Annotated in this window: 61 protein-coding genes, 1 tRNA gene and 1 riboswitch (1 of these 63 running past the window's edge); of the genes, 26 read left to right on the forward strand and 36 right to left on the reverse strand. The window is 49.9% G+C overall.

Features of this window, described 5'->3' with window-relative positions; translation table 11 throughout:
- The 8 genes from agp to OGY83_RS08040 form a co-directional block, all read right to left on the reverse strand.
- A protein-coding gene (gene agp / locus OGY83_RS08005) for a bifunctional glucose-1-phosphatase/inositol phosphatase (RefSeq protein WP_286635653.1) crosses the window boundary here: on the reverse strand, positions 1-2 show a 2-nt sliver of it. Its footprint begins 1,240 nt before the window's first position; a 2-nt sliver of its 1,242-nt coding sequence is all that appears in the window; only part of the start codon is in view: it crosses the left edge, with 2 bases visible at positions 1-2; its stop codon lies off the left edge, out of view.
- Between the two features lie 87 nt (positions 3-89).
- Positions 90-797: an ArsR/SmtB family transcription factor gene (locus tag OGY83_RS08010; protein WP_191212962.1), complete on the reverse strand. Its 708-nt coding sequence runs from the start codon at positions 795-797 to the stop codon at positions 90-92.
- Positions 798-866: 69 nt separating this feature from the next.
- Positions 867-1,622: a sulfite exporter TauE/SafE family protein gene (locus tag OGY83_RS08015; RefSeq protein ID WP_286635654.1), complete on the reverse strand. Its 756-nt coding sequence runs from the start codon at positions 1,620-1,622 to the stop codon at positions 867-869.
- 133 nt (positions 1,623-1,755) lie between these two features.
- Positions 1,756-2,262: a protein disulfide oxidoreductase gene (locus OGY83_RS08020; RefSeq protein WP_123268173.1), complete on the reverse strand. Its 507-nt coding sequence runs from the start codon at positions 2,260-2,262 to the stop codon at positions 1,756-1,758.
- Positions 2,252-2,875 (reverse strand): DsbA family protein, encoded by a 624-nt coding sequence (locus OGY83_RS08025; RefSeq protein ID WP_123268174.1) that lies wholly within the window; start codon positions 2,873-2,875, stop codon positions 2,252-2,254. The genes OGY83_RS08020 and OGY83_RS08025 overlap by 11 nt, the downstream gene beginning before the upstream one ends.
- The gene (locus OGY83_RS08030; protein ID WP_286635655.1) at positions 2,872-4,752 is read right to left on the reverse strand and encodes a protein-disulfide reductase DsbD family protein; all 1,881 of its coding nucleotides are present in this window, start codon (positions 4,750-4,752) and stop codon (positions 2,872-2,874) included. The genes OGY83_RS08025 and OGY83_RS08030 overlap by 4 nt, the downstream gene beginning before the upstream one ends.
- A 48-nt stretch (positions 4,753-4,800) precedes the next feature.
- A complete protein-coding gene (locus OGY83_RS08035; RefSeq protein ID WP_003832041.1) occupies positions 4,801-5,163 on the reverse strand; it encodes a hypothetical protein in 363 nt (120 codons plus the stop codon).
- 70 nt (positions 5,164-5,233) lie between these two features.
- Positions 5,234-5,638, reverse strand: a complete 405-nt coding sequence (locus OGY83_RS08040; RefSeq protein ID WP_191212964.1) for a VOC family protein — start codon at positions 5,636-5,638, stop codon at positions 5,234-5,236.
- Between the two features lie 395 nt (positions 5,639-6,033).
- Between OGY83_RS08040 and dsbA the strand changes: the two genes are divergently transcribed.
- The 4 genes from dsbA to OGY83_RS08060 all read left to right on the forward strand — a co-directional run bounded on the left by dsbA (position 6,034) and on the right by OGY83_RS08060 (position 8,883).
- Positions 6,034-6,657: a thiol:disulfide interchange protein DsbA gene (dsbA, locus tag OGY83_RS08045; protein ID WP_286635656.1), complete on the forward strand. Its 624-nt coding sequence runs from the start codon at positions 6,034-6,036 to the stop codon at positions 6,655-6,657.
- Between the two features lie 204 nt (positions 6,658-6,861).
- Entirely contained in the window at positions 6,862-7,782 is a 921-nt protein-coding gene (gene cbpA / locus OGY83_RS08050; protein ID WP_079938010.1) for a curved DNA-binding protein, read from the forward strand.
- Positions 7,782-8,075, forward strand: a complete 294-nt coding sequence (cbpM, locus tag OGY83_RS08055; protein ID WP_003832033.1) for a chaperone modulator CbpM — start codon at positions 7,782-7,784, stop codon at positions 8,073-8,075. Before cbpA ends, cbpM begins: the two co-directional genes overlap by 1 nt.
- A 121-nt stretch (positions 8,076-8,196) precedes the next feature.
- Positions 8,197-8,883, forward strand: a complete 687-nt coding sequence (locus OGY83_RS08060; RefSeq protein ID WP_003832031.1) for a Crp/Fnr family transcriptional regulator — start codon at positions 8,197-8,199, stop codon at positions 8,881-8,883.
- Between the two features lie 47 nt (positions 8,884-8,930).
- Here the strand turns inward: OGY83_RS08060 and OGY83_RS08065 are convergent, their stop codons facing one another.
- From OGY83_RS08065 to OGY83_RS08080, 4 genes are all read right to left on the reverse strand, one after another.
- Positions 8,931-9,767: a nucleoside-specific channel-forming Tsx family protein gene (locus OGY83_RS08065; RefSeq protein ID WP_168978448.1), complete on the reverse strand. Its 837-nt coding sequence runs from the start codon at positions 9,765-9,767 to the stop codon at positions 8,931-8,933.
- 96 nt (positions 9,768-9,863) lie between these two features.
- Complete coding sequence (gene tsgA / locus OGY83_RS08070; protein ID WP_079938013.1) at positions 9,864-11,018, reverse strand: MFS transporter TsgA; 1,155 nt, start codon at positions 11,016-11,018, stop codon at positions 9,864-9,866.
- A gap of 38 nt (positions 11,019-11,056) precedes the next feature.
- Positions 11,057-11,764, reverse strand: coding sequence for a purine-nucleoside phosphorylase (gene deoD / locus OGY83_RS08075; RefSeq protein WP_079938014.1), 708 nt, complete (start codon positions 11,762-11,764; stop codon positions 11,057-11,059).
- Positions 11,765-11,863: 99 nt separating this feature from the next.
- Positions 11,864-12,034 carry a hypothetical protein gene (locus tag OGY83_RS08080; protein WP_158605713.1) on the reverse strand — a complete coding sequence of 57 codons (171 nt, stop codon included), beginning with the start codon at positions 12,032-12,034 and terminating at the stop codon, positions 11,864-11,866.
- Between OGY83_RS08080 and OGY83_RS25300 the strand changes: the two genes are divergently transcribed.
- From OGY83_RS25300 to OGY83_RS08120, 9 genes are all read left to right on the forward strand, one after another.
- Positions 11,993-12,151, forward strand: coding sequence for an AcrVA2 family anti-CRISPR protein (locus OGY83_RS25300; RefSeq protein ID WP_502873098.1), 159 nt, complete (start codon positions 11,993-11,995; stop codon positions 12,149-12,151). The two genes, OGY83_RS08080 and OGY83_RS25300, sit on opposite strands and share 42 nt — an antisense overlap.
- Positions 12,152-12,254: 103 nt before the next feature.
- Positions 12,255-12,794, forward strand: a complete 540-nt coding sequence (locus OGY83_RS08085) for a GNAT family N-acetyltransferase (RefSeq protein WP_172313150.1) — start codon at positions 12,255-12,257, stop codon at positions 12,792-12,794.
- 211 nt (positions 12,795-13,005) lie between these two features.
- Positions 13,006-13,228: riboswitch (cobalamin riboswitch) on the forward strand.
- Positions 13,229-13,449: 221 nt separating this feature from the next.
- Positions 13,450-14,505, forward strand: coding sequence for an ABC transporter substrate-binding protein (locus OGY83_RS08090; RefSeq protein WP_286635657.1), 1,056 nt, complete (start codon positions 13,450-13,452; stop codon positions 14,503-14,505).
- A 66-nt stretch (positions 14,506-14,571) separates the two neighbouring features.
- Entirely contained in the window at positions 14,572-15,639 is a 1,068-nt protein-coding gene (locus OGY83_RS08095) for a FecCD family ABC transporter permease (protein WP_286635658.1), read from the forward strand.
- A complete protein-coding gene (locus OGY83_RS08100; protein ID WP_286635659.1) occupies positions 15,636-16,451 on the forward strand; it encodes an ABC transporter ATP-binding protein in 816 nt (271 codons plus the stop codon). Before OGY83_RS08095 ends, OGY83_RS08100 begins: the two co-directional genes overlap by 4 nt.
- Before the next feature lie 10 nt (positions 16,452-16,461).
- On the forward strand, positions 16,462-16,902 hold the full coding sequence (locus OGY83_RS08105; RefSeq protein ID WP_286635660.1) for a pseudoazurin: 441 nt from the start codon (positions 16,462-16,464) through the stop codon (positions 16,900-16,902).
- Between the two features lie 27 nt (positions 16,903-16,929).
- Entirely contained in the window at positions 16,930-17,481 is a 552-nt protein-coding gene (gene petA, locus OGY83_RS08110; protein WP_003832018.1) for a ubiquinol-cytochrome c reductase iron-sulfur subunit, read from the forward strand.
- Position 17,482: 1 nt separating this feature from the next.
- Positions 17,483-18,643 carry a cytochrome b gene (locus tag OGY83_RS08115; protein WP_286635661.1) on the forward strand — a complete coding sequence of 387 codons (1,161 nt, stop codon included), beginning with the start codon at positions 17,483-17,485 and terminating at the stop codon, positions 18,641-18,643.
- 2 nt (positions 18,644-18,645) lie between these two features.
- Positions 18,646-19,449 carry a cytochrome c1 gene (locus OGY83_RS08120; protein ID WP_286635662.1) on the forward strand — a complete coding sequence of 268 codons (804 nt, stop codon included), beginning with the start codon at positions 18,646-18,648 and terminating at the stop codon, positions 19,447-19,449.
- 153 nt (positions 19,450-19,602) lie between these two features.
- Here the strand turns inward: OGY83_RS08120 and OGY83_RS08125 are convergent.
- Positions 19,603-19,690 (reverse strand) — tRNA-Ser (locus OGY83_RS08125).
- A gap of 142 nt (positions 19,691-19,832) precedes the next feature.
- The gene (locus tag OGY83_RS08130; RefSeq protein ID WP_286635663.1) at positions 19,833-21,461 is read right to left on the reverse strand and encodes an ABC transporter substrate-binding protein; all 1,629 of its coding nucleotides are present in this window, start codon (positions 21,459-21,461) and stop codon (positions 19,833-19,835) included.
- A 270-nt stretch (positions 21,462-21,731) separates the two neighbouring features.
- On the opposite strand from OGY83_RS08130, the gene yccA reads away from it, so the two are divergent.
- Positions 21,732-22,391 carry an FtsH protease modulator YccA gene (yccA, locus tag OGY83_RS08135; protein WP_008784297.1) on the forward strand — a complete coding sequence of 220 codons (660 nt, stop codon included), beginning with the start codon at positions 21,732-21,734 and terminating at the stop codon, positions 22,389-22,391.
- An 88-nt stretch (positions 22,392-22,479) separates the two neighbouring features.
- On the forward strand, positions 22,480-22,809 hold the full coding sequence (tusE, locus tag OGY83_RS08140) for a sulfurtransferase TusE (protein ID WP_181508938.1): 330 nt from the start codon (positions 22,480-22,482) through the stop codon (positions 22,807-22,809).
- Here tusE and yccX read toward each other — a convergent pair.
- From yccX to OGY83_RS08155, 3 genes are read right to left on the reverse strand one after another with little or no spacing between them, the layout of a single operon-like run.
- Entirely contained in the window at positions 22,806-23,087 is a 282-nt protein-coding gene (gene yccX, locus OGY83_RS08145) for an acylphosphatase (RefSeq protein ID WP_079938024.1), read from the reverse strand. The genes tusE and yccX overlap by 4 nt on opposite strands.
- A 46-nt stretch (positions 23,088-23,133) precedes the next feature.
- Positions 23,134-23,922, reverse strand: coding sequence for a helix-turn-helix transcriptional regulator (locus OGY83_RS08150; protein WP_286635664.1), 789 nt, complete (start codon positions 23,920-23,922; stop codon positions 23,134-23,136).
- A 16-nt stretch (positions 23,923-23,938) separates the two neighbouring features.
- Positions 23,939-24,487, reverse strand: coding sequence for a YbhB/YbcL family Raf kinase inhibitor-like protein (locus OGY83_RS08155; protein ID WP_286635665.1), 549 nt, complete (start codon positions 24,485-24,487; stop codon positions 23,939-23,941).
- 214 nt (positions 24,488-24,701) lie between these two features.
- Here OGY83_RS08155 and rlmI point away from each other — a divergent pair, with 214 nt between their 5' ends.
- Complete coding sequence (gene rlmI / locus OGY83_RS08160; RefSeq protein ID WP_048227015.1) at positions 24,702-25,913, forward strand: 23S rRNA (cytosine(1962)-C(5))-methyltransferase RlmI; 1,212 nt, start codon at positions 24,702-24,704, stop codon at positions 25,911-25,913.
- A gap of 57 nt (positions 25,914-25,970) precedes the next feature.
- On the forward strand, positions 25,971-26,288 hold the full coding sequence (hspQ, locus tag OGY83_RS08165) for a heat shock protein HspQ (protein WP_003035905.1): 318 nt from the start codon (positions 25,971-25,973) through the stop codon (positions 26,286-26,288).
- Between the two features lie 67 nt (positions 26,289-26,355).
- Here hspQ and OGY83_RS08170 read toward each other — a convergent pair whose 3' ends face one another.
- Positions 26,356-26,769, reverse strand: coding sequence for a CoA-binding protein (locus OGY83_RS08170; protein ID WP_003035903.1), 414 nt, complete (start codon positions 26,767-26,769; stop codon positions 26,356-26,358).
- A gap of 172 nt (positions 26,770-26,941) precedes the next feature.
- Here OGY83_RS08170 and OGY83_RS08175 point away from each other — a divergent pair, with 172 nt between their 5' ends.
- Both OGY83_RS08175 and mgsA read left to right on the forward strand, forming a co-directional pair.
- Entirely contained in the window at positions 26,942-27,604 is a 663-nt protein-coding gene (locus OGY83_RS08175; protein WP_032942908.1) for a DUF2057 family protein, read from the forward strand.
- Positions 27,605-27,697: 93 nt separating this feature from the next.
- Positions 27,698-28,156: a methylglyoxal synthase gene (gene mgsA, locus OGY83_RS08180; protein WP_003035897.1), complete on the forward strand. Its 459-nt coding sequence runs from the start codon at positions 27,698-27,700 to the stop codon at positions 28,154-28,156.
- Between the two features lie 32 nt (positions 28,157-28,188).
- Here mgsA and helD read toward each other — a convergent pair whose 3' ends face one another.
- Positions 28,189-30,243 (reverse strand): DNA helicase IV, encoded by a 2,055-nt coding sequence (gene helD / locus OGY83_RS08185; protein WP_286635666.1) that lies wholly within the window; start codon positions 30,241-30,243, stop codon positions 28,189-28,191.
- Positions 30,244-30,368: 125 nt separating this feature from the next.
- On the opposite strand from helD, the gene OGY83_RS08190 reads away from it, so the two are divergent.
- Entirely contained in the window at positions 30,369-30,815 is a 447-nt protein-coding gene (locus tag OGY83_RS08190; RefSeq protein ID WP_005123514.1) for a YccF domain-containing protein, read from the forward strand.
- An 18-nt stretch (positions 30,816-30,833) separates the two neighbouring features.
- Positions 30,834-32,987, forward strand: coding sequence for a YccS family putative transporter (yccS, locus tag OGY83_RS08195; RefSeq protein WP_286635667.1), 2,154 nt, complete (start codon positions 30,834-30,836; stop codon positions 32,985-32,987).
- Here yccS and OGY83_RS08200 read toward each other — a convergent pair.
- A complete protein-coding gene (locus OGY83_RS08200; protein ID WP_079938029.1) occupies positions 32,965-33,579 on the reverse strand; it encodes a TfoX/Sxy family DNA transformation protein in 615 nt (204 codons plus the stop codon). The two genes, yccS and OGY83_RS08200, sit on opposite strands and share 23 nt — an antisense overlap.
- Positions 33,580-33,796: 217 nt before the next feature.
- Between OGY83_RS08200 and sulA the strand changes: the two genes are divergently transcribed.
- Both sulA and ompA read left to right on the forward strand, forming a co-directional pair.
- Positions 33,797-34,306 (forward strand): SOS-induced cell division inhibitor SulA, encoded by a 510-nt coding sequence (gene sulA, locus OGY83_RS08205; protein WP_008784287.1) that lies wholly within the window; start codon positions 33,797-33,799, stop codon positions 34,304-34,306.
- Between the two features lie 357 nt (positions 34,307-34,663).
- Complete coding sequence (gene ompA, locus OGY83_RS08210; RefSeq protein WP_079938031.1) at positions 34,664-35,722, forward strand: porin OmpA; 1,059 nt, start codon at positions 34,664-34,666, stop codon at positions 35,720-35,722.
- Between the two features lie 87 nt (positions 35,723-35,809).
- On the opposite strand, the gene matP is transcribed toward ompA, so the two are convergent.
- Positions 35,810-36,262: a macrodomain Ter protein MatP gene (gene matP, locus OGY83_RS08215; RefSeq protein ID WP_042314187.1), complete on the reverse strand. Its 453-nt coding sequence runs from the start codon at positions 36,260-36,262 to the stop codon at positions 35,810-35,812.
- Between the two features lie 185 nt (positions 36,263-36,447).
- On the opposite strand from matP, the gene OGY83_RS08220 reads away from it, so the two are divergent.
- Positions 36,448-38,208 (forward strand): AAA family ATPase, encoded by a 1,761-nt coding sequence (locus OGY83_RS08220; RefSeq protein WP_286635668.1) that lies wholly within the window; start codon positions 36,448-36,450, stop codon positions 38,206-38,208.
- A gap of 68 nt (positions 38,209-38,276) precedes the next feature.
- Positions 38,277-38,795, forward strand: coding sequence for a bifunctional 3-hydroxydecanoyl-ACP dehydratase/trans-2-decenoyl-ACP isomerase (fabA, locus tag OGY83_RS08225; protein WP_003035875.1), 519 nt, complete (start codon positions 38,277-38,279; stop codon positions 38,793-38,795).
- A gap of 107 nt (positions 38,796-38,902) precedes the next feature.
- Here the strand turns inward: fabA and rmf are convergent, their stop codons facing one another.
- From rmf to rlmKL, 6 genes are all read right to left on the reverse strand, one after another.
- Complete coding sequence (gene rmf, locus OGY83_RS08230; protein ID WP_003035871.1) at positions 38,903-39,070, reverse strand: ribosome modulation factor; 168 nt, start codon at positions 39,068-39,070, stop codon at positions 38,903-38,905.
- A gap of 256 nt (positions 39,071-39,326) precedes the next feature.
- Positions 39,327-39,890: a membrane integrity-associated transporter subunit PqiC gene (pqiC, locus tag OGY83_RS08235; protein WP_286635669.1), complete on the reverse strand. Its 564-nt coding sequence runs from the start codon at positions 39,888-39,890 to the stop codon at positions 39,327-39,329.
- Positions 39,887-41,527: an intermembrane transport protein PqiB gene (pqiB, locus tag OGY83_RS08240; RefSeq protein WP_003831983.1), complete on the reverse strand. Its 1,641-nt coding sequence runs from the start codon at positions 41,525-41,527 to the stop codon at positions 39,887-39,889. Before pqiB ends, pqiC begins: the two co-directional genes overlap by 4 nt.
- 4 nt (positions 41,528-41,531) lie before the next feature.
- Positions 41,532-42,785 carry a membrane integrity-associated transporter subunit PqiA gene (gene pqiA / locus OGY83_RS08245; RefSeq protein ID WP_079938034.1) on the reverse strand — a complete coding sequence of 418 codons (1,254 nt, stop codon included), beginning with the start codon at positions 42,783-42,785 and terminating at the stop codon, positions 41,532-41,534.
- A 15-nt stretch (positions 42,786-42,800) separates the two neighbouring features.
- The gene (locus tag OGY83_RS08250) at positions 42,801-44,708 is read right to left on the reverse strand and encodes an ABC transporter ATP-binding protein (protein ID WP_191233842.1); all 1,908 of its coding nucleotides are present in this window, start codon (positions 44,706-44,708) and stop codon (positions 42,801-42,803) included.
- A gap of 12 nt (positions 44,709-44,720) precedes the next feature.
- Entirely contained in the window at positions 44,721-46,829 is a 2,109-nt protein-coding gene (gene rlmKL, locus OGY83_RS08255; protein ID WP_191213008.1) for a bifunctional 23S rRNA (guanine(2069)-N(7))-methyltransferase RlmK/23S rRNA (guanine(2445)-N(2))-methyltransferase RlmL, read from the reverse strand.
- 98 nt (positions 46,830-46,927) lie between these two features.
- On the opposite strand from rlmKL, the gene OGY83_RS08260 reads away from it, so the two are divergent.
- Entirely contained in the window at positions 46,928-48,034 is a 1,107-nt protein-coding gene (locus tag OGY83_RS08260; RefSeq protein ID WP_286635670.1) for a YcbX family protein, read from the forward strand.
- Here the strand turns inward: OGY83_RS08260 and zapC are convergent.
- From zapC to OGY83_RS08305, 9 genes are all read right to left on the reverse strand, one after another.
- Positions 48,031-48,573: a cell division protein ZapC gene (gene zapC, locus OGY83_RS08265; protein ID WP_016152473.1), complete on the reverse strand. Its 543-nt coding sequence runs from the start codon at positions 48,571-48,573 to the stop codon at positions 48,031-48,033. The genes OGY83_RS08260 and zapC overlap by 4 nt on opposite strands.
- Positions 48,574-48,738: 165 nt before the next feature.
- Positions 48,739-49,749, reverse strand: coding sequence for a quinone-dependent dihydroorotate dehydrogenase (pyrD, locus tag OGY83_RS08270; RefSeq protein WP_286635671.1), 1,011 nt, complete (start codon positions 49,747-49,749; stop codon positions 48,739-48,741).
- Between the two features lie 101 nt (positions 49,750-49,850).
- On the reverse strand, positions 49,851-50,591 hold the full coding sequence (locus OGY83_RS08275) for a fimbria/pilus periplasmic chaperone (RefSeq protein WP_286635672.1): 741 nt from the start codon (positions 50,589-50,591) through the stop codon (positions 49,851-49,853).
- Positions 50,557-51,075, reverse strand: a complete 519-nt coding sequence (locus OGY83_RS08280) for a fimbrial protein (protein WP_286635915.1) — start codon at positions 51,073-51,075, stop codon at positions 50,557-50,559. Before OGY83_RS08280 ends, OGY83_RS08275 begins: the two co-directional genes overlap by 35 nt.
- A gap of 13 nt (positions 51,076-51,088) precedes the next feature.
- A complete protein-coding gene (locus OGY83_RS08285; RefSeq protein WP_286635673.1) occupies positions 51,089-51,625 on the reverse strand; it encodes a fimbrial protein in 537 nt (178 codons plus the stop codon).
- A 9-nt stretch (positions 51,626-51,634) separates the two neighbouring features.
- Positions 51,635-52,699, reverse strand: coding sequence for a fimbrial protein (locus OGY83_RS08290; RefSeq protein WP_286635674.1), 1,065 nt, complete (start codon positions 52,697-52,699; stop codon positions 51,635-51,637).
- Complete coding sequence (locus tag OGY83_RS08295) at positions 52,699-55,293, reverse strand: fimbrial biogenesis usher protein (RefSeq protein WP_286635916.1); 2,595 nt, start codon at positions 55,291-55,293, stop codon at positions 52,699-52,701. Before OGY83_RS08295 ends, OGY83_RS08290 begins: the two co-directional genes overlap by 1 nt.
- 26 nt (positions 55,294-55,319) lie before the next feature.
- On the reverse strand, positions 55,320-56,030 hold the full coding sequence (locus OGY83_RS08300) for a fimbrial biogenesis chaperone (protein ID WP_286635675.1): 711 nt from the start codon (positions 56,028-56,030) through the stop codon (positions 55,320-55,322).
- 87 nt (positions 56,031-56,117) lie between these two features.
- Entirely contained in the window at positions 56,118-56,663 is a 546-nt protein-coding gene (locus OGY83_RS08305; RefSeq protein ID WP_191213013.1) for a fimbrial protein, read from the reverse strand.
- Positions 56,664-56,749 lie beyond the last annotated feature (86 nt).

Consider the following 56,749-nt stretch of genomic DNA (forward strand, 5'->3'; position numbering starts at 1 on the left):
ATCCCTACGACCTCTTGTTGTTATCAATCACAACAGAGTGTGACAGAAATATGACATATTTCCGGGAACGCTTTCGCAAAACAGACCATCTAGCGTGTCGTTTTAACACCGAACTCGGTTTCGAGTTTGCGAATGCCAAGAGGTGTGAAGGTGACGTGGCGGCTGCCCGGTTCGGTTTTTATCCATCGCTGTTCGCTAAACCAGCGCAGCAGCGTTGCGCCAAGCACACCGCCGGAATGATAACGTCGTTCGCTCCAGTCCAGACAACCGCAGGTTAACTTCCGCCGGGATGAGCCCGTGACAAGAACAATCCCCATCCGGGCCAGATTTTCCTGGCCAAGAGGAGTCAGCGTTTCACCATCCGGCGTTAACCACTGACGGGAAACTAGCGTATCAAACAACCTCACCGCGACCTCTCCGGCGAGATGGTCGTAGCAGGTGCGGGCATGCCGCAAACCTGGCGGCGTAGTGATTCTGCGGGGCGTTGATGTCGCCCACGCCACGCCCATCAGACGTTCCAGCAGTTCAGCGATATCGGAACCTGCCAGGCGGAAATAACGATGTCTGCCCTGCGCAAGCGCCACAACAAAACGTTGTTCGCACAGACGCGCCAGATGCGCGCTGGCGGTCGACGCGGATATATCCGCCACCGCGCTGAGCTCAGTTGCAGTCCAGGCGCGGCCATCCATCAGGGCGCACAGCATACGCGAGCGCGATTTATCGGCCATCACTGCCGCAGTGAGTGCCATTTGCGACTCCAAATCGCCCTCTTCTTCATGTAACATCACGGATGCCATAACGACCTCATTGGCCCTGAATCTCTGAATTAACGATGCCATGAAAGTCGCGCAAAGTCACCGCACCGGTCACACAGCACGCAGCACCATCTCGGTACCCAACCCGACCAGACAAAACAGAAAACAGCGTTTAAACACGAGCGGAGAAATAACCCGTCGTACACGGGTTCCTATCCACTGGCCAATCAGTGCAGGAACAATGGCCAAAGCCGACAAGCTTAGAGATTGTACGGGCAGCGCGTTATGCCACCACAGACCCAGCGCCAATGCCAGGGTCGAAAAGGTAAAAGAGATCCCGAGTGCCTGCACCAGTTCATCTTTCTCAAAGCCCAGGGACTGGATCCAGGGCACGGCGGGCATCACAAACACCCCGGTTCCGCCGGTCAATAAGCCGGTCACAAATCCAATAACGAGGGAGTACGGTTTTTCACGCTGCGGGGCCACCGCGATTTTCTTTCCCGCCAGCGTCCAGATAGCGTAGGCCACCAGCGCCACGCCGAGTGCAAACTGGGTTCGGGTGGTGTCACCACCGGTAATCCAGGCGCTGGCAAGCAGTGTCGCCACCACAACTGTCAACAGCATTGGCCACAGTCGTTTGAGCAATTGGCGTGTATTTCCACCACCGCCAAACTGGAACAAATTGCTTATCAGCGAAGGCAATAGCAGCATGGCCGCCGCGGCAACTGGCGAAATAAGCGATCCGAGGATCCCCATGGCCACGGTGGGCAACCCCATACCCGTAACGCCCTTCACCATCCCGGCGAGGACAAATGTGGCGGCAATCATCACCACCAGAGCGGGTCCAAACGCGAAAGAACTCGTCATGTTGCACTTTCCTGAAAAGAGAAGATGACTGATTCTGGACGTTAATCACCGTGTTTGCTTCGCCAGGCAACGAAATATGCCTTTCTGGGGAGGGCGACGTGATAAAAAATGCCGGGTTTCCCCGGCACATTAATCAGAACGTTTTCGCCCACCACAACCGAAGTTTCATGCCCCAGTAGCTGGTCCAGCCGCTGGTGGTTGATACCACCCGACCTTGTGACATCACCACCAGCGTGGGCGTGACGCTGATCGCCCAACTGCGGGAAATGGCCCCGTTCGCATCATTGATGACTGGAAAGTCCACGCCTTTTCGCGACAGCCAGTGAGATACCTCAGCTTCATTTCCGGAACGTAACGCAATGGTCATCACATTTTCCCCTTCCGAACGCAGCCTGGCGACTTCCGGCGTCGTGAAGCGGCATACGCCGCACCAGCTCGCCCAGAAATAAAGCAACACCGGCTCGTCTTTGCTGAGCGCCGCCAGCGTGACGGTTTCACCATCCAGCGTTTGTAAAGGCGTGCTGTCAAAGGAGGCAGGGAGCTGGGGCGCGCGCCAGGCATCCATCAGCAGCATCGCCCCCGCCAACAGTGCCAGTAAGATCAGCCCTTCGCGCAGCCAGCGGCGCAGTTTACTGAGCATTGGCCGCCGCCAGTTTTTCTTTTACCACTTCCTCAAGGGTTTCCCACGACACAGCACCGGGAATCAGTTCATCACCAATGATCGTTGCGGGGGTTCCCTGCACACCCACCAGTCGTGCCAGTTGCAGGTTAGTACTCAGCGTTTCAGCACTTTGGGCATCCAGCGTCACCGGACTGGCCCCCGATTTTTCCTGCGCCTGTTTGATACTGACGTCGGTATGGTAGCCCTTCTTCTGCATCAGTTTTTCATGTAGCGCCAGAAACTGTTGCGGATGCTGATGCCAGGTGGTCAACACGGTCCGCGCCGCCAGTTCCGAGCTTTCACCTTTAAACGGCAGCGGTTTAATCACTACCGCCACGTCAGGATATTTCTGCACAATTTTTTCCAGCATTGGATCCAACTGCTTGCAGTATGGGCAGTTGTAATCGGTGAAGTTTATCAGAGTCAGTTTCGCCTGCTTCGCGCCAATCCGCGGGCTGTTGGGATCGTTAAACAAGGCTTCCTGAATTAATGCTTCAATTTGCTTTTCCTGTTCCGGGGTAAACGGCGCAGGCTCTTTCGCGATACTGACGGCAGAAAACAGGGTTAACAGCAGAACAATCATCATTTTCATGGGGTTACTCCTTTGGCATCATTCAACGTTTGCAGTACCGCATCGCGGGTTAACAACGTGGGTAACGCCTGGCCATCCGGCAGACCGGGGCCATATATTTGGTTATACGGCACAGCAACCTGGCCGCGTTTTTTTAGAAATTCGGTAATGGCTTCAGAAGGGAGCGTCCAGTCGCCGCGCAGCGCCACCACATCCGGCTGTTGCAATGCGGCCTGTACGTCATCTTTATGCAAGACGTTGTATTTGTTTACCTTACAGGTGATGCACCAATCGGCTGTGACGTCAATGAACACGCGCTTATGTTGCGCCAGCGCATCCTCAATCGCCTGCTCGCTTAGCGGTTGCCAGTTCACGCTTTCTTTAGCGCTACTTTGTCCGCTAAACCCTATGTGTGGGAGCAGTAACGTCGCAAGCCAGATAGCCGAACCTAGCATCATCACGCCAAGGAGACGCCGCAAAATATTCATCCAGCGCCCTGGCCGCGGCAAACGCAGCGCCAGACCGGGACGCAGGGCTACCAGCAGCCACGGTAAGCTCATCCCCAGCCCAAGTGCGATAAACAGTCCCCACAACGTTGGCAGCGAAGCGGTCAATGCCACCGCCACCGCCGTTCCCAGGAACGGGGCGCTGCACGGCGTGGCAAGTAGTGTCGCAAATGCACCTTGCCAGAAATGTCCCGACAGACCGTTACCGCCGTGAGTCGCCAGCGTGGTGGTCATCGCAGAAGGGAGTCGGAATTCAAACCACCCGAACAGGCTGGCACTGAACGTCAGCATCACCAGTACCATGACGCCAATGAACCACGGATTCTGAAACTGGATCCCCCAGCCAAGCACCTGATTGGTTAAACGCAGCACCGTCATCAATAGCGCCAGGGCCATAAACGAGACCAGAATTCCGGCTACCGATGCGAGAAACTGACGACGGATCTGGTGACGACTTTTTTCCTCGACCAGCAAAATAGAGCCTAGCTTCATGCCCAGAACCGGTAACACACAGGGCATCAGATTGAGGATCAAACCACCCAGCAGTGCCATTAACACCACTTGCCACAGTGGGAGTGAGGCGTTCTCAACAACCGGGGCCTCGCCAATCGCAAGACGACTTTCCTGGGCAACACCGTTATCTGCCAGCACCAGCGTGACTGACTTACCACGTAGATCTGGCGCGCCTTCTCCCCAACCGTCATGTACAGGTACCGTGGCGCGTAACGTCTCCCCCTCAACATGGATTTGCGGCATGCCAAAATCCGTATCATCAACGGCATCCAGATATAGCCCTGGTTCAGTCCAGCCTCCCGCACGGTGAGCCTCGACGACTAACTCTCCCGCCCGTGAGCCAGCGCTCAGAGTATCGGTCAGGCCGCTGGCAAGTGGGATCTGTCCCATCGCCTGAGCGTAATCATGTGCAAAAGTCGGGTCCTGGGCTGTGGGCGTCACGGAAAAAGGAAAATCCGTCAACAGGCAAACGTTGCTACAGGTGGATAGCGTCAAAACGCCGCTGAGCGTGGCGGGCGATCTACCGCGCACCACCATCGGGAACGTCACCTTATCGTGATACCCCTGGGTAGTGATATTGGCGACCTCAAAACGAGCAGGGGTTGGCCAGAACCAGTCGACCGCTGGCATTTCCCCTTTCCAGGCGATAGCAGGCGCAACGCCTCCCTCGCCCGGGGAACGCCAGTAGGTTTTCCAGCCGTCCTCCAGTTTGACATCCAGCAGCAGACGGGTTTCTCCGCCTGCGGATGTATCAGCGCGTAACCGCACGCTGGCGTGATCGTTATCGGGTGAACGCAGCCAGCCGGGTTCAGCTGCCCAGGATACGGGCAGCCATAGCAATAACAGACAGAGCAGCGCCTGCCTGAAAACAGTCATCATAGTTTTTCTCCGTGAATAATTATCTAACAGTCAGCAACGGCTGTTCTGTCATTCACGGAAGACGCAAAATCGGAGATGCACCCGGAGAGTGGGCGGCGATATGGCTCGCGGTGGGAAAAAAGGTAGACGAAACGCCCGCACTGGCGCCAGCAACGACAACAGCAGGCACAGCACCAGAATAGCGCCTTCAAACAGTACGGGCGGCGCAGCCAGTAATGACTTCGCGCTCAGTTCACAAGGGGTAACGGGTGAGGCCTCGTCGGTCTGCACTTGCGCGCTGGCGGCAACGCTTGTAACAGCAGTATCCATCTGCAACGCGTGCAGGCCCGCCATGCGTTGTGCGGTGCAAACCATCACCACAACACATGCCAGACAGAGGAACCACCATCCCATCCGTTGACGTTTCGCCATTATACCCTCACTCATTGATGCGAGTTATCTTAACCACTCGCCGGTTTTTGGCAACCTTTACGCTGTAAAGTTATGTCCTGCCATCAGCGGGATATACCGCGATTTCAATCAGATTGAGATCGGGATCCCTGACATAAACTGAGCGAATAGGTCCTGTCGCACCGGTTCGTACAACGGGCCCTTCAATAATCTCGACTCCGTGGGTTTGAAACGTCTCCATCACCTCTTCCAGCGTACGCGTGGTGATAAAACACAAATCCAGTGCCCCCGGCGTTGGCGCGTAGGCTTTGGGTTCAAACTCTTTTCCCCGAATGTGGAGATTGATTTTCTGATTGCCAAAGACGAAGGCTTTCCGACCTTGCGCGAAAGTTTCCAACCTCATGCCCAAAAGCTCAACATAGAAACGAACGCAAGCCTCTTCATGATTGGTGGTTAGTACCAGGTGATCCAGGTGGTCGATCATAGCGACATCCATTTGGGTTGCTCATCTCTGACACTTACCCTATTCATTCACGCGCGACAAGAAAAAGAAATTCTACGGGGTATTTGCAGAACTTAGCGCAACAACTTGCAATTCACGCTTTAAAAACGAAATGATAATTAATCATATTCCCGTCTTTATTTATTACACTATAACATTGCTAAAAACACCCCTAAAAATATCACGGAAGTTATCATTCACTATTTACGAAGAATGCATGCAGATATTTCCATGGCAGCACACAAATAATGCCCGTTACGTACTAATGCGTAAATGAAAGTAAGGGGTAGCGCATTTTTAGGGGATTTCCTTATTATATCCAAACGCAATGAATAACGTATTCATTAGCAGAAGATTTGTTTATTAAATGTTATTTAGAGTATATGGAAATGAAAAAATATTTATTACCCCTGATTGGGTTACTTTTTACAGTTAGCGCTCAGGCAGCATCATTTACCAACGGTAAAGAGTATATCACCCTGGAAAAACCCGTCGCTTCCGCCCCGGCGGCGCTGAAGTTTTTCTCATTCTACTGCCCTTCCTGTTATCAGTACGATGAAGTTTTTGAAATCACTGATAACGTGAAAAAAGTATTGCCTGCTGATGTCAAACTCACCGAATACCACGTCGACTTTTTAGGTCCTCTGGGACAAGACATGACACACGCCTGGTCCGTCGCCATGCTGTTGAACGTACAAGATAAAGTTAAACCGTTGCTTTTTGATGCCGTTCAGAAAAAACAAACCGTTAAAACAGCGGACGATATTCGTAACGTATTTATCAGCGCGGGCGTCAGCGCCAGTGATTATGATGCGGCATGGAATAGCTTTGCCGTGAAATCACTAACCGCTAAGCAGCAAGAAATGGTGAAGGCAGTTGATTTAACCGGTGTGCCCGCCATTTTCATCAACGGAAAGTATATGATCAATCCAAAAGGACTGAAGTCAGATGACCTTAATGCATTCGTGCGAAACTATGCTGATACGGTCCGCTTCCTGATCACTAAATCCTGATGTTTAGCTAATCTCACTTTTCGCACCACACAACAGACGCTATAACGTTAAATGCGCTGTTGGTGGTGCGCAACCGCATCGTTTATCGCAATATCCTCCCTTCCCGGTTGGCATTCGCCGTTATCAGGATTACCCTAAACTTAGCGGTGATACCTGTTGTCAGGGTTCATCTTCTGCAAGTGTTGATTTACACGAGAGAACGCTATGGAATTAAAGGATTATTACGCCATTATGGGCGTGAAACCGACAGACGATCTCAAGACAATCAAGACCGCCTATCGTCGACTCGCCCGTAAATACCATCCTGATGTCAGCAAAGAGACTGACGCAGAGGCCCGGTTTAAAGAGGTTGCGGAAGCCTGGGAAGTACTGAGTGATGAACAGCGACGCGCCGAGTACGATCAGCTGTGGCAGCACCGCAACGACCCACAGTTCAGCCGTCAATTCCAGCAAGGAGAGAATCAAAGCTACAGCGCCGAAGATTTCGACGATATCTTCTCCTCTATTTTTGGTCAGCGTGCGCACCAGTCGCGCCAGCGCCCTGCCAGCCGCGGGCACGACATCGAAATAGAAGTTGCCGTATTCCTCGAAGAAACGCTTGCTGAGCATAGCCGCACTATCAGTTACAACCTGCCAGTCTACAATGCGTTTGGCATGGTAGAACGAGAAATTCCTAAAACGCTGAATGTGAAAATTCCGGCTGGCGTCGGTAACGGTCAGCGTATCCGTCTGAAAGGCCAGGGCACCCCCGGCGAAAACGGTGGGCCGAACGGTGATTTGTGGCTGGTGATTCATATTGCGCCGCATCCGCTGTTCGATATTGTTAATCAGGATCTGGAAGTAGTCGTTCCCCTCGCGCCTTGGGAAGCTGCGCTGGGTGCGAAAGTAACCGTTCCGACGCTGAAAGAGAGCATCCTGCTGACCATTCCTGCAGGCAGTCAGGCCGGTCAGCGGCTACGCATTAAGGGCAAGGGTCTGGTAAGTAAAAAACATACCGGCGATTTGTATGCGGTGATCAAGATCGTCATGCCACCGAAACCTGACGACGCCAGTGCCGCCCTGTGGCAACAACTGGCGGATGCACAAAAGGCCTTTGATCCGCGCAAAGAGTGGGGGAAAGCATAATGGCTAACGTTACCGTCACTTTTACCATTACCGAATTTTGTCTGTACACCGGTGTGTCAGAAGAAGAACTGCATGAGATTGTCGGCTTGGGGGTGATAGAACCCCATGAAGACGAGACGTTTGACGATCATGCGCTGACCGTAATGCGTCGCGCGGTGCGCCTGCGTCAGGAGCTGGAACTTGACTGGCCAGGGATTGCCGTTGCGCTGACGTTGCTGGAAGAGAATGCTCAGTTGCGCCAGGAAAACCGCCTGCTGCGCCAGCGGCTGTCTCGCTTTATCAGCCATCCTTAGTGTGTCAGGACCAGCATGGTGCTGGTCCTTTTATTATCCGTCCCGCGCTCTTAATGACATTGCCCAGCAGATGGCATACAGTCTGAGATAAGATTTATCTTAAACAATAAGACGTTGAGTCATGCAGCTTAAACCCCTCACAAAAGGTCGTTTTCACAATATCTGGCAGCAGGATGATGCCTTAATTGAGAAGATATTTCAGGAGCTACTCTCTGAAACGCAGATTATCCAGGAAGATGAGTATCTCTACCGCCAGGGACAGGTTGTCGATCGACTGATCATGGTGCAATCTGGAAGAATTTCGCTGCGTTACAGCGCGGAGAATGGTCGCCGATTCCAGTTGGGCGCCATGGAATGCGACGAGCAACTGTTTGGTGAAATGGAGTTTTTTACCGGATATCGCTGCCAGCTTGATATCGTCGCGGAAGAACCACTGACCGTAGCGGTATGCAGCTGCGACCGTCTGGAGGAAGCGCTGAATCAGCACCCGAGACTGGCGATATTTTTTGCCAGTGCAATGGCGATTGATTATCAGGATATGCTGGAAATCTTCCTGCACCGGATGCTCTACCCTATCGTACATAATGTGGCGTATGACCTGTATCGCCAGCATCAGAACAAGCAGCCGATGGACGGTTTCCATAAAAAATACCAGGAAGCTGAGCGATTCGGCACTACCGATCGGGTCTATCGACGGGCGGTTAAAGCGCTGACGGATGCCGGGCTGGTAACGCGAACGAAGCAAGGACTGGAAATTAAGGATCTGGATGGGCTGCGTAAATTTCTCGGCAATGACATCATTGACTGACACACCAATCCTCGCAAACAGAGCATTGGTGTGTCATTTCGGCGCAATCAGAACTTATAGGTGAGGTTGAAATAGTGACCGAGCCCGGTGGTACGCCCCGCACCGCCATGGTTTTCCATCAATGCCATGTTACGGAAATACTTCAGGCCATAACCGACTGCATAGTGCTCTGAATGCCAGTAGATACCGTTATACCATTCAATCGCGTTGTTGCTGTATAACGGTTGATTAGCAATCTTGTTCGCGGCGAACTGGTAGTCAAAGTACCCCTGATAGTTCAGATAACTGCCGTTGGCAAAGGTATAGAACGGTGTCGACCAGTTCGTTGAGAACATGTAGCCATCCCACTTTCCTTCGTTATCCGCACCGTAGTTTTCACGAACGTAGTGCGCATAGATATTCATTCCCACCATCCCAAACCACGGGACCTTCACATCCGTACCCAGACCAACGTAATGTTCAAATAATTCCCGGTCGCCAATGTTATTTACCGTTGCGATATAGAATTCGTTAAACGGTCCAACGGATAAATCTTTATTAAAAATGGCGTCCAGGGAAAAACGTGGAGATATCTTGGCAAAGAAGTTATCACCACCGTGACGATCGTCCTGTTCGCGATCCAAAATATCAAAGAAATCCACATAACCGTACAGATCTATAATTCCAGAGCGCGCACCAAACTCCAGTTCCAGATAGGTGTCATTACGAATACCATATGGCACTTTCGCATCCACACTTTGCATTAAGTTCATCTGCATCCAGTTAAAATCATTTTTACGGATGTTGCCATCGGTATAATCAGCCGCAAATGCTTGCATACAGCTCATTGCCACTACTGCACCCAGGATTGTTTTTTTAATCATCAATTTATTCTTTTTCAGCATTTTTCAATTCCTTTGAGTAAGGTTGAGTATCGCCCCACCATATAAATGGTGTGGCGACTGGCTATTTAATTAAAGAGGTAAGTGTTATTAGTGCTTTTAATTACGTTTGAGTTTTAATGTCCCCATCAACATGACAAAGATAATTAAATACAACACCGGTATTGCATACATAATTTTTTGCAATCCCATTGTTTTCTCCATGAGCGCACTGATCGCCGGACTAAACATGGCCCCGGCACTGCCGCTAATTAAAATATAAGAAACGTTTTGACTGCTCGCACGCTTCACGAAAGAAACACCGTAGGCAATAAATGAGTTATACAGCGCAGCACAGACAAACCCGTAACTGTAGGCCAGATAATCAAGTCCGGAGATATTATCCTTCGTGACGATAATCGTGGTAATAACACTTGCCAGCAGAATAATACTTAACAGGAAATAATGTATCTTAACCCGAGAAACAATGACGGTTGATACTAATGCCCCGACCAGCGCAGCGCCCCAATATTGCGTAATAATATTTCCTGCTTCTTCAAAGGGAATACCAAATTTGTTCTTCACAAATAAGGGTGCCCAGGTCAGGAAGGTATACAGCGCCAGCATGCCTAAGAACAAGCCAATGCCTCCGCTGATGATCCCTGGATTCCACTCCGATTTCACCTTGTCTGTCCGATCTGCCGCGGGAGCCGTTTCACAGGCAGTAAACCGGGTGAGCGCCACAACGCCCAGCGTGAGTAAGGCCACCATACCCACGCTCAGATAGCTGTAACTCCACGACATATTGTGCGTCAGGGCGAAGGTGGTGATCAGCGGGAAAACTACACCCGCGACGTTAAAGGTGGCGTCCTGCACCACCAGCATCGTACTTTGAATACGATCCTGCCAGACCGAAACCACGATTGTTCCCGCCACGCACAGACCAATCCCGCCGCAAAAACCCACCAGGGTCATGGCGACCATCACCGGCCATAAGCCAGGGCTTAAGTGCATTGCCAGAGCGCAAAGGAACACTATCGAATAGATAATCAGCGTCATACGCTTCACACCGATTTTCTCAATCAGGAAAAAAGCGGCGATGGTTCCGGCTAACGCCCCACCGTTCAGCAACGAAAATATCGAAGCGACGGTATTCACGTCGGCACTGTAGCGTAGTGCAATCGGTTCAATCAGCATGCCAAACTGACTGGCAAACCCTGCCATAATGAAATTTGCCAGAAAACTAATCAGCGTAAGTGCTATTTTATTCTTCATATAATGCCATCTCTGATTGGTTCAATTAAAAGCCGAAACTAAGCGGTAACGGCTGTATTTAGCGCCAGCTCTATCATATTTTTAAAGGTTAACTGCCGTTCTTCTGCCGTGGTTTCTTCTCCTGTCAGGCAATGATCGGATACGGTTAATATAGCCAGCGCTTCAATATTAAACTGGTGTGCTAACGCGTATAACCCTGCCACTTCCATATCCACACCGAGCACACCAAATTTTTCCAGTGCAGGGATTAAATTCTCGTCAGGATCGTAATAAAGATCGCCGCTAAAAACATTGCCGACTTTAATATCGATACCGGCCTTCTGCGCCAGCGTCCACGCCTGCTGCAATAATGGGAAATGGGCGGATGTTGCCATCGCGTAGCCCGCGCTACGTTTAAGATTTGTGACTGAATCCGTTCCGGCAGCGACGGCCAGGATAATATCGCGCATTTTGACATGGTGTTGTGTAGCCCCTAAACTGCCGACGCGAATAATTCTTTGCACACCAAAATCATGTACCAGTTCATGGGCATAAAGCGTCATTGAAGGAATGCCCATTCCATGTCCCATCACCGAAACAGGTTGCCCAAAATATAAACCGGTATAGCCCAGCATATTACGTACATTGGTGACTTCGCGGTAATCCATTAGATAATTTTCGGCAATAAACTTAGCACGGAGCGGATCGCCCGGCATAATTACAGTTGGCGCAAAATCACCCGCTTTAGCATTAATATGTGCAGTCATAACAATTCCTGAATTATGGGTATTGAAAATATGCAGGGATTGTAACCAGACGCTTGTGAGGCGATTGAGGACAAAAGTCCTGCTCAGAGGATCGGCCTCTCATTTTTGAAAGTTTGTGGTGCAGGTATGTGGTAAAACGGAACACAGCGTGTTGGCCTTCTGGCGTACGGTGAATAACGTCAGCGCCCCGGCGCACAGAAGCAGTACGTTGCTCATGGCAAACGCGCACTGCCAGATAAAGGCGAGGACTGCGACGAGAACCAGGCGCAAGAAAGCGCCTCACCATCCGATTGTGGTCCCCCCAAATCCCCCCACCAGCGGCGCGGCCACTACCGTCGCCAGCAGCAGGGACTTAGGATTCATATTTATAATTCGTATGCAGAATAGCGCCATAGATAATTGCATTTCTGTCTCTTACCGCTCAATATTGTTTTTAAAGGAAGCTTATTGTTATTATCGTTTTCCATTCTAAGATTGAGTTATGCATGCCATGATCCCATTTAGATTTAGTGAGATGACTCACGCCGATATTCCTGCTGTTCAGTCGTTCCTTATTGAGCATCTTAATTTGTTCTTCAAGGCCGGTAGATCCATGCCTTCTGCCGAAGAAGATCTCTTTGATCTCGAACAACAGTATCTGTTACAGGAAAGGAATTTATTGCTTTGCGCATGGAGTGAAAAACAAGAATTAATCGCCACACTGGCGGTATGTCAATATAATGATCGTATTACTGAACTGCGTGGTCGCTATAACTTGCGTGAAACGGCAGAAATTTGTCGTTGCTACGTGGATGAGCGCTATCGTAGACAGGGGATTGGCAGCCAATTGTTTGCTTTAGCAGATGGTTTCTGCCAGCAACATCAATATAAAATTTTGTATCTTCATACCCATCATTTTTTACCAGGAGGTTATCACTTCTGGTTGCGTAAAAATTTTAAGGTGATTATGGATATGCAGGATGAATGGCAATTGGTACATATGGAGAGCACGCCAAAAAAGGACTCAAACGCTAATCCGCAGCATTTTTGATGGTAATCAATATGTTTTATGCGTAGAGATTGAATCATGCTTTTAATTTGATCAACATCAATCAATTCTCATTTAGCTTTCTGTTGTTATTTTCATTTATAGCATCACGCAAAGCAATATGTATGCAATGCATTGTTTTTACTTATTATTTTTAGAATAGCATTATCTTTTTACCTCTTACATTCCATGGTTGACCTTGTTAACAATTGCCGTTAGAGTCGCTTTCGACAGCATTTCATTACATTTTGTGTATGAATAGGAATATGGTGAGAATTATTTAATTCAATTCCATAACTGCCCCCGCAACTGTAGGCGGATGCAGAATATCCTTGTGTGGCTAATAAACCACTGGTCACTGTAAAGTTTATCTTTATGGGAAGGCTGATATTCTGATTACCGTGAGTCAGGAGACCTGCTGTCAACGATGTATACCATTGAGTGGACGGGATGGTCCATGGGATGAATTATTTGACACAAGCAGTAGTGTATTTATGAATAAGATTTTGGCTAAGTCAGAATTATTTGCATTTTTTGCATATCTTCATTCTTAAATTTCACGATTCAATGTCATCTATCTTCATGTCTCCTCCCGATATATGGAATGAAATGAGCCATGACCAGACCTTAAGATTCTGGCATCAACGGGACGATGACAATGCACGCTAATTCTACCTTTTACTCCTCTAAAAAAACGCTTCTGGCAGTTTTTAGTACCACTGCTCTACTGCTCGCTTCCGGTTTTTCTGACGCGGCAAAAACCGAATATCCTCTGACGATTAAAAACTGTGGTCACGATATTACCTTTAATCAGGCACCAACGCGCGTGGCAACGGTGGGTCAGAACAGTACCGAGATTCTCTATTCATTAGGGCTTGCCGATCGCGTCGTCGGTACTTCACTGTGGTTTGGCCCGGTACTGGATGCCTATAAAACAGAAAATGAAAAAGTTGCCGTTATTGCACAAAATATTCCGAGCTTTGAAGGAATTTTGGCTAAAAAACCGGATCTGGTCGCCAGTCAGTTTGAGTGGCAAATCGGACCCGCTGGCACGGTTGCCTCTTATGAACAGTTTAGTGAACTGAAAGTTCCTGTTTACACCGCGCCAGCTGACTGTGCGAAAGATAACGAAGATGGTGGTGATGGTGTCCGTAAAGGGATGTTTGATATCACCATGGTGTATCAGGAAGTCGCCGATCTGGCAAAAATCTTCGATGTTCAGGATAAAGGCGAAGCGCTGATTGCCAGCCTTAAAGCACGTGAAGCCGCAGCGAAAAATAAAATTACCGGTATTGATAAGAATGTTTCTGCCGTGTTCTGGTTTTCAAGCGCCGATTTACAGCTCGATCCTTACGTTGCCGGGAAGTTTGGCCCAGCAGCATGGATAACCCAAACACTGGGTGTGAAGAATGTGATTGATTCTGCCGAAGAATGGCCAACAGTGGGCTGGGAAACTATCGCTAAAGCTAATCCTTCTGTCATTGTGCTCGGCGAGATGAGCCGTCGCCGCTTCCCGGCAGATGACTGGAAGGTCAAGATGGAATACCTCAAGTCCGATCCTGTCACCAGGCTGGTTCCTGCCGTTAAGGAAAACCATCTGCCGGTCATTGACGTACAGACAATGAATGCTGGGATCAGAACTATTGATGGGCTGGAAAAACTGGCTGATGCCCTTGTTGAATATGGCTTAGCGCATCCGCAGGCTGCTCATTAATCTACGTTTTGCGCTATATCCTCGCACGGTATAGCGCATCTCTGTTACTCAGGAACGCAGATAATCATGAGTGATCCACGCAGGATGCGTCGTGCCCTTGGTCTGCTTGCGGTGAGAGTCGGTGGGCATGCCGTCTGGGTCAGTGCGCTGATGTGCTGCGTACTGCTGGCGGGGATTTCCATCGGCGAAACGCTGATCCCCTGGCGGCATGTACTCAGTACGCTGGCAAATCATCTTTTTGATACCCACTATCCTGTCGATGCGCTGGATGCTGGGATCGTCTGGAACTATCGCCTGACCCGAGCGCTGGTCTCTGCCAGTTGCGGTGCCTGCCTGGCTGTTTCCGGCGTAGTGTTACAGTCGTTGCTACGCAATGCACTCGCCGAACCTTATCTACTGGGGATTTCTGCCGGAGCATCCACCGGAGCGGTGCTGATTGCTCTCACCGGGCTTGGGGCCGGCATTATCAGCATGTCATTGGGGGCTTTCATTGGCGCGCTAACGGCATTTATGTTCGTTGCACTATTGGCAATGGCTGCTGGCGGTAGACAAGGCGGCGGTGTGACAACCCAAATCATTCTTGCCGGCATCGCCAGCTCGCAGCTTTTCAATGCAATTACGTCGCTTATCATCACCCGCTCAGCAAATGCCGAGCAAGCGCGCGGAATTATGTTCTGGTTGTTAGGTAATTTGAGCGGTGTACGCTGGCCCGATGTTGTCTTAGCCATTCCTACCGCTCTGGTCGGTATTGCGCTGTGCTTCTGTTATGCCCGCCATCTCGACGCCTTCTCCTTTGGCGCTGAGTCTGCGGCATCGTTGGGCATTCCAGTAAAACGTACCCGTGCAGTACTGATTGCCGCCGTCACCGGCATGACGGCAATTATGGTCTCCATTGTTGGTGCGATCGGCTTTGTCGGTCTGGTTATCCCACATGCCGCTCGTCTACTGGTCGGCAACCAGCATCATCGACTACTGCCAGTCAGTGCGCTTACCGGCGCGATTTTCCTCATTATCGCAGATGTTATTTCCCGCACGTTACTCCCCGGTCAGGTTCTACCAATAGGCGTGATCACCGCTCTGGTTGGCGCCCCTGCGTTTTCAATCATTCTGATTAGAGGAAACCAGAACAAATGACGGTGAATCTCGTATCTCCCCTTGTGAACTCTGCACAAGCCGTTCTTGAAGCCTGTAATCTGCGCTGGAAGGTTAAAGGTAAGACGATTGTTGATGACATTTCACTCAGCGTAACGCCCGGTGAGTTTGTCGGCATCATTGGTCCCAACGGCTCGGGCAAAACGTCACTGATTTCACTGCTGGCCGGTTTGCTGAAGCCGACCTCCGGGTACATCACTCTGCAACATAAGGCGCTACAGCATTATTCGCGGCGTCATCTTGCGCAACAGGTGGCGCTGGTCGAACAACAGGCTGACACCAGCGAGCGTCTTACCGCTTTACAAGCCGTTTCTCTGGGGCGAACACCCTGGCTTAGCCTGCTCTCCCCCTGGTCCGCTAAAGATGACGATATTGTGCAAACTATGCTGGAAAAGGTCGATCTCAGTGAATTACAGCATCGCTGCTGGCATACCTTTTCAGGGGGAGAAAAACAGCGTCTGCATATCGCCCGGGCGCTGGCGCAACAACCGCAGTTGTTGCTGATGGATGAGCCCACCAACCACCTCGACATTCAACATCAGATTAGCCTGCTGAGTCTGGTTAAACGTGAAAAGCTCACGGTGATTGCCGCTCTGCACGATCTTAATCACGCCGCGATGTTCTGCGATCGCATCATCGTAATGACGTCCGGACATATGGCGATGCAGGGGAAACCTTGCGCCGTTTTTACCCGCGAAAACCTCCACACCTGGTTTGGAATCGACGCCATCATTGAAATGGATGCGGGTAGTGAAAATTGTTTTATTCGTTATCAACGGCCTGATGAATTTTAAGGAAGAATCAATGAAATACCTCAAACAGAGTCTGCAAATTTTGTGTTTACTCGCCTTCGCCTCTTCTGCCTTCGCACAAACTCACGAAGTGTTGATGAAAAATCGTGGGGCTGGGGGACCAATGGTCTATGAGCCGGATTATCTGGAGATCCAGCCAGGGGATACGGTGAAGTTTATCCGTAAACATAAGAGCCACAACGCGGCTTCAATCGCTGAATTGTCTCCGGCTGGCTATCCTGGATTTATGGGAAAAATAGATGAAGAGATCGAAGTTACTTATGACAATGCCGGGTTTTACGGCATCAAATGTACACCGCATTACGCTCAGGGCATGGTGATGCTGATTAAGGTTGGAGATACCTCGTTACCAGAAAGCTACCGCGCGTTCAAAGCGCCGGGTGTTGCTGACAAGCGCTTTCAGGAAATTTACGCGCGTATCGATAAACGTTAATCCGCGATACTCAGGGAGGTATACGAGGTGGCAGATAATAAACTTCCAGATGGCGAAATCCAGGAACAGCGTAGGGAATGCCTGTGTAAACTGACTAAATTTGTCGGTGCCGCAGGCGTCGCGGCTGCCGTCTGGCCGCTGGTTTCGGCCTTGGGCCCGGATGAAAAAACGCTTGGGGAAAATGAACCGATTGATGTCTCTCTTGCAGGTGTTGCTGCTGGACAAACCGTCAGACGTGTATGGCAAGGAAGGTTGATTCTTATACACCATCGTACCCCAGATGAAATTATTACTGCCAGAAGTGCCGACCTGGATACGCTTATCGACCCACAGCCAGACAGCGCCAGGGTCTCTGCAGCCCATCCTCAATGGCTGGTGGTTCAAGGTTATTGCCCACATGCCGGGTGTGTACCCAACGCCCGACCGGGGGGGATGGGTTGGATCTGTCCGTGCCACGGTTCAGAGTTTGATACCTCCGGGCGCGTGACGCGCGGGCCCGCAACTGCCAACCTGGCAATCCCAGACTACGTTATTCATTCCGATGGGCAGGTCGTGCGTATCGGCACGAAGGAAGCCTGAAATGAGGAATGAACTTGTCTGTTCGCTTCGCGGACGTATCCCCTTCCCTCGCTCAGTTGCTGGACTCTGGGTGTTTGCAATCGGCGCTATCCTGCTGGTTATGCTCGGGGTGCAGATCCTTACGGGTATCGTGCTGGCGATGTTTTACGTGCCGACGGCTGAGCTGGCATTTGACTCCATTATTCATATTATGCGCGCGGTTCGCCATGGAGAGCTGTTACGCAACATGCATGCTATTGGCGCGTCGCTCTTTTTCTTTGCCTGCTATCTGCATATTTTTCGTGGTATGTACTACAACGTTTACCGCAAGCCCTGGACGACAATGTGGATGGTTAGCGTCACGCTGTATATCCTGCTGATGATGACCGCGTTTCTTGGTTATAGCCTCATCTGGGGGCAAAAAAGCTACTGGGCGGCAACGGTCATTACCCGCTTTGCCCAGGCTATTCCATGGGTAGGGGATACGCTTTACGCATATTTAGTCGGCAGCCATACGCCGGGTACGCCGATGCTTGGCCGCTTTTTTGTTATCCACTTTATTCTTCCCTTTGTGATTGTCGTCGCCACGGTTATTCATATACGTACCGTACAGTCGGCGTTTGCCCAGGCGATGAAAAAGAAGTTTAGCGAGAAAGAGTCCAGGAGCCTGTTGTTCGATTACAAAATTACCGATCTCGATGCTATCAAAATCACTCTTTTTTTGATGGTTTTCGCCTGGTTTTTATTCTTCGCGCCGCACTATCTGAGCAGCGCCGACAACTTTATTACTGCGGACCCAACGATTACACCCGCGATTGTTGCACCAGAATGGTATTTCCTTCCCTTCTTCTCTATCTTGCGCTGCTTCCCGAATGAATTCGTGGGGCTAGCTGCGATGTGCAGCTCAATACTGATTTTCTATTTTCTACCCTGGCTTGATACTTCCCGGGCTCGTTTTCGCCATTACAGCAAACTGGTTAAGTGCGGATTCTGGCTATGGGTTATTAATGCCTTCTTTTTAGGCTGGTTAGGGTCGAAAGCGCTGGTTGGCCCGGATCTTTTTGATGGCTTTCGTAATGAAGAGGGCTGGATCCGTGCCGCATCCCAGCTTTCGACACTGATTTGGTTTGCCTGGTTTTTAATCGTCTTACCTTGCCGTCGTTTTTTGGAAAAACAGGATTGAGGATGAAACAACTATTGAAATTCAGCGTCCTGTTCTTTTCTCTGTTGGGGCTGGGTTCCTCATATGCGCAGGAAGCCACGCCTGAACGCCAGGAATGGAGCTTCAGCGGCATTACCGGTCAATATGATAAGGAACAGCTTAGACGTGGCCTGCAGGTTTATGAAGAGAAGTGTCGCGCTTGTCACGGCATGAAACATCTTACCTTTCGGACGTTGACCAGGCCCGGTGGTCCGGAACTCACGGTTGAAGAAGCGAGAAGTATCGCCAGCGGCTATCAGTTTCCTGCGATTCAGGATGACGGCCAGATAAGTGAGCGCGACGGTACGCTAAATGACAGCTTTATATCACCATATCTAAACGAGCAGGAAGCACGCTACCTTAACAATGGCGCTGAACCCGTTGACCTGAGCTATATCGTCCGTGCCCGTTCATACGATCGCGGATTCCCACAATTTTTGTTAGATGCTTTTTTGCCCTACACGGACCAGGGGGCAGATTACGTTTACGCGCTGCTAACCGGCTATCTGCCTGCCGATCCTGAACTGAAGGCTAATCGCTATTTTCCTGGCGGTGTGATTAACATGCCAAAACCGCTGACGAGTGGGGAGATCCAATGGAGCCCGGCGTCGAAAAAAGCTGAAACTGAGGAGCAATACGCCAGGGATGTTACCGCCTTTCTGGCATGGGCTGCCGACCCGGCGCTCTCTGAACGCAAGCAACAGGGAAATTACGTTATGGGCTATCTGGCTATTATGTTGGGCTTGCTATGGCTATTACGACGAATGAAGAGGCGTTCGCTCATGTAGGTCTTGCGAGACGGGGGATTACTCAGTTCACCAGCATTCAACTGGTCAGCTGCGCTGTTGCCCTTGCGCGACTAAGACAAGTAAAGGAAGGCAAAATATAAACCGAGCAAAATGAAAAAACCCCAAGCTATTTTATAGCTTGGGGTTTATGTTTGGCGGAAGCGTAGAGATTCGAACTCTAGAACCCTTTCGGGTCGCCGGTTTTCAAGACCGGTGCCTTCAACCGCTCGGCCACGCTTCCAATGAGGCGCACTATAAACATCCCGAACGGACCTGTAAAGCACCAATGTGTTCGTTTGCCTGAAAAACAGCCAAAATGTTGTTAATCGACTGAAATAACAACAGATTGACCATTTATTCAGCACGAATACCGGCTATAGCGCTTAATGTTTTTTGATGTACATATCTTTGGTGTAGTAATTTCCCCGGTTATCTGGCGCAAATCCCCCCACCCACGGCTTCACGAGATGCGTGCGGACGTAGTGGTAAACCGGAATCGCTGGCACATCCTCACCTAAAAGGTCTTCAGCCTGCTGATAGTATTTGCCTCGTTCTTCCAGCGAAGTTGCTTTCGCCGCATTACGCATCGCTTCATCAAAGGCGGGGTTGCTGTACTTGGTGGTATTCTCGCTATCACCGGTACGGAAAATATTGAGGAAACTTGAGGCATCATCATAGTCGGCTATCCACGCATAGCGCACGACGTCAAAATTACCGGTGTGCATGGTGTCCAGCATGGTTTTCCATTCCTGGTTTTGCAGCTTCGCCTCGACGCCAAGGTTTTTCTTCCACATCGACGATGCGGCAATCGCAATACGCTGGTGCGTTTCGAAGGTGTTGTAGAGCAGATTCAAGCTAAGCGGATGCTCAGGACCAAAACCGGCTTCAGCAAGCAGTTTTTTGGCTTCAGCAATACGTTTTTCAAGCGGCCATGACGCATACTCCGGCGCATGCAGTTTCACCCCACCTATTTCCGGCTGGCTGATAACCCACGCTGCTCGCTGCCCCTGTCCCATTACCTTTTGCGCAATGATGTCTTTATCCAACGCCATATTCAGCGCCCGGCGCACGCGCGGATCATTAAACGGCGGGCGGGTTGTATTGAACTGATAGTAATACGTTGAAAGCTGGGGCGAGACATGCAGTTCATCCCCCATCGTTTTTTTCAGTTGCGCGAACTGATTGACCGGTACGCTATACACTATGTCGATTTCACCGGCCTTATAGCGATTTACGTCAGCCGACTCTGAGCTAATGGGCAAATAAGTAACTTTATTAATAACCGTATTCCGATCGTCCCAGTAATGTGGATTACGCTCGGCAACGATGCGCTCATTGACCACCCATTGCGATAGTTTGTACGCCCCGCTGCTGACAAAATGTTCTGGCCGGGTCCACTTATCACCAAAACGGCCTATCAGCACTTTATCCAGCGGGACCAGCGATGGATGCGCCAGCATCGCCAGAAATGCCGCCGTCGGTTGCGTCAGGGTAATTTCCAGCGTGGTATCATCCAGGGCTTTGACCCCTAGTGTAGCGGGATCTTTATTCCCCTGGGCAATATCAACCGCGTTCGCAACATGCATATTGCCCAGATACGAAGCATAAGGTGAAGCCGTTTGCGGCGAGACCAGACGCTGCCAGCTCCAGACGACATCCTGTGCGGTAATAGCAGATCCATCTGACCAGGTTATGCCCGGGCGTAAATGGAAGGTCCAGACGGTGTTGCCTTTATTCTCCCAGGATGCGGCTAGACGGGGTTCGATAGACCCATCCGGCTTAACAGCCACCAGACCGTCGAACATATCGCTGATTAAATTAAACTCAACGTTGCTTTCGACTTTATGCGGATCCAGCGATGCCGGCTCACTACCGTTGTTTCTGACCAGCTCCTGCTTTTCTGCAAGTAATGTTCCTGCTGGAACATTTGCCGCCCTCACCGCGCCGTTTATAGACATCAAACAGACAGCCAACAGCGTAAACGTCAATATCTTCGATTTATGTTGAATCATTCCCTTTACCTTATTGCTCTGTTTTATGTAGACACCGCTGTCACTGTCAGAGAGATTCAGGAATAACGCAATATTTTTCAGTTACCTGGTAGATAGCGATCTGACATTTTTGCACATACAGTGCTAACATCTAATTCGGGAACTTTTGTTGAAATAATATGCTTAAGTCTGGCGGGTTAAAATGCGTAAAGATGGGTAAAACCGCTGTGTCATTCCCCTTGATTTCATTATCCTCCATCATTAATTACATCTGTCATAAGAGAGTGACTCATGGATCGTATTATTAGTTCTTCGCGCGAGCGTACATCGCTACTCAGCACGCATAAGGTGCTGCGCAATACCTATTTCCTGCTCAGCCTGACGCTGGCGTTTTCAGCGATCACTGCGACCGCCAGTACCGTACTGATGTTACCTTCTCCGGGACTTATCCTGACGCTGGTGGGTATGTATGGTCTGATGTTCCTGACCTACAAAACGGCAGATAAACCGGTAGGTATTTTGTCAGCGTTCGCTTTCACTGGCTTCCTGGGCTACATCCTGGGACCAATGCTGAATACATACTTGTCTGCAGGCATGGGTGATGTTATCGCCATGGCGCTGGGCGGTACGGCGCTGGTCTTCTTCAGCTGCTCGGCCTATGTGCTGACCACGCGTAAAGATATGTCCTTCCTCGGCGGTATGCTGATGGCGGGTGTTGTGGTGGTGTTGATTGGTATGGTTGCAAATATCTTCCTGCAACTGCCAGCATTACATCTGGCAATCAGCGCGGTGTTCATTCTGATTTCTTCAGGCGCAATCCTGTTTGAAACCAGCAATATCATCCGCGGTGGTGAAACCAACTATATTCGTGCCACCGTTAGCCTGTATGTTTCGCTGTACAACATCTTCGTCAGTCTGCTGAGCATTCTGGGCTTCGCTAGCCGCGATTAAGATATCCACACGCATTATCCAGCCCCGCTTATGCGGGGCTTTCTTTTTTGGTAAACTGCCGCCAGTTTGACTAACGCAGTGACGAATTATGTTGATCTTTGAAGGTAAAGAAATCAGTACCGATAGCGAAGGCTATCTGAAAGATACCACGCTGTGGAGCGAGCCGCTGGCGGAGAAAATCGCCGAAAATGAAGGCATTACGCTCTCCGCAGAACACTGGGAAGTGGTGCGTTTCGTACGCGAGTTTTATCTCGAGTTTAATACCTCCCCCGCTATCCGGATGCTGGTAAAAGCGATGGCCAACAAGTTTGGCGAAGAGAAAGGCAACAGCCGTTATCTCTACCGCCTGTTCCCGAAAGGTCCGGCCAAGCAGGCGACGAAAATTGCCGGCCTGCCGAAACCGGTGAAATGTATTTAATAGCGGATACTAAATCCCTTTAGCTCGCCGCCAGGGCGATGTGGTTCACTGAGGACCCGGTCAACCCTGGCGCTGCTCGGCCCCCCGGCTTTCAACCACTTCATCAACTGTTCTACCCGATCGCTTTCGCCACAGGCAACAACCTCTACGCTACCGTCATTCATATTCTTCGCGTATCCGGCCAAACCCAGTCGTTGTGCCTCATGCTGGGTGGTATAGCGAAATCCTACCCCCTGAACCCGGCCATAGACCCAGGCGATTATGCAGACATTCGACATTGTGGTTCTCCTTATCAACGTAAATGAAAGAACAGTTGCCGAGCTCTCAGCGCACCTGTTTCGGCAAACATCCATAATGCTGGCGAAATCTTGCGGTAAACCGAGAACCTGACAGATAGCCACAGCGTAACGCAATTTCGCCAATTGGCAGCGTGGTCGATTGCAACTGAGAAAGTGCACAGGACATGCGCACCTCTTCGACAATTTGCCGGTAACTCTGTGATTCCATCTGCAATCGTCTGCGCAACGTTGAGGTACCGATGGACAGATGACCGGCAATCTCCTGAGCTGTCCATAGCTTAGCAGGGGATAACATAATAAGTTGTCGCACCTGTTCAGTGAGATTAAACCGTCGCTCAATAAGCAGAGGCGCTGCCACACCATCATGCAGCAGCGCCAGCAATAATCCCATCGCCTGGTGCTCTTGCAGTTTGGCAGGTAAGTCCTGACGTACGGCACCCAGCAAGCTTTCCCACATAAATGCCAGCCCGTTGCTCATGGGCGTGCATAGCGACGTCAGTTTTGCCGGTGGGAAATCCTCGACCCAGTTTTTTTTGAACGCGGTAATGATGTGCGTCGACAGCAACAGCAAATCCGAGCGAAACGCCCCCCGCTCCGGCTGATTAATAATCTCCAGAGGCGTATTGGCTGGGATGATAATTAGCTCGCCCGGCCCTGCAACAAGGCGATTTTCATCCTGAATAATGACCTTACTTCCCTGCGTAATATGGCAAATAGCAGCAGAAAACAGTTTAACTCGGTGCAGACGGTGCAGTTGGCCGGAACGCACCTCAGCGGTGGTAAGGTTGTTATGGCGAAAATGTACATCCTGCACCAGAGTATCCTCTTTATTATCTTGCGTAAGTGGCGGTTAATTCAGCTTTGGCAATCACGTGGCTGTTCAACATAAAACCGACCAGCGCGCCGCTGGCGTTACTGTCAATTGGCAACGCGTCGGTATTTAACGCCCATACGGTAAACTGATAGCGATGAGGTTTATCGCCCAGTGGTGGACAGGCGCCACCGAATCCAGCATAACCGAAATCATTGCGTCCCTGAACTGCTCCAGCGGGTAACTTATTCATGCTGGCCCCGCCAGGAAGAGTGTGGATCTTGGCCGGAATATTTACGATGGTCCAGTGCCACCAGCCGCTTCCCGTTGGCGCATCAGGATCAAACAGCGTAATGGCAAAACTTTTGGTATCAGCTGGCGGATTTTGCCAGCTCAGCTGAGGGGAAATATTGTCGCCACTGCAGCCAAATCCCTTAAACACCTGTTTTGGCGTTAATTGCAGGTTAGCAGGTATGTCGGTGCTGGTGAGGCGAAACGTCGAGGCCGCGGAGACATCAAAACTCAACGCAACAATGGCGGCAGTAGCCAGAGAGTAGACAGCTTTCATTGTATTTCCTTTTTCTCATTAAGAAATAGCAATGTAAGCTGCGGGCATAAAAGAAACTGTGCCTCTGTGATAGCATTTTGTGCCGAAACGCTCAACGCCATACGCTAATGATTGACCTCATCATCTGTGCTACTCTACGCGCCATTTTATTTTAATGGTTTCAGGCTGGTACTTTACTCCAGCCCGCGTCACTGTTTGTGAGAGGTTGCTCCGCATGACTGAATCTACAATTCCACATTATCCTCGTTTAGTGTTAGCCAAAGGGCGCGAAAAATCATTACTGCGCCGCCATCCGTGGGTATTTTCCGGTGCTGTCGCACGTATGGAAGGTAAAGCCAACCTCGGTGAAACCATCGATATTGTTGACCATCAGGGTAAATGGTTAGCACGCGGCGCGTACTCACCCGCGTCGCAGATCCGTGCACGCGTCTGGACATTCGACAAGTCTGAGTCCATCGATATTGATTTCTTCACCCGTCGTCTGCAGCAGGCGCAGACATGGCGTGACTGGCTGGCGAAAAAAGACGGTCTGGATAGCTACCGTCTGATCGCCGGAGAATCCGATGGCCTGCCGGGCATCACCATTGACCGCTTCGGCAACTTCCTGGTGTTACAGTTGCTCAGTGCAGGGGCTGAATACCAACGCGCCGCGCTGATTAGCGCTCTGCAAATTGTTTTCCCGGACTGCGCCATTTATGACCGTAGCGATGTGGCCGTGCGTAAAAAAGAAGGTATGGAGCTGACTCAAGGGCCAGTAACGGGTGAGCTTCCGCCAGCCCTGCTGCCAATTGAAGAGCACGGAATGAAGCTGCTGGTTGATATTCAGCATGGTCACAAAACCGGCTATTACCTCGATCAACGCGACAGTCGCCTGGCCACGCGTCGTTATGTGGAAAATCAGCGTGTGCTGAACTGTTTCTCTTATACCGGTGGCTTTGCGGTCTCAGCATTAATGGGCGGATGCCGTCAGGTCGTCAGCGTTGACACCTCTCAGGAAGCGCTCGATATTGCGCGCCAGAACGTGGAACTAAACAAGCTGGATCTGAGCAAAGCCGAGTTCGTGCGTGATGATGTATTCAAACTTCTGCGAGCTTATCGCGATCGTGGTGAGAAATTCGACGTCATCGTGATGGATCCGCCGAAATTTGTCGAAAACAAAAGCCAGTTGATGGGCGCCTGCCGCGGCTATAAGGACATCAATATGCTGGCTATTCAGTTGCTCAATCCGGGCGGCGTGCTGCTGACTTTCTCCTGCTCTGGGCTTATGACCACCGATTTATTTCAGAAAATCATCGCTGATGCCGCAATAGATGCTGGGCGTGATGTACAATTTATAGAGCAGTTCCGTCAGGCCGCCGATCACCCGGTGATCGCTACCTACCCGGAAGGGCTGTATCTGAAAGGGTTTGCCTGTCGCATCATGTAACTTGAAAAGTGGAATATTACCCTTACATAGAGGGTATCTATTTCCCGGGAGGTGACTATGATTGCCAGCAAATTCGGTATCGGCCAGCAGGTCCGCCATTCCCTGTTAGGTTACCTCGGAGTGGTCGTGGATATCGACCCGGAATATTCGCTTGATCAACCGTCAGCCGATGAGTTGGCGGTTAACGACGAACTTCGCGCCGCTCCCTGGTATCACGTGGTGATGGAAGACGATAATGGTCTGCCAGTGCATACGTATCTGGCCGAAGCACAACTGAGTAGTGAGCTACAGGAAGAACATCCGGAGCAACCGTCGATGGATGAACTGGCGCGAACAATTCGAAAACAGCTTCAGGCCCCTCGCCTGCGCAATTGATGCTAACACAGGCCCGATGGCGATTCGCTAATCGGGCCTGTGCGTTTTGTTCGGCTACAGACCAACCTTACTTCGCCAGTCCCAACCGCGGGATTTCAATCGCCGGACAGCGATCCATCACCACCGTCAACCCTGCATCGCGAGCCAGCACGGCTGCCTGCTCGTTAATCACGCCGAGCTGCATCCATAGGGTCTTCGCGCCGATGGCAATGGCCTCCTGAGCAACCCCCCACGCCGCTTCTGAATTACGGAAGACATCTACCATATCCACTTTCTCTGGTACATCTGCCAGCGTCGCATAGCCCTGCTGCCCCAGCAGTGTTTTTCCAGCGACCTTCGGTGAAACAGGAATAACGTGATAGCCCTGATCGAGTAAATATTTCATCACCCGATAGCTTGGACGATCGGGTTTATCGCTTGCCCCCACCAGCGCAATCGTACGGGTCGTTGTCAAAATGCCAGCAATATCGGTCTCTTTCATCGTTTTCCTCCAGGCTGTTTAGCAAAGTGTACGACAAACCTGACTTTGCAACCATTCATCCCATACTGGCGCATGAGAGCTAAACTCAAAAATATGTCTATATGTTAGTAAACGTGATTATCGAAAAATTTAGATACATCTTATACAGATATTTTCTGGACAGGAGAAACCTATGAAAGCCGGCATTGTGACAGCTTTAATTGCTCTGTGTTTGCCGGTAACCGTTTTTGCTACCTCTTTACGTCTGTCTAATGATATCGACCTTCTGGTGCTGGACGGAAAAAAAGTCTCCAGCTCATTACTGCGTGGTGCCGACAGTATTGAGCTGGAAAATGGTCGGCACCAGCTCGTGTTTCGCGTAGAAAAAACCATTCGCCTGTCCAGCCACGAAGAACGTCTGTATATTTCGCCCCCGCTGGTCATCAGCTTTGATACCCAACTCGTCAGTCAGGTTAATTTTCACCTCCCGCGCCTGAACAATGAGCGGGATGCAACGCATTTTGATGATGCCCCTCGTGTGGAACTGCTGGATGGGGACTCCATGCCTATACCGGTTAAGCTGGATATTCTGTCAATCACGTCCACCGCAAAAATCGTAGATTATGAAATGGAAACAGAGCGCTATAACAAAGCGGCTAAGCATGCGTCTTTACCGCAATTTGCCACGATGATGGCCGATGACAGTTCGCTGCTTTCCGGGGTATCTGAACTGGATCGCGTGCCGCCTCAGTCGCAAACGCTGACCGAGCAGCGCTTAAAATATTGGTTTCAACAGGCTGACGCACAAACCCGAAGTAACTTCTTACAATGGGCGGAGAAACAGCCCCCATCGTGACATTTATGTTCGTATACGCATTTTTTTTGTCTTTCTCTTGCAGCGTCAAGTGCTTCCAGTACTCTGTAACAAGGTTAACTTGGGAGCTGTACTATGGAATTAACGACTCGCACATTGCCAGCGCAGAAACATATTGCGTTGGTCGCACACGATCACTGCAAAAAGATGTTAATGAGCTGGGTTGAACGCCACCAGCCATTACTGGAAAAACACGTTCTGTATGCTACAGGAACAACAGGAAATTTAATTCAACGCGCGACAGGAATGGACGTCAACGCCATGCTGAGCGGCCCGATGGGGGGTGACCAGCAGGTGGGTGCGCTGATTTCAGAAGGGAAAATTGATGTGCTGATTTTCTTCTGGGATCCGCTCAACGCCGTTCCCCACGATCCTGATGTCAAAGCCCTGCTGCGCCTGGCCACGGTCTGGAATATTCCGGTCGCCACCAACGTGTCAACGGCTGATTTTATTATCCAGTCGCCAAACTTCAACGACGCAACAGATATCTTGATCCCGGATTACGCCCGTTATCTTGCAGAACGCCTCAAATAAACGCTAAGCAGGCGGCAACTGCCGCCTGCTTTTCAGGGTTTCCGGGTCACCGGAACGTCTAATTGCTTAAGCTCATCAACAAAGCATGATGGCGCGTCTTTGCTAAACAGTAGCCATACCCGATGCCGCGCACGCGTTAGCGCCACATACAGCAACCGTCTCTCTTCTGCATCAGGAAAATCTTCAACAGCCGGGAGTAACGCCTCTTCCATAATCGACTCGCGAGCCGGAGCCGGGAAACCGTCATTCCCGTCATGAAGCCCCATCACAATGACATAATCCGCCTGCTGCCCTTTGCTGGCATGAATAGTCATAAAATCCAACTGCAGCTTGGGCCAGCGGGTAGCCGCTTTGTCCAGGCTGGCAGGTTTGAGATGATGGTATCGCGCCAGCACCAGAATTCTCTCTTCAGCTTTCACAAAACCCGACAGCTTATCCAGCAACAGATCTAACTGGCTTTCGTCGAGCAACGTGACGGCTTTTTTATCACCGGTCGTCAGACTGTTCAGCGGTTTCGTGAGCTGATGTGGGTTTTGCTGGATAAACTGGTTTGCTACCTCACCAATACGGCTATTAAAACGGTAAGTCGTATCCAGATTACAGCGATCGCCCTCACCGAAGTTTTGCTGGAATGCGGTTGTCAGAGAAAGCTGTGCCCCGCTGAACCGGTAAATTGCCTGCCAGTCATCTCCCACGGCAAACAGCGTGGTCTGCGAGTTTTGCTTACGCAAGGTGGCTAACAGGGCGGCGCGCTGAGGGGAAATATCCTGAAATTCATCGACCAGAATATGTTTCCACGGACTGATAAACCGCCCCTTCTCCAGAATGACAATAGCCTGATGGATCAACCCGGAGAAATCGACGGCATTCTCATCCTTCAGGGCACTCTTCCAGGCCTTGAGCAGAGGCGCCATTAGCTTTATGCGTTTACTGAACAGATCACGGATCTCCTCCGGAGCATTAGCAATCATCTCCGCCTGTGCTCCGCCATGCATACGCATCAAACTAACCCAGCGATCCAACCGGGAGGCCAGACGGCGCTGTAATTTTTCGTCATCCCAGAAGTTACCTTCTGGTACAGACCACTGCATTTCTTCTTCTAACCATTGTCGCCAGCCTTTAGCCTGAGCCTTTTTCTCACTGCACTGCTGACGCCAGGTTGTTATAAAGAGTTTGTTGCGCGCGATAGCATCATTTTCAAGCTTGCTCACCGTTGGGACTTTTTTACTACCTTGCGAAATGATGTGCAGCGCCAGTGAATGGAACGTCCGTGCGGTGACCTCATCCGTATGCAGACGCTCACGGATGCGGTCATCCATCTCCTGGGCTGCTTTGCGTCCAAACGCCAGCAACAGGATCTGTTCCGGCGCGGCTTCTCCCCGTGCAAGCAACCAACCAGCCCGGGCAACCAACACAGATGTTTTACCGCTTCCAGCCCCTGCAAGTACCAACAATGATTGCTCACCGTTCACCACCGCGCGCGCCTGAGCAGGGTTCAACGGCGAAGATTCAATATGCTGGAAAAACTCGGCATACTCTTCCAGCATTGCATCGGTGTACGCCTGATTGTGCTGTAAGCGACAGGCTTCAATGTCCTTCAACCATGCCTGGCATTGACGTAACGCCTCCCGGCAATTTTCAAATTCTTCCAGCCGATTAACCGGAAGCGGTAACGCGGCAAAGGCACGGCGAATCTGCTGCTGCAGCCCTGACGTTTGTTCGCGCGTCAGCCATTTACTTTCACTAGTACGCGCCGCTATCGCATCCAACTGCTGCTGTAGAACCCCCGCAGCAACGTCACTCATTTCCTGGCTCCACTGTTGCCAGAGCGTATTCAAATGATGATGGAAGCGCTGGGTTTCCGCCCACTCCGTACCGTGAAGACGAACCACCTTCTCATCCGGGAGTACAAACTCCAGCTCGCCCCATACCAGGCCGCGTTTGCAATGAATAGCCAGTAACTGGTTGAAGGGAATAAGATACTCGTGACGATCGCCGGAAACTTTAATCCCGGCATTGAGAATAACGGCCCGATCGTAAGGGTGTTGTGCCAGACGTTTTCCAAGAGAAGTTGCTTTCAGTTCCATAAGACTCAAGCGGATCCACACGAAGAGGTTTACTTATCAGTGTAACCGCCAGAGAAAACGTGCTCCAGCCCAAAAAAACGTTACAATTGCCGAATTCACAGAAAACCAGAGTTAACCGAGGGTTTATGCGTACTGTTCTGAATATTTTAAATTTTGTGCTAGGGGGTTTCGCCACCACCCTGGCCTGGTTACTGGCAACGCTGGTCAGTATCGTGCTTATTTTTACTTTACCCTTGACCCGTTCATGCTGGGAGATAACCCGACTTTCGCTGTTTCCCTATGGCAACGAAGCGATTCATGTCGATGAACTGAATCCAGCTGGTAAAAACGTCCTGTTAAATACCGGCGGCACCCTACTCAATATTTTCTGGCTGATTTTCTTCGGCTGGTGGTTGTGTCTGATGCATATTGTCTCTGGTATTGCCCAGTGCATAACGATTATTGGTATTCCGGTTGGCATTGCGAACTTTAAAATCGCTGCCATTGCGCTCTGGCCTGTGGGTCGCCGGGTGGTTTCAGTAGAAGTTGCTCGTGCAGCGCGTGAAGCCAATGCGCGTCGTCGTTTTGAATAATCAGGACCGATGGCCTTTATGTTAAGTCCTCTGCTCAAACGCTATACCTGGAACAGCACCTGGCTGTACTACGTGCGGATTTTTATCGCGCTATGCGGCACAACAGCGCTGCCCTGGTGGCTGGGTGACGTCAAGCTGACCATCCCACTCACGCTGGGTATGGTCGCTGCCGCACTTACCGACCTGGACGATCGTCTCGCGGGCCGACTGCGTAATTTAATCATCACGCTGGTGTGCTTTTTTATTGCCTCGGCCTCCGTTGAACTGCTCTTCCCATGGCCCTGGCTGTTTGCTATTGGGTTAACGCTTTCCACCAGCGGTTTTATTCTGCTGGGGGGATTGGGCCAGCGCTATGCAACCATCGCTTTTGGCGCGTTGCTGATCGCCATTTACACAATGCTGGGCACCTCGCTTTACGATCAGTGGTATCAACAACCCATCCTGCTGCTCGCTGGCGCTATCTGGTATAACCTGCTGACGCTCACAGGACATCTTCTGTTCCCCATCCGCCCCTTACAGGACAATCTGGCACGCAGCTACGAACAATTAGCGCATTACCTGGAACTGAAGTCGCGTCTTTTTGATCCCGACATAGAAGATGAAAGCCAGGCGCCGTTGTATGATTTAGCCCTCGCTAATGGGCAACTGATGGCAACGCTGAACCAGACCAAAGTGTCGCTGCTGACCCGCCTGCGCGGTGACCGTGGACAACGGGGAACACGTCGCACGCTACATTACTATTTTGTGGCGCAGGATATTCATGAACGCGCAAGCTCCTCACATATTCAGTATCAAACGCTACGCGATCATTTCCGTCACAGCGACGTGATGTTCCGCTTCCAGCGGTTGATGTCGATGCAAGGACAAGCCTGTTCACAATTGTCTCGCTGTATTTTATTACGCACGCCATACCAGCACGATCCGCACTTTGAGCGCGTCTTCACTCATATAGATGCCGCTCTTGAGCGCATACGCGCCAGTGGTGAACCTGCCGACCTGCTCAATACGCTGGGTTTTTTACTGTCAAACCTACGGGCAATCGACGCACAGCTCGCTACCATCGAGTCTGAACAGGCTCAGGTACTCTCGCGCAATGAGTCTGAAAATCAGCTTGCCGATGACAGTCCCCATGGATTCAGTGATATCTGGTTACGCCTGAGCCGTAATTTCACCCCAGAGTCCGCTCTGTTTCGCCATGCCGTTCGCATGTCGTTAGTGCTCTGCGTTGGTTACGCCATTATCCAGATAACTGGAATGAACCACGGATACTGGATCTTGCTGACCAGCCTGTTTGTCTGTCAACCAAACTACAATGCCACCCGACATCGTCTGGCGCTCAGGATTATCGGCACGTTGGTTGGGATTGCCATTGGCCTACCGATTCTGTGGTTTGTGCCCTCTTTAGAAGGGCAGCTAATACTTTTAGTGATCACTGGTGTACTGTTTTTTGCTTTTCGCAACGTCCAGTATGCGCATGCCACCATGTTTATCACGCTGCTGGTATTATTGTGCTTTAACCTGCTCGGCGAAGGCTTTGAGGTTGCGCTGCCGCGTGTCATCGATACGCTAATTGGCTGTGCTATCGCCTGGGCGGCTGTCAGTTTCATCTGGCCAGACTGGCGTTTTCGTAATCTACCACGGGTAATAGAGCGGGCGACTGACGCTAACTGCCGCTACCTTGATGCAATTCTCGAACAATATCATCAGGGTCGTGATAATCGTCTGGCCTACCGTATCGCTCGCCGTGATGCGCATAACCGTGATGCTGAACTCGCCTCCGTGGTGTCAAACATGTCGAGCGAGCCGGATGTGACGGCCCAAACGCGCGAAACGGCGTTCCGTTTACTGTGTCTCAATCATACGTTTACCAGCTATATTTCTGCGCTGGGCGCACATCGCGAACAATTGACCAATCCAGACGTTTTGGCATTGCTGGATGACGCTGTTTGCTATGTTGATGATGCCCTTCACCATCAACCCGCTGACGAGCAACGCGTATACCAGGCGTTAGGAGGGCTGAAGCAGCGAATTCAGCACCTGGAACCACGCCCGGATAGTAAAGAGCCTCTGGTCGTTCAGCAAGTTGGGTTATTAATTGCTCTGCTTCCGGAGATCCGGCGATTACAGCAGCAAATTGCCGTATTACCTTCTAATACCCCGGTTCCGGCGTAAGAGAACTTACCCACTCCACCAGCTCCTGGCGACGCGTCGCCGGGAGCGCGGCTTCATGTATCCCCCCTACCGCGCCTTCAAGGGCATAGAGTACTTTTACCGTCAGAGCCGGGTTATTTTGCCGAAGTTTCAGCCAGCACATTTGTGCCCCTAACGACCGCATAGTCCCCTCATCTTTAATTCCAGCTTCATTCAGCAGAGTCTCCAGATGAAACGTCATATTCGGCAATTCCCGCAGACGATGCTGGGCAAAGCGACTCTGTTTTTCCTTAACTGCTGCATCCAATGAATATCGCGATAACGACACCAGCTGCTGCTGGTTTTGCCACAGGGCATCGTTCACCTGGTAATAATTAAGAACAAGAGGACGTCCGCGCTTAATAAATGTCAGCCAGACAGGAGAATTTTGTACGCAATACTGGGCGCTCTGCTCACAGGCGCGAAGATACAACTCACCATTGGCGACCATGGCAAAGACCGTATCGCCAACCGTCAGACTGTAGCCGCCAAACAGTGAGCGATAGTGAATTGTCCCCAGAGAAGCAAGGTATTCCTGCGATTTATAGATCCTTGCATAAGAAAGTTTTTTCATAAAAATCCTTTTTAAATCATAACGTAAGCAAATGATTTTCAGTAGCGGATCCGTTAATGACGAAAATAGGCAACTTATGCGTATGGGGCAAGATGAATTTTATTTTTCCCGTGACGACGACTAAAAATTGCGAACCTGTTTCCGAAAATAAGGTTGATCTTTGTTGAAGGCAGGGTTACTGTATATCCATACAGTAACTCACAGGGCTGGATTGATTATGTACACTTCAGGCTATGCAAATCGTTCTTCGTCGTTCTCTTCCACATCAAGCAACATTGCGCGCGTTTCATCAGAGAACGCAACCGCTGGGCTTATCAGTGAAGTGGTCTATCGCGAGGACCAGCCCATGATGACACAACTGCTGCTGCTTCCCCTGCTGCAACAGTTAGGGCAACAATCGCGCTGGCAGCTGTGGCTGACGCCTCAGCAAAAATTAAGCCGGGAGTGGGTGCAATCAGCTGGACTTCCATTGACGAAAGTCATGCAAATTAGTCAGCTCTCCCCCTGCAATACACTGGAATCGATGATTCGTGCACTACGCACGGGTAATTACAGTGTTGTCATTGGCTGGCTGGCGGAAGAATTAACGGAAGATGAACATGCCGAACTTGTCAAAGCGGCTGATGAAGGTAATGCGATGGGATTTATCATGCGTCCGGTTCGCGCTCAGACACTTGCGGGGAGACAGCATTCCGGGCTAAAAATTCACTCGAATTTGTATCATTGAGTAAAATTAGGATTTATCCTGGAATTTTTTTTCATCTCCCAATTTGCCTTTGAGCTGTAATGTGTTTTTCGTCTGAACGCCTGTCAGAAGCGGTTTTCAGGATATCCTCAGTACATTTATTCAGCTATAAATGTTAAATATTGTGTATACAAGCCTTTTTTTTTCATATGCCTGACGGACTTCACACTTGTAAGTTTTCAACTACGTTGTAGACTTTACATCGCCAGGGGTGCTCGGCGTAAGCCGCAGATATCGGTAGAGTAACTATTGAACTGGTCCCCGGGTGAAGGATTTAACCGTGTTATCTCTCTTCGGAGATATTCATGGCGAATTTTGGATGATAACGAGGCGCAAAAAATGAAAAAGACAGCTATCGCAATTGCAGTGGCACTGGCTGGTTTCGCTACCGTGGCGCAGGCCGCTCCGAAAGATAACACCTGGTACGCTGGTGCTAAAATGGGCTGGTCTCAGTACCATGATATTGGCAACAACCAGATCAACAACACCGGGCCGACCCACGAAAGCCAACTGGGTGCTGGCGCGTTCGGTGGTTATCAGGTTAACCCGTACGTTGGTTTCGAAATGGGTTACGACTGGTTAGGTCGTATGCCGTACAAAGGCACTGCTGACGCTACCAATCAAAATGGCGCTTTCAAAGCTCAGGGCGTTCAGCTGACCGCTAAACTGGGTTACCCAATCACTGACGATCTGGACGTTTATACCCGTCTGGGTGGTATGGTTTGGCGTGCAGACGCTAAAAGCAGCAACGGCTTCAAAGACCACGACACTGGTGTATCCCCAGTATTCGCTGGTGGCGTAGAGTACGCAATTACTCCTGACATCGCTACCCGTCTGGAATACCAGTGGACCAACAACATCGGTGACGCGAACACCGTTGGTGGTCGTCCGGATAACGGTCTGTTGAGCGTTGGTGTTTCTTACCGTTTCGGTCAGCAGGAAGAAGCAGCTCCAGTAGTTGTTGCTCCGGCTCCGGCTCCAGAAGTACAGACCAAGCACTTCACTCTGAAGTCTGACGTTCTGTTCAACTTCAACAAAGCAACTCTGAAACCAGAAGGCCAGCAGGCTCTGGACCAGATGTACAGCCAGCTGAGCAACCTGGATCCGAAAGACGGTTCCGTAGTGGTTCTGGGCTTCACTGACCGCATCGGTTCTGACGCTTACAACCAGGCGCTGTCCGAGAAACGTGCTCAGTCCGTTGTTGATTACCTGATCTCTAAAGGTATTCCTTCTGACAAAATCTCTGCACGTGGCATGGGTGAATCCAACCCAGTTACTGGCAACACCTGTGACAACGTGAAAGCTCGCGCTGCACTGATCGACTGCCTGGCTCCGGATCGTCGTGTTGAGATCGAAGTTAAAGGCATCAAAGACGTTGTAACTCAGCCTCAGGCTTAAGTTATCGTCTTATAAAAAACCCCGCTATGCGGGGTTTTTTTCATCTGTTTTCATCCAAAGTAAGCCACGCATAAAACCAGTCAACCGCTACTCTTTTCCCAGCAACGCCTGTAAATCCTGCTTCAATGTCGACATTTTGTTCGCGTACTTCTCTTTATGCTCTGCGTCTTCAATCAGCTGCACAATGGTTTCAGAAAGCGTTTTACCGCGCCGCTGCGCAAGACCAGCCAGACGCTGCCAGACCATAAATTCCAGATCGATGGATTTCTTCCGGGTATGCTGATGCTCAGCATTAAAGTGCCGCTTGCGCCTGGCACGTATGGTTTGTTTCATACGATTAAGCAGCGCGGGATTCATGTGTTCTTCAATCCAGGTATTGACCCGAACCGGTTCATTTTCGAGGGTTAGCAATAAATCAACGGCTTCTTTGGCAGCGCTGGCCTCGACGTAACGGGTGATTAATTCCCCCTCACGATGCTTCTTCACCAGATACTTCCATTTCCAGCCGCTTTCAAGGTTTTCAAGTTGTTGATATTTCATTGCGATCTCAATGTTACCGTGTAACTCTTATCAGAATATCAGCTTTTTCGGCATCTGAAGAAAAGAATATCCAGCCTGTGAACTGCCGCGCGTCATCACAACCGTTTCGCGGCGCTTTCCTGGTGTTTAGTGGTGAGGGTTACGGTATAATCTCGTTTTTTACAACAGACTAAAAAACATCAACTTTGACCATTACGAAACTTGCATGGCGTGATCTGGTTCCTGATACCGACAGTTATCAGGAAGTATTTGCACAGCCGCACGTCACTGACGACACCGACACCTTACTTAGTGATACTCAGCCACGTTTACAATTTGCGCTAGAGCAGCTTCTTCAGCACTGGACAACATCCTCGTTCATGTTGGTAAAAGCACCGGAAGAGCTTGAGTATCTCAACCTTATTGCAAAGGCTGCACGTCCCTTGCACACGGATGCAGGAAGCCTGACTGGCGGCCATTACGACATCTCCGGTCACACTATTCGTTATCGTACAGCTGAGAAAGCGGAAGACAATTTTGCGACGTTGACGCAGGTGGTCAGCGCTGACTGGGCCGAAGCCGAACAACTGTTTGGCTGTCTGCGTCAGTTCAATGGCGAAATTACGCTGCAGCCAGGTCTGGTACATCAGGCCAATGGGGGTGTGCTGGTTATCTCATTGCGCACGCTGTTGGCCCAACCTCTGTTGTGGATGCGCCTGAAAGCCATTGTCAGCCACGAGCGTTTTGATTGGGTGGCTTTTGATGAGTCTCGCCCGCTGCCAGTCTCCGTTCCGCCTATGCCGCTTAAACTGAAAGTGATTTTGGTGGGTGAGCGTGAATCGCTGGCGGATTTCCAGGACATGGAACCAGAGCTGGCTGAGCAGGCTATTTACAGCGAGTTTGAAGATAATCTGCAGATAGTGGATGCCGAAGCCATGACGCAGTGGTGTCAGTGGGTCACGCATACTGCTATGCGCAATAATTTGCCTTACCCCGCTCCGGATGCCTGGCAGGTTTTGATCCGTGAAGCCGTTCGCTATACCGGTGAACAGGATACATTGCCGCTTAACCCGCTGTGGATCACCCGACAGTTCAAAGAGGTGGCTCCGTTATGCGAGGGCGAAACCTGCAACACTGAGCAGTTCAGCCTGATGCTGGCTCAGCGCGAATGGCGTGAGGGATTCCTGGCTGAACGCATGCAGGATGAAATTCTGCAAGAGCAGATCCTTATCGAGACAGAAGGCGAGCGTATTGGCCAGATCAACGCCTTGTCGGTGATTGAGTTTCCAGGCCACCCACGCGCATTTGGCGAGCCTTCTCGTATCAGCTGCGTCGTGCATATTGGCGACGGCGAGTTTACGGATATTGAGCGCAAAGCCGAGCTCGGCGGAAATATTCATGCCAAGGGTATGATGATTATGCAGGCGTTCCTGATGTCGGAACTCCAGCTTGAGCAACAAATCCCCTTCTCTGCCTCGCTGACCTTTGAGCAATCTTACAGTGAAGTGGACGGTGACAGCGCGTCCATGGCAGAACTGTGCGCATTGATTAGCGCCCTCGCCGACGTTCCTGTTAATCAAAGTATCGCTATTACCGGTTCTGTCGATCAGTTTGGTCGGGCGCAACCTGTCGGTGGTCTGAATGAGAAAATTGAAGGATTCTTCGCCATCTGCCAGCAGCGTGAGCTGACAGGCACGCAGGGCGTTATCATTCCTTCGGCTAACGTCAGACACCTCAGCCTGCAGCCTGCGCTGCTACAGGCCATAGAAGAAGAAAAATTCACTATCTGGGCGGTGGACGACGTGACTGATGCGCTGCCACTGTTGTTAAATCTGGTGTGGGATGGCGAAGGCCAGACAACGCTGATGCAAACCATTCAGGAGCGTATTGCCACGGCTACGCAACAGGAAGGTCGTCACCGTTTTCCATGGCCGCTACGTTGGCTGAACTGGATTATTCCGAACTGATCGGACTTGTTCAGCGTACACGTGTTAGCTATCCTGCGTGCTTCAATAAAATAAGGCTTACAGAGAACATGGTAGATAAACGCGAATCCTATACGAAAGAAGACCTTCTTGCCTCTGGTCGCGGTGAGCTGTTTGGCGCTAAAGGGCCACAACTGCCAGCACCAAGCATGCTGATGATGGACCGTGTCATCAAGATGACCGAAACCGGTGGCAACTTTGACAAAGGTTATGTTGAAGCTGAACTGGATATCAACCCAGACCTGTGGTTCTTCGGTTGTCACTTTATCGGCGATCCGGTGATGCCGGGCTGCCTGGGTCTCGACGCCATGTGGCAACTGGTTGGATTCTATCTCGGCTGGCTGGGCGGCGAAGGTAAAGGCCGTGCACTGGGCGTAGGCGAAGTCAAATTCACCGGCCAGGTTCTGCCGACTGCGAAGAAAGTCACTTACCGCATTCACTTCAAACGTATCGTTAACCGTCGCCTGATCATGGGCCTGGCTGATGGTGAAGTGCTGGTTGATGGTCGTCTGATCTACACTGCAAACGATCTGAAAGTGGGTCTTTTCCAGGACACTTCCGCATTCTAATCCAGGACTGCGTAGCAGCCAGACATTAACGTTTCTACGACTTATCTGGCATGCAAAAAGGCGAAACCTCCGCTCTGCGGAGGTTTCTTTTATCTAAAGAGACAGAATCAGGCCATTAAAACCCTATCCCCCATGGCTTCTCGCCAGCCTCCCAGCCAGTATGACCTCTGATTCAGCGTCTGATAGGGACACATTTCTTTTGAGCGTCCGGCAATGCCGGCCTGATATCCACGTTGATGTGCCCGTTCCAGGCGATCTCGTTTTTGTCTCTTCATGCCTCGTTTCCCTCATTTTTGGGTCTGGTGGAAAAGAAAACAGTGATTACTAAGTGTGCAATCACACTAAACGAATACCCCTAAACACCAGGCTCGTCAATGCGCAAAATTCACGCCAGTGTCATATTTGTGAGCTAGCCTCTAAATCATTTGTACAAAAATAGTCAGTCAGAACAGCTATCTCCACGGCTAAAAAAATAAAAAAAACCGCCCCGGGCAATGAACCTGGGGCGGCATAATTTACAATTATTTAAGCTTATGGGATGCGTTTCAGCTCTTGAGCAATGGCCGTCGCCTCCTGACTCCAGACGTTGGCAAGAACCTTCACCATCTCATCGTAGCCATCTTTAGTCTGTACAGCTTCGATGTGGAATGGACGTTTGATCAGTTGTCCCTGATGATTCAGCAACCATTCACCGCTAACGATAACCTTACCATCGTACCGACCGTGGAAGCCGGTTACGGTAACGTTCAGAGTGTCCTGAGTGCTTCCCAGCGGCTGCGAAGCAACAACCCAGCCAGGCAACTGCATACTGAGGTTCGCAACCAGCGTATTGCGCAATTGCTGATCTAATGGGCTGGCCCAGAGATTATTATTGGCTATCACATATTGCACATCGCTGGTCTGGTAAACCACCCCATTACCGGCCAGATAATCAGGTACCGCAATCTGTTCAACCCACAGCAGACGGTTTCCCTGATTGGCGGAGCTCTGCACACCGCCTTGAGCGATAGGGAGCTGGTAATAGCTTTTATTTTCTCCGCTGGAGCTGCATGACGTTAGCCAGACCGCCATCATCACCACTAGCCACTTTTTCATTGTTTCGCCCTCTTCGGCTCTGGATCTTTTTTGTCCTTCGCTTCAAATACCAGCGCATTACTCTTATCGTTCAGCGTTTTCAGCACTGGTTGCAGCTCACGCAGCACCTGATCAAGACGCTGCATATCCGCCACCATCTTGTTGTAGGCCGCGGAACCCGGCTGGAAGCCCTGCATACTACGATTTAGTTCACGCAGCGTGTTCTGCATATCCGCTGGCAGATCCTGCATCGACTGGCTGGACGTAATCTTGTTCATGTTATCCAGCGTGGTTTGCAGATGTTTCATTGTGCGCTGGCTTTCCGACAGCGTATTGGTTGCCTGCTCAATCATCGGGTTCAACGGCAGATTATTGATCTTATCTAACGCTTCCATCAGACGCTGTTGAATCTGCGCCAGACCACCGCTCACGGTCGGGATTATCTGATAACCGTTAAATTCACGCACCCCGGTAATTGGCGGTTCTTTCGGGTAGAAGTCGAGATCGACATACAGCGCGCCGGTCACCAGGTTCCCGGTTTTCAGCGATCCCCGTAATCCACGTTTAAGCAGTTGCTCCAGATGAGCGCCAACATCGGTATCTTCTCCCAGTTGCGCCTTCAGACGTTCAGGTTCAATACGCACCAGCACCGGAATGCGGTAATCATTGTTAAATACCTGACGCATATTCGGTGAGAAGAAAGGTACTTTACTCACCGTACCCAAGCGGATGCCACGGAATTCCAGCGGTGCACCAGGCTGTAGGCCACGAATCGAGTCTTTAAAGAACATCAGGTAATCAATATGATCGGTATACAGTGAATCTTGAATACTTTTTTGATCGTCATAAAGATTAAACGCTGACTGTTGTGCGACCGGCTCGCCCTGCTCTAAACCTTCTGGCACATCAAAACTTACACCACCGCCAAACAGCGTGGAGAGCGATCCCATTTCTACGCGCATACCTGCTGAGGTAAGGTCTACGGCGATCCCGCTATCTTTCCAGAAACGCACATTACTGGTCACCAGACGATCGTTAGGCGCATTGATGAAAAGCTGATAGCTGATCGTACGCTTTTGCGCATCAAATGTGCTGGTTTCAACCGAGCCCACACGATAACCGCGGAAAAGGACCGGATCGCCCGGGCTCAACTGACCGGCTTTTTTGCTGTCCAGAATCACACGGATCCCTTTTGCATCTGGCGGGGCCAGCGGCGGTGAATCCAGCAGTTGGTAATTTTCCAGCTTACTGCCTTTATTGCCAGGCTGAAGTTCAATATAAGCCCCGGACAATAGCGTACCGAGCCCACTGATACCTTCACGTCCTACCTGGGGCTTCACCACCCAAAAGACAGAATCTTTATGCAGCAGCTTTTCCATTCCGGAGTTAAGACGCGCTTTAATCTCCACATGGGTCAAATCATCAGTCAGGGTTGCGCTCTCGACGATACCAACATCCACGCTGCGGCTCTTAATCGTCGTTTTACCCCCTTCAATACCTTCGGCATTGGTGGTGATAAGCGTGACCTGTGGCCCCTGATGACTGTAGTGATAAAACAGAACCCACGCGCCAATGAGTGCAGTGACGATAGGGAATATCCACACGGGCGACCAGTTTTTTACCTTTTGCACTTTGGCTTCCCCACTTTTAGATTCCATGCTGTCAGGACTCCTCATGGCCTGGTTCTGGTTCACGGTCCCACGACAGACGCGGATCAAATGTCATCGCAGAAAACATTGTCATAATGACGACTAAAGCAAACATCAAAGCACCCATTGCAGGATAAATGTTCATTAACCCTCCCATACGCACCAGCGCAGAGAGTACCGCAATCACAAAGACGTCGATCATTGACCAGCGACCGACAAATTCCACAACTTCATAAATCAGGTGCATACGTTCACTGTCGCGTTTGCCGTGCCCTTTGGCGTCCCAGCATAGCCAGGCAATGGCGATCATTTTCAACGTCGGCACCATAATACTGGCGATAAAGATAACCGCAGCCACCGGATAAGAGCCTTCGCTCCAGATTAAAACCACCCCCTCTAGTATCGTTGATGGCAGCTTTGACCCGAGCAAATCGGTAATCATAATCGGCAAAATATTGGCAGGAAGATAAAGCATGATTGACGTAAACAGTAATGCCAACGTCCATTGCAGACTGTTTTTACGCCGCACATAGCCTTTCGTCTGACAGCGTGGGCACACCCGCTCATCAGCGGGAAGTATCGCAGTGCAGCAAGAGCAGGAACGCAGTCCCTGTCGAATACCCGGCACGCCAGGCTTTAAGGCCTGCTTTATGACAGGCATTGGCGCAATATCATCCCACAGCCAGCGACGGTCAACGCACTGGAATGCACGCAGTTGCAAAACACAAAAGAAGCACCACGGAATAAAGCTGCTGCCCACGCCGATATCACCGTAAGCCATCAGCTTAACGAAGCTGACCAGCACGCCGGCGAGGAAGATTTCCGCCATCCCCCAGCTTTTTAACTGGAACAGGACGCGTGCAAGGCCCGCCTTAAGTCTGGCGGGCATCTGCACCCGATTCACCAGCAGCAGGATAGTCAGCAGGCAAAACGCAGGAACCAACTGCACGAATAATAAAAAGAAGGTGCCGAGACTGGCGTAGTCTTCAGAAAAGAGAACGCTGGGGATCTCCAGCAACGTGACTTCACTGCTTACCCCTGCGACGTTCATATTCACAAAGGGAAAGAGGTTTGATAAAAGCAGCATGAACAATGCTGCTAACACATAGGCTGTAGGACGCTGCCGCGGCGCGTCCCATTCAACCGTTAACGTAGTGCCACATCGTGGACATGCCGCTTTCTGACCATGCTCAAGGCGAGGTAACGCCACCAGCATGTCACACTGCGAGCACAAAATATGCTTCGCGGCATGGTGATGTTCGCACATATGTGCTCCTTTAAATTATGCGCCGTTCTTCAAAGACTCAAGATACTCCCAGCGCTCAAAGGCTTGCTCAAGTTCTTGTTCCGCTTCGTTCAGATTAGCTAATACCTGTTGTGTTTGCTCATGTGGCTGGCTGAAAAAAGCGGCGTCAGCAACCTGAGCTTGTAGCCTTTCCAGTTTAGCTTCCAGTTCTTCAAGCTGAGCGGGGAGCTGCTCCAGTTCGCGTTGCAGTTTATAGCTTAGTTTGCTCGTGCCACGTTTGACAATTTCTGCTTTAGGAGCAACGGCTTCCTCTGTTTTTTTCGCGATCGGTTGTTTAAACGCCACATACTGAGATTGCTGGCTGCGCGCGTCATGATAACCACCGACATAACGACCAATTTTACCGCCGCCTTCGAAGATCCAGCATTCAGTTACAGTATTATCCACAAACTGACGGTCGTGGCTTACCAGCAGTACAGTCCCCTGATAGCTATCAATTAGTTCTTCAAGCAGTTCCAGCGTTTCGACGTCAAGATCGTTCGTTGGTTCATCGAGAATCAAAAGATTGCTGGGTTTCAGAAAAAGACGCGCCAATAGCAGGCGATTTCGTTCCCCACCAGAGAGCGCACGCACTGGTGTCATCGCGCGTTTCGGATGGAACAGGAAGTCCTGCAGGTAACCCAGCACATGGCGAGGTTTACCGTTAACCATCACCTCTTGCTTACCTTCAGCCAGGTTGTCCATCACGGTTTTATCTGGATCCAGTTCGGCGCGGTGCTGATCGAAATAGGCCACTTCCAGCTTGGTGCCGACGTGAATGCGTCCACTGTCAGCCTGAAGCTGGCCTAACATTAGCTTCAGCAGCGTTGTTTTGCCGCAGCCGTTCGGTCCGATTAGCGCAATTTTGTCGCTACGCTGTACCTGTGCGGAGAAATCTTTCACCAGTTGCTTTCCATCAACCTGGTAATCCACATTCTCCATTTCGAAAACAATCTTGCCTGAACGGCTCGCCTCTTCGACCTGCATCTTCGCCGTGCCCATCACTTCGCGACGTTCGCCACGCTCGCGACGCATGGCTTTCAGCGCGCGCACGCGGCCTTCGTTACGGGTACGACGCGCTTTGATACCCTGACGGATCCAGACCTCTTCCTGCGCCAGCTTGCGATCAAACTCTGCGTTTTGTAACTCTTCTACGCGCAGCGCTTCTTCTTTCTCCAGCAGATACTGATCGTAGTTACCCGGATAAGTCACCAGCTTGCCACGATCGAGGTCGACAATACGCGTTGCCATATTGCGTATAAATGAACGGTCATGGGAAATGAAGATGATTGTCCCATTAAAGGATTTCAGGAACCCTTCCAGCCAGTCGATAGTTTCAATATCCAGGTGGTTCGTTGGTTCATCCAGCAGCAATACACGCGGATTGCTCACTAACGCGCGACCCAGCGCCGCTTTACGCAGCCAACCGCCAGAAAGCGAAGAAAGTGCGGCGTTTGGATCCAGCCCCAACTGCTCCAGCACTTCATTAATACGGCTTTCGAGCTGCCACAGATTGTGGTGATCGAGCATTTCCTGAACCCGCGCCATCTCATTCAGATTTCTGTCGCTCGGATCAGTCATCACCAGACGCGAAATATCGTGATAACGCTTCAGATATTCGGCCTGTTCTTCGATACCCTCGGCAACGAAATCATACACGCTGCCCTCAACATTACGCGGCGGATCCTGTTGCAGACGCGCCACAACCAGATCCTGCTCATAAATAATACGTCCGTCGTCAAGACCCTGTTCACGGTTCAGGATCTTCATCAGCGTCGATTTACCTGCGCCGTTACGGCCAACCAGACAGACGCGTTCGTTATCTTCGATATGCAGTTCTGCATTATCAAGAAGTGGCGCATCGCTGAACGACAGCCATGCACCATGCATACTGATTAATGACATTTATTTATCCTTTCAGGCTGCGGTAATCAGCCAGCAATTGTGGATCTGACGGTTACGGGCAAAGTCCTGGGAAAGCGTTTTTTGGGTAATTTCTTGTGCTTTCAATCCCAGTTCAGCCAAACCGTCGAGATCCATACGGAACCCACGTTTGTTGTTGGAGAACATGATCGTGCCGTCTTTACGCAGCAGACGTTTCAGATCTTTCATCAGCGCCAGATGATCGCGCTGCACATCAAACGAGTCTTCCATACGTTTTGAGTTAGAGAACGTCGGCGGATCGATGAAAATCAGATCAAACTGTTCATTGGCATCGCGCAGCCAGCCCAGGCAATCTGCCTGAATTAAACGGTGAGCGCGACCGCTCAGGCCGTTCAGACGCAGGTTGCGTTCCGCCCATTCCAGATAGGTACGCGACATATCGACCGTCGTGGTGCTACGCGCACCGCCCAGTCCTGCATGTACGCTGGCGCTGCCGGTGTAGGAGAACAGGTTGAGGAAGTCCTTACCTTTACTCATCTGTCCCAGCATGCGGCGCGCAATACGGTGATCGAGGAATAAGCCCGTATCAAGATAGTCGGTCAGGTTCACCCACAGGCGCGCGTTGTACTCGCTTACCTCAATGAATTCACCCTTCTCATTCATCTTCTGATACTGATTCTTGCCTTTCTGACGCTCACGGGTTTTCAGCACCAGTTTGTTTGGTGCGATTTCCAATACTGACAGCGTGGCGGCAATGATGTCGAACAGACGTTGACGTGCTTTTTGCGCATCGACCGTCTTCGGCGGGGCATATTCCTGAACCACGACCCAGTCACCGTAACGATCTACTGCAACGTTGTATTCCGGCAGGTCAGCGTCATACAGGCGATAGCATTCAATGCCTTCCTGACGCGCCCATTTTTCCAGCTTCTTAATATTCTTGCGCAGGCGGTTGGCATAATCTTCCGCTACCGTGGCTGGCTTGCTGTCCGCGGTGGTCTCTGCAACGTGATAATTCTTCTGCACGCAATCCAGCGGGCCGTTTTTCGCTTTGAACTGCTTGTCGGCACGTAATTGCAGGCTGCTGAGCAGATCCGGAGAGGCGCTGAACAGCGACAAATTCCAGCCGCCAAACTGGTTTTTCATCGTACGGCCCAGCAGGCTGTGCAGGGCAATCAGAGCAGGTTCGCTATCCAGACGCTCGCCGTAAGGCGGGTTACTGATAACCGTCCCATACGGTCCTTTCGGCAGCGGATTGCTCAGTTTGGCGACATCTTTAACGTCAAACGTCATCAGATCGGCGATACCGGCGCGGCGAGCGTTACTACGCGCTTTTTCAATCACGCGCGCATCGCTGTCAGAACCATAAAAATGCGAGGTATAGTCAGCCAGTCCCTTACGCGCACGCACCTGCGCCTCGGCTTTAACTTCTTGCCAGACGGCTTCGTCGTGCTGCGCCCAACCGCTGAAGCCCCAGTACCCACGGTGCAGGCCCGGCGCGCGATCGGTTGCCCACATCGCCGCTTCAATCAGCAGCGTGCCGGAGCCGCACATCGGATCGAGTAACGGGGTTCCCGGCTGCCAGCCAGAACGCATAACAATAGCGGCGGCCAGCGTCTCTTTAATCGGCGCCTGACCCGCGCGATCGCGATAGCCACGCTGATGTAAACCGTCACCGCTCAGATCGAGCGCGATGCTGGCGGTATCTTTGTTTAACCAGACGTTAATGCGCAGATCCGGGGATTCACGATCCACATTCGGACGCGGCAGATTTTTGCGGGTAAAGGCATCAACAATCGCATCCTTGACCTTCAGTGCGCCATACTGGCTGTTACGAATAGTCTCGTTCAGGCCGCTAAAGTGGACGGCAAAGGTAGCACCGGGATTAAATATCTCTGTCCAGTCGATTGCCTGAACGCCGAGGTACAGATCAAGATCGCTGTAGACCTTGCACTCTCCCATCGGCAGGATAATGCGCGAGGCCAGGCGGCTCCACATCAGGCTCTGGTAAACAAGCCGCGTGTCGCCCTTAAAATGGACCCCACCCTGAACGACCTGGCACTCCAGCGCGCCGAGGTTTTCCAGTTCAGTTTTTAACAGCTCTTCCAGCCCGCGGGCCGTACTGGCAAACAGAGAATTCATAATGTCACTTTTACTCCGAGAAAATTGCTGCGCATTATAGCTAATATGGGCTGTATGTCATAAAGTTGAAGGCTTATTTTCATTCGAGGGGCTGTACAGTGGTCACGTTAACCCGACTTTTTATTCATCCGGTTAAATCAATGCGTGGAATTGGACTCACGCACGCCCTGGCAGACGTTAGCGGTCTCGCCTTTGATCGCATATTTATGATCACTGAACCTGACGGAACGTTTATAACCGCCCGCCAGTTCCCACAAATGGTTCGCTTTACCCCTTCCCCATTCCACGATGGACTGCATCTTACGGCGCCAGACGGCAGCAGCGCCCTCGTGCGATTTGCCGACTTCGCTACCCAGGATGCACCGACAGAAGTGTGGAGAAACCATTTTACCGCGCGCATTGCGCCAGTGGCTATTAACCAGTGGCTTAGCGGCTTTTTCTCCCGTGACGTGCAGTTACGCTGGGTTGGTCCGCAACTGACGCGCCGGGTGAAGCGCCACGCTGATGTTCCTTTGTCCTTCGCCGATGGTTATCCCTACCTGCTGGCCAACGAAGCATCCCTGCGCGATGTGCAACAGCGCTGTCCGGCAAGCGTCAAAATGGAACAGTTTCGCCCCAATCTGGTGGTTTCGGGAGCTGGTGCCTGGGAAGAAGATACCTGGAAAGTGATTCGTATTGGCGACGTCATTTTTGATGTAGCAAAACCCTGTAGCCGGTGTATTTTCACTACCGTTAGCCCGGAAAAAGGCCAGAAACATCCAACCGGCGAACCGCTCGCCACACTGCAAACCTTCCGTACTGCGGTAGATAACGGCGATGTCGATTTCGGTCAGAATCTTATCGCGCGTAACAGTGGCGTTATTCGCGTCGGCGATGAGGTAGAAATTTTGGCAACCGGCCCTGCCAGAGCGTACGGCGCGGCTGAATCAGACGATACTGCACCCGAACAACAACCTGATGCCACGGTGCTTATTGACTGGCAAGGGCAGATCTTTCGCGGAAATAATCAGCAGGTATTGCTTGAGCAGCTGGAAAACCAGGGTATCCGGGTTCCCTATTCATGCCGGGCAGGCATTTGCGGATGCTGTCGAATTCGACTGGTAGAAGGCGAAGTTAGCCCGCTGAAAAAATCAGCGCTTGGCGATGACGGGACGATTCTGTGCTGCAGCTGTGTTCCTAAAACAACTATCAGGCTGGAGAGTTAAACCGCCTGCTCAAGGCTGAAACTGTCGGCAATAACCTGCGGTTTCAGTCTGTCATTCATTATTTTAATCGCGTCGCCAAGTTGCATCGTACGCCCGGCGATAACCACACCAGGCTGTGCAAGCAGACAAAGCGCGGCGTTTTCACCCGGCTCAACCACCAACAGATTTACCTGTTCATCGGTATCGCTTAAATCAACACAGGCTGCGTCACCCACAACCGGCGACCAGTTAATACCGTGTGCGACAAAGTGCCAGCTTTTTGGCATTTGCGGTTTGAGATAACGAATCGCCACCAGCGCATTAAGCACCAGTTCCGCTTTTTGCTCTTTGGCTAAATCCAGGTAGCGACATTTTTCTTCAAAGGAAAAATAAAGCGCGGCGTCATCAACACAAAAACCTGACGGAGAAAATGCATCAGGAGTGAGCATTTTACGAGCAAAACGCGAACGGAATAACATGCCATTGGCTAAATCGAGCATCATACGATCGTGCTCTTCATCATAATACCAGCGCCAGTTATCGTCGGGTTTAATTCGCATCTGTTTCTCTCCTTTCCTTAATCATCGCCGTTACGACAGTATCCTTTTGCCGCTTCGTTTATTGCCCTAATAATAAAAGCTCAGAATGTTTAAATAAGCAACAGTAAAAGAATATAAAACAACCAGGGCCAGAAATAAAGCCCTGGATTGTGATTAAGATAGCATTCAGATATTGCTGACGATTTCTTTAATCAACGGCGGACCTTTAAAAATAAAGCCCGAATAAATCTGCACCAACGAAGCTCCAGCAGCTATTTTCTCACGTGCAGCGATTACAGAGTCAATGCCGCCAACCCCGATAATCGGCAGTTGCCCCTTTAGCTCCTGAGACAACTGGCGGATAATTTCCGTGCTTTTTAATTGCAACGGTCGACCGCTCAGGCCACCCATTTGATCGCAATTTTTCATTCCCTGAACGAGAGAACGATCGAGCGTGGTGTTAGTCGCGATTACGCCATCAATATTATGGCGAACTAAACTGTCTGCAACCTGGATCAGTTCTTCCACAGAAAGATCCGGTGCGATCTTTACCGCCACCGGAACATATTTATGGTGGATCGCTTGCAGATCATTTTGCTTATTTTTAATTGCCGTCAGGAGATCGTCCAGCGCCTCGCCGTATTGCAGCGTGCGTAATCCCGGCGTGTTCGGTGAAGAGATATTAATCGCGATATAACCAGCATAAGCATAGACTTTTTCCATACAAATCAGATAGTCATCTTTGCCGTTCTCTACCGGGGTATCTTTATTCTTACCAATATTAATCCCCAGAATACCGTCGAAATGCGATTTTTTAACGTTCTCAACCAGGTTATCGACCCCAAGGTTATTAAACCCCATGCGGTTGATCAAACCTTCTGCATCGACCAGACGGAACAGACGCGGTTTATCGTTACCCGGCTGAGGACGCGGCGTCACAGTACCAATTTCAATGGAACCAAATCCCATTGCGCCAAGTGCATCAATGCACTCCCCGTCTTTATCCAGTCCGGCGGCAAGCCCGAGCGGATTTTTAAACGTCAGTCCCATGCAGGTAACCGGTTTTGCCGGTACTTTCTTGCGGACAAGCGCTTCGAGCGGCGTGCCGGTAATGCGACGTAATTGCTGGAATGTCAATTCATGAGCGCGCTCTGGATCGAGCTGAAAAAGGGCTTTACGAACGAAGGGGTAGTACATGAACTCTCCTGGATTCCCGGTGTGCAAACCGGGGGCGTATTATGTGCGATAATGCACCAGAAGGGAATTGACCTGCAGCAAAAAATATCTATTGCGCGATTTTAACGCAAAATTGTCGTTACTTGCGGGCTCATACCGCCATAATCATCAATTGTGCGCCAGTTTAAATGGCACATTTTCTGGCTTCGACACCAATTTGTCTGCCTTGTCGTCTTTGGCGCAACCATGCCTGCATTGGCAATCCCCTCCCCGTTCACACTGACTACCGCCAGCGTGACGTAGAAGGGAGTTGGGTTATCAATCACCACCTGTCCATTTTGGTTTATTGTCCACTTAAGTTGCTGGTAAGCCTTTTCTGGATGTTGTTCAGACAACATCTGCGGGCGCCAGATAAGCTTAAATGTGGAGCGTGTAGCAATTTTTACACTATTCCCATCCTGTTTTCCTGACGGAATACCGGAGATGGCCAGTGAAAACAGTGTCTCACGATCGTCTGGCAGGGTATTTTCTGTTTTGATTAAACGTATGATGCCTGTTGCCTTTGACTTAATAAGGTACAATGGCGGTGTAACAACAAACGGTGGTTTATAGCTTGTAGACTCTGCACCTTCCCACAGGAGTTCTGTTTTCACTTTACTGCTAATCAGATTAACCTCATCACTGGTGTTGGTGAGAGTAATGGTGAGTGACTCATTCGCAGATGGAAAAATAAAACGAGTGCCCTCTGCAACAATACCGGCCTGAGCACAGCTACTCACCATCAGCATAGTGACAACCACTATCTGTTGGACTATTTTTTTAAAAAAGTTATTCATAATGAAAGGAGAACGTTGCATTCGCATGTACTTCTCCGGCTCCGATATCATTTTGTGTAGAACGAAGCTGCGCATAAAAAACCAGAGGTACATCACCCGGTACCAGCGGATAATTCACACTCGCTTCCTTTATGGGAAGTAATGTACGGGTGTAGTCCAAAATAGCGACACCTAAGCCAGATGCTGAGTTAGTCCCTGTATCAATACCCAGAAGTTTGGTGTTCACCGTATCCGGTGTGCCATTAAACGTTACATTTACATTGGTGACATCCGCGCCGCAATCTTGCAGATGAATAGTAAAACTGACTGCTGGTGAACTGTCTCCAGACTGCTTAAAATGACTGCTGGATATATCGCCAAACGGAACGGAAATATCTTTGTCATCCAGGGCCAGCACACACGTACTGCTGCGAAATGAACCGGTTATATTAATTGTGCCATCATGAGCAATTGCTGAAGTTGCCCCCATAACCGCCCCACCGAGCAGCAATGCAATGCCTCTCTTTTTCATCACTATTGCATTCCTATTGATAAAGCACATCAAAATAAAGAACTGCCGCCGCATTGCCGCCTTTAACTTCGCGGATTGTCGACTTATAACGCAGTTTATAGTGCAGTGTGACACCTGATGACTTCTTCATTAATGTCCAATCGGTTCTGCTATTAAGGGGGATTTCCTTAAGCGTACTATCCAGAATCTGAACGGCAATACCGCTGGCAACATCCCCACCGTTGGCATCACCGCTCAGTTTAAGTAAATTGGCATCATTATCATCCGACTGCCCGCTAAAATAGACCTGTGAAGACAAATAGCTCTGATCACAATTTGTGATATCGATTGAAAAATCAACTGCCGGACTGACCAAACCCGGCGTGGTATAGTCTCTTATATCAAAATCACCAATATGAACGGTTTGATTTGCCGTCGCTAGCGAGACATCACACGCGAAATCCTGAAGCGCCGCGTAAAGCCGGAATGGAATTGCACCCAGTTCTGCATAACTTTTAGAAGTTAAAAGACTAAGCAGTAATAATGTACCAACCGCACAATTCTTCGTCATAATATTTTCCTAATCGTAGTCAACACGAATATATCCTGTTGACTCAACGGGTCCTACCGTTGCCGGAGCAATTCCTGTCGTACTTACAGGCTCTGCATAGAATGATACTTGCGCCTGGTGATCGTTTAGAGTTACCGCAGGGAAAAGACCGCCAGCCGGATTGATGGGATTTAGCTTATCGTCATAAACTACATAGCCTATACCGGCCATCGTACTTTTTATTGCCGCTGGATAATCGGCATCGGGGGTGGCAGATAGTGTTAATTTAAGATTGGCCGTGGCTTCAACGCCCGATGAACATTTAAGGGTAAACGTGGTTTTAGTTTTAACAGACGGATTATTAGCCGACTGACCTTTAATCTTGAAACTATTAATATTATAAATACCCGTCGAAATATTAAGTTCATTGCTTGCACCTGCAAGTACACACTCTTCGGGTGCAGAAATCGTTCCCGATACATAATATTTCAAGATTGATGGTCCGGAGGCCGAACAGACCCCAGATGAAGGCGTGTGATAGCATTCCCACAGTTCGGCGACTAAGGTTTGTGGAATAGTCATTGTACCAATGATGGGCTTACGGATCTTAATTGCGATATTACCACTATGTCCACTGGGAGTCGTTCCACTTAAATGGAGTCCGCCTGGTGTACAGAGATCTTTTCGGGAATCACTGACCGTAGAAATTCCATCAAAGGGTATTTCCGTTAATTGCTCACCACGAATAGTTACCCGTAATTTAATATCCAGGAAGTCATTTAATTGAAACCAATTATTTCCTGAGCTCGTTAACGGCGTGGTCGTTGTAAAAACCCATGATCCTGAATCCATTGCTGCCGAATTACAATCACAAGATAGGGTATAATCATTAGAAGCACTCCAGGCGGTGAACGGATCTACGCTGTTGCCGGCAACATTGTTTGCATCAGTAATTGTTTTATCACCCATATTAATCGCGAGCATCGGATTACCGCTCACCATCGTACATTGGCCCGAAGAAGCGAAAACTTTGCTCCCTAATAAACATAAGGCGATACAAAACATAAAACGAATAACGTTATTCATCGCTCCCATTATTTACACTCCCTTGTAATTCGTGAGATTGGCGCGTTGAGTTGTTGTTCCGTTAATTGGTAATTCAGTACACAATGCTGGTCGGGTTTATTACCCCATTTAATGGCAATATCACCACCCGCAGGTAAGCCCGCCATATACAATATGCCGCTGTCATCGACAATTCCCGTATTGCCTTCTTCCCCGTCTAACGCCGCGATAGCACCAAACGGAACCGGCTTATCCCGGTATTTTGTTTTGATCAAGGCCCGCCCACCCTTGCGCGCTGAGAATGAAGCTAACACTAATGCGCCTTTTGTTGGCACGACACTGACCACCGCGTCATCAACATCAACGTTTTGCCCTAATGAACTCGCATCCAACGCAATACGGTTCTCGCGATACGTCGTAGCGTGCGGAATAACGGTGTACCCTCGCCAGTCGGTTTTCACGCCCACGCTGTTTGTCAAACTGGTTCCTTCAGCCCCAGGCGCTGCAACCAATACATTGGTTTCCCCCAAAGGCTGACTTAAAGTAACGCCGTGCGAATGAACAACCACACCACCTGAAAGACCATAGTTAACTTGTTGAAAATCGCCATTTTGACTGTAGTTATAGCCTAATTGCGCATTACCATAGGTACTCTGCAAATCTAACCCCGCACTACCACTGGCAGAGCTATTTTGACTGACATATCCCTGCTGAACGCTATAACTTAAGTTTCCTGCGTCAAGCAGTGTCCCCGATACCCCGGTGTTTTGGTTGAAATGCCCTTCGTTGTCGATACTGGTATTCGAGGTGGCATAAGCCGAATTTCGTCTGTCAGCAATACCTGAACTTTTCCCCGCCAGCCATTTACCCAAAGGTAAGGAAAGATTTAACGCAAATATTTGATCCGACTCGGACTGCCCTTTAGATTGGCTATAGTTCCAGGATAAGCTAACCGTCACATCCTTAATCGATGTGTTATAGCCAAATTGTATTAACTTATCTTTTTCGTCAGTATGCCAGTATGACTGTTCACTGCCGCTCAAATAAAATGAGCCATAATCACCAAGCTGTTGCGAAATATTAACCTGTATTTTCCCACGTTTGGTGTAATACAAATTATAATAACGTGACCATAATGGTGTATCTTCGTCATCGCCATCTTCAAATGCATAGCCATCCATATGCTTATACATCGTATCAGCCAGAGTATAATAACCCGATGTTGAATAACGATACCCCAATAATTGCAGGTTTGTTCCAAGCTCATTCAACGATTTAGCGTATAAAAAACGAATCGATTGACCATGATGCACGCTATCATCAATCAGCGTACTGCTCGCGTTTGTGACATCGATAGAAACAGCGCCCAAGTCGCCAAAGTTAAATCCCGTACCAAACAGTTGAGAGCTATAGTTCTCAGCGTATTGCATGCCGCCATAGAACGTAACGCCCCATGGCCCGCCCCACTGCACGGTTGCCTGACCGAATGGCTTTTCATCCTGCTGAGTATTGCCAGAACGGAACTTCGCTATGGTCGCGGCATACTTTATCGCCCCTTCACGCTGCAGCAAAGGAACGGTGGAATAAGGTATAGAATAAGAGCTAATGCTACCATCAGATTCCTTTATTTCCACCTGCAAGTCACCGCTTGAGGACGTGGAAAAAAGATCGCTAAATTCAAATGCACCGGGGGACACATAGGTCTGGTAAACAACATAACCATTCTGTTTCACTGTGACCTGAGCATTACTTTTGGCAATACCCCTCACTACAGGTGCGAAACCTCGCATACTGTCTGGGAGCATGTTTTCATCCGACGCCAATTGTACGCCACGAAAGCTGACGCTATCAAAAAGCTCACCCGATGTATAATTGTCGCCAACGGTAAGTTCGCTATTTAATGGAATAACCGTATGCTGTATATAAGAGCTAACGTTTTCCCACTTATCACCGCTATTACTGCTTGTGCTCCATGTTGATGAATTGCGTAACCGCCATCCCCCTAAATTGAGACCACTGTTCAACCCCAGAAAGTAACTGTTATCGGCGCTACTCCCTTCACTTTTATCCGAGCTGTTGGCGCCATTAAAAACATAGTTAAGCAGTAGCGCATTAATGCCCTGCTCCCATTTTTCTGGAGGCACGTAGCCTTGTGCTGTATTTTTAACCGCTATCTGTGGAACTGAAATATCTAAGCGTAGCTTTGCGACATCAAATGTTAATTTAGAATCAGGAATTATCGTCTCTAATGGCGCGCAAGCTTGTTTTTTTAACAAATTAAATGCTGAATAGGATGATGTTTTCACTCCCATTCGCTCCAGACTTTCAGTTGTCAGGCAGGCACTAACCTCCCCTTTAGGATTTAATGTTACAAAGTTGACATCACGTGACTCAACAAAAGCATCGTTAAGAAAAATATCGACACGGTAAGTTCCAGGGGCAACTTCCTGTCCTTTTTCAAAATGCGACAAATCAGCAACAGAGTGAGGATCATCAGAAAAGAAACTCGGGTCGAACCACATTTCACTATGCGCATTAAAAGAAAATGTTCCAGAAATAGCCAGCGCAATAAATGAAAGTCTCGGGACCTTAAGTAGTAACCGAGGGGGTGGGTATTTGTCCATAAACATCTCAGCCCTTTGAGTTTATATTATGACTTACATTCAAGCTCTTCGGTTATCGCACCGTAGTCATTAATAGTCCGATACTTTAATTTTCCTGTGACCTGATGCGGTACTTTAAACGTATGCTGAGATTTTGGTGCAATCATTTCATTTTTTAGCAGCTGCGTCCCAACCTTCATTTGCGTAAGTGTAATAAAATATGGGGTTGGATTATCCACAAGAATATCGCTCCCTGAATATGAACAGCGCAGTGCTGCCGGGGCGTTACTAATGGAAACGGGTAAATTATCCGGCCGCCAGAACATTTTTATTACACTTTGGACAGCAATCTTTAGTTGATTTTTTCCACCATCACTCTTTTCTGTTGAGGGTATTGCACGAGAACTTACATAGAAAAGACTTTCCCTGTCCTTTGGCAGATCAGGACCGACATACATTATCCTGATTAAATTTTCTCTTTGAGTTTTCAAAAGAAAAAGTGGTGGTGTGACAACGAAGTCTTCAGTTTTAGCCTGTGCTGAATTCAAAACAAAAGACTGAACAAGAAATGGCGTTTGCGCACTGGTATTGCGTAAACTTAATGAAATTTGTTTATCACTTTCATGATAAACCAACCGGGTTGCGCCTAAGCCAACGCCACCATTACTCTCATTTGCACTGGCAAACGCAGCTGTGCCGCTACATAATAAAAGAGATAAACTCGCAGCAACAATTCCATTTGTGGTGCAACTTTTCATATTTCATAACCAAGTTATCGATATCAATATGCCCTTTTATTTTACATAGATAAAAGGGCAGAATACTTTTACTGAAGTAATCTATTATTAATAGTAGTTAATATGGAAGTTCACGACTGCATTAACCGTTCCCGCAGTCGCTTTACCCGTGGCAACATAGTCGACCAGGAATTTCAGCGTCTGATCGCCAGTGGCTAACTGAATACCATCTTGAGCAGTTTCTGTATTCGGCGTGATTTTATCCGTACCGTTAGGCATATACATCTGCAACGCGACGTTTGTGGCCTGACCTGTTGTCGCCTGATTGGCAAAAGCGGTTGTAATGTTGCTATCCTGAGCGGCGCTGAACGTAAACGCGGCATTTTTAGTTACCGTAACATCACAATCTTTCAGCTCAATTGGCACATCCGTTTTAACACCAGATTCCTGGCCACTTGTTTGCAGCTTTGTCGCACTCACATCTGGCAGCGTCACAGAAGAGTCTTTCGTTGCAGCAACCAGAGTACAGGCCGGAGCAATAACCTTACCGGTGAAGTTTACTGATCCATCAGTGATTGCGTCATCATCTGCCGCCATCGCGCCCGCAGAAACAAACAACGCGCCCAAAGCAAGTGCTAATACACTTTTCTTCATGTTTTTATCCTATCCATAATATTGATTAATCCATTGCTACAATACCTATTAGCATTTTGGATGCTAAACCATTCACTCAGAAAGAT

It is taken from the genome of Citrobacter sp. Cpo090 (assembly GCF_030332665.1).
GTDB classification, from domain to species: Bacteria; Pseudomonadota; Gammaproteobacteria; order Enterobacterales; family Enterobacteriaceae; genus Citrobacter; species Citrobacter portucalensis.

Coding starts and splice junctions, on each gene's coding strand:
- OGY83_RS08010 (WP_191212962.1), bottom strand. CDS start 797: ATGGCATCCGTGATGTTACATGAAGAAGAGGGCGATTTGGAGTCGCAA.
- OGY83_RS08015 (WP_286635654.1), bottom strand. CDS start 1,622: ATGACGAGTTCTTTCGCGTTTGGACCCGCTCTGGTGGTGATGATTGCC.
- OGY83_RS08020 (WP_123268173.1), bottom strand. CDS start 2,262: ATGCTCAGTAAACTGCGCCGCTGGCTGCGCGAAGGGCTGATCTTACTG.
- OGY83_RS08025 (WP_123268174.1), bottom strand. CDS start 2,875: ATGAAAATGATGATTGTTCTGCTGTTAACCCTGTTTTCTGCCGTCAGT.
- OGY83_RS08030 (WP_286635655.1), bottom strand. CDS start 4,752: ATGATGACTGTTTTCAGGCAGGCGCTGCTCTGTCTGTTATTGCTATGG.
- OGY83_RS08035 (WP_003832041.1), bottom strand. CDS start 5,163: ATGGCGAAACGTCAACGGATGGGATGGTGGTTCCTCTGTCTGGCATGT.
- OGY83_RS08040 (WP_191212964.1), bottom strand. CDS start 5,638: ATGGATGTCGCTATGATCGACCACCTGGATCACCTGGTACTAACCACC.
- dsbA (WP_286635656.1), top strand. CDS start 6,034: ATGAAAAAATATTTATTACCCCTGATTGGGTTACTTTTTACAGTTAGC.
- cbpA (WP_079938010.1), top strand. CDS start 6,862: ATGGAATTAAAGGATTATTACGCCATTATGGGCGTGAAACCGACAGAC.
- cbpM (WP_003832033.1), top strand. CDS start 7,782: ATGGCTAACGTTACCGTCACTTTTACCATTACCGAATTTTGTCTGTAC.
- OGY83_RS08060 (WP_003832031.1), top strand. CDS start 8,197: ATGCAGCTTAAACCCCTCACAAAAGGTCGTTTTCACAATATCTGGCAG.
- OGY83_RS08065 (WP_168978448.1), bottom strand. CDS start 9,767: ATGCTGAAAAAGAATAAATTGATGATTAAAAAAACAATCCTGGGTGCA.
- tsgA (WP_079938013.1), bottom strand. CDS start 11,018: ATGAAGAATAAAATAGCACTTACGCTGATTAGTTTTCTGGCAAATTTC.
- deoD (WP_079938014.1), bottom strand. CDS start 11,764: ATGACTGCACATATTAATGCTAAAGCGGGTGATTTTGCGCCAACTGTA.
- OGY83_RS08085 (WP_172313150.1), top strand. CDS start 12,255: ATGATCCCATTTAGATTTAGTGAGATGACTCACGCCGATATTCCTGCT.
- OGY83_RS08090 (WP_286635657.1), top strand. CDS start 13,450: ATGCACGCTAATTCTACCTTTTACTCCTCTAAAAAAACGCTTCTGGCA.
- OGY83_RS08095 (WP_286635658.1), top strand. CDS start 14,572: ATGAGTGATCCACGCAGGATGCGTCGTGCCCTTGGTCTGCTTGCGGTG.
- OGY83_RS08100 (WP_286635659.1), top strand. CDS start 15,636: ATGACGGTGAATCTCGTATCTCCCCTTGTGAACTCTGCACAAGCCGTT.
- OGY83_RS08105 (WP_286635660.1), top strand. CDS start 16,462: ATGAAATACCTCAAACAGAGTCTGCAAATTTTGTGTTTACTCGCCTTC.
- OGY83_RS08115 (WP_286635661.1), top strand. CDS start 17,483: ATGAGGAATGAACTTGTCTGTTCGCTTCGCGGACGTATCCCCTTCCCT.
- OGY83_RS08120 (WP_286635662.1), top strand. CDS start 18,646: ATGAAACAACTATTGAAATTCAGCGTCCTGTTCTTTTCTCTGTTGGGG.
- OGY83_RS08130 (WP_286635663.1), bottom strand. CDS start 21,461: ATGATTCAACATAAATCGAAGATATTGACGTTTACGCTGTTGGCTGTC.
- yccA (WP_008784297.1), top strand. CDS start 21,732: ATGGATCGTATTATTAGTTCTTCGCGCGAGCGTACATCGCTACTCAGC.
- tusE (WP_181508938.1), top strand. CDS start 22,480: ATGTTGATCTTTGAAGGTAAAGAAATCAGTACCGATAGCGAAGGCTAT.
- yccX (WP_079938024.1), bottom strand. CDS start 23,087: ATGTCGAATGTCTGCATAATCGCCTGGGTCTATGGCCGGGTTCAGGGG.
- OGY83_RS08155 (WP_286635665.1), bottom strand. CDS start 24,487: ATGAAAGCTGTCTACTCTCTGGCTACTGCCGCCATTGTTGCGTTGAGT.
- rlmI (WP_048227015.1), top strand. CDS start 24,702: ATGACTGAATCTACAATTCCACATTATCCTCGTTTAGTGTTAGCCAAA.
- hspQ (WP_003035905.1), top strand. CDS start 25,971: ATGATTGCCAGCAAATTCGGTATCGGCCAGCAGGTCCGCCATTCCCTG.
- OGY83_RS08170 (WP_003035903.1), bottom strand. CDS start 26,769: ATGAAAGAGACCGATATTGCTGGCATTTTGACAACGACCCGTACGATT.
- OGY83_RS08175 (WP_032942908.1), top strand. CDS start 26,942: ATGAAAGCCGGCATTGTGACAGCTTTAATTGCTCTGTGTTTGCCGGTA.
- mgsA (WP_003035897.1), top strand. CDS start 27,698: ATGGAATTAACGACTCGCACATTGCCAGCGCAGAAACATATTGCGTTG.
- helD (WP_286635666.1), bottom strand. CDS start 30,243: ATGGAACTGAAAGCAACTTCTCTTGGAAAACGTCTGGCACAACACCCT.
- OGY83_RS08190 (WP_005123514.1), top strand. CDS start 30,369: ATGCGTACTGTTCTGAATATTTTAAATTTTGTGCTAGGGGGTTTCGCC.
- yccS (WP_286635667.1), top strand. CDS start 30,834: ATGTTAAGTCCTCTGCTCAAACGCTATACCTGGAACAGCACCTGGCTG.
- OGY83_RS08200 (WP_079938029.1), bottom strand. CDS start 33,579: ATGAAAAAACTTTCTTATGCAAGGATCTATAAATCGCAGGAATACCTT.
- sulA (WP_008784287.1), top strand. CDS start 33,797: ATGTACACTTCAGGCTATGCAAATCGTTCTTCGTCGTTCTCTTCCACA.
- ompA (WP_079938031.1), top strand. CDS start 34,664: ATGAAAAAGACAGCTATCGCAATTGCAGTGGCACTGGCTGGTTTCGCT.
- matP (WP_042314187.1), bottom strand. CDS start 36,262: ATGAAATATCAACAACTTGAAAACCTTGAAAGCGGCTGGAAATGGAAG.
- fabA (WP_003035875.1), top strand. CDS start 38,277: ATGGTAGATAAACGCGAATCCTATACGAAAGAAGACCTTCTTGCCTCT.
- rmf (WP_003035871.1), bottom strand. CDS start 39,070: ATGAAGAGACAAAAACGAGATCGCCTGGAACGGGCACATCAACGTGGA.
- pqiC (WP_286635669.1), bottom strand. CDS start 39,890: ATGAAAAAGTGGCTAGTGGTGATGATGGCGGTCTGGCTAACGTCATGC.
- pqiB (WP_003831983.1), bottom strand. CDS start 41,527: ATGGAATCTAAAAGTGGGGAAGCCAAAGTGCAAAAGGTAAAAAACTGG.
- pqiA (WP_079938034.1), bottom strand. CDS start 42,785: ATGTGCGAACATCACCATGCCGCGAAGCATATTTTGTGCTCGCAGTGT.
- OGY83_RS08250 (WP_191233842.1), bottom strand. CDS start 44,708: ATGTCATTAATCAGTATGCATGGTGCATGGCTGTCGTTCAGCGATGCG.
- rlmKL (WP_191213008.1), bottom strand. CDS start 46,829: ATGAATTCTCTGTTTGCCAGTACGGCCCGCGGGCTGGAAGAGCTGTTA.
- zapC (WP_016152473.1), bottom strand. CDS start 48,573: ATGCGAATTAAACCCGACGATAACTGGCGCTGGTATTATGATGAAGAG.
- pyrD (WP_286635671.1), bottom strand. CDS start 49,749: ATGTACTACCCCTTCGTTCGTAAAGCCCTTTTTCAGCTCGATCCAGAG.
- OGY83_RS08275 (WP_286635672.1), bottom strand. CDS start 50,591: ATGCGAATGCAACGTTCTCCTTTCATTATGAATAACTTTTTTAAAAAA.
- OGY83_RS08280 (WP_286635915.1), bottom strand. CDS start 51,075: ATGAAAAAGAGAGGCATTGCATTGCTGCTCGGTGGGGCGGTTATGGGG.
- OGY83_RS08285 (WP_286635673.1), bottom strand. CDS start 51,625: ATGACGAAGAATTGTGCGGTTGGTACATTATTACTGCTTAGTCTTTTA.
- OGY83_RS08290 (WP_286635674.1), bottom strand. CDS start 52,699: ATGGGAGCGATGAATAACGTTATTCGTTTTATGTTTTGTATCGCCTTA.
- OGY83_RS08295 (WP_286635916.1), bottom strand. CDS start 55,293: ATGGACAAATACCCACCCCCTCGGTTACTACTTAAGGTCCCGAGACTT.
- OGY83_RS08300 (WP_286635675.1), bottom strand. CDS start 56,030: ATGAAAAGTTGCACCACAAATGGAATTGTTGCTGCGAGTTTATCTCTT.
- OGY83_RS08305 (WP_191213013.1), bottom strand. CDS start 56,663: ATGAAGAAAAGTGTATTAGCACTTGCTTTGGGCGCGTTGTTTGTTTCT.